At 42.1% G+C, this 57671-nt stretch carries 50 protein-coding genes, 1 pseudogene and 1 riboswitch (1 of these 52 running past the window's edge); of the genes and pseudogenes, 39 read left to right on the top strand and 12 right to left on the bottom strand.

Translation table 11 applies throughout. The features are described from left to right. A protein-coding gene (locus tag O0550_RS17085; RefSeq protein WP_258426896.1) for an ABC transporter ATP-binding protein crosses the window boundary here: on the top strand, nucleotides 1-1819 show its 3' portion. It extends 20 nt beyond the left edge of the window; the window shows 1819 of its 1839 coding nt (coding positions 21-1839); its start codon lies off the left edge, out of view; it ends in the stop codon at nucleotides 1817-1819. A gap of 169 nt (nucleotides 1820-1988) precedes the next feature. Continuing rightward, nucleotides 1989-3059, top strand: coding sequence for a DUF418 domain-containing protein (locus O0550_RS17080; protein WP_258426895.1), 1071 nt, complete (start codon nucleotides 1989-1991; stop codon nucleotides 3057-3059). Between the two features lie 63 nt (nucleotides 3060-3122). Here O0550_RS17080 and O0550_RS17075 read toward each other — a convergent pair whose 3' ends face one another. Beyond that, nucleotides 3123-5018, bottom strand: coding sequence for an ABC transporter permease (locus tag O0550_RS17075; RefSeq protein WP_258426894.1), 1896 nt, complete (start codon nucleotides 5016-5018; stop codon nucleotides 3123-3125). Continuing rightward, nucleotides 4990-5763, bottom strand: coding sequence for an ABC transporter ATP-binding protein (locus O0550_RS17070; RefSeq protein WP_068793467.1), 774 nt, complete (start codon nucleotides 5761-5763; stop codon nucleotides 4990-4992). The genes O0550_RS17075 and O0550_RS17070 overlap by 29 nt, the downstream gene beginning before the upstream one ends. A gap of 246 nt (nucleotides 5764-6009) precedes the next feature. Here O0550_RS17070 and blaOXA point away from each other — a divergent pair, with 246 nt between their 5' ends. From blaOXA to O0550_RS16990, 16 genes are all read left to right on the top strand, one after another. Next, nucleotides 6010-6864: a class D beta-lactamase gene (blaOXA, locus tag O0550_RS17065; RefSeq protein ID WP_258426893.1), complete on the top strand. Its 855-nt coding sequence runs from the start codon at nucleotides 6010-6012 to the stop codon at nucleotides 6862-6864. 105 nt (nucleotides 6865-6969) lie between these two features. After that, nucleotides 6970-7698, top strand: coding sequence for an FHA domain-containing protein (locus O0550_RS17060; protein ID WP_003333650.1), 729 nt, complete (start codon nucleotides 6970-6972; stop codon nucleotides 7696-7698). A 216-nt stretch (nucleotides 7699-7914) separates the two neighbouring features. Continuing rightward, nucleotides 7915-9972 (top strand): penicillin-binding transpeptidase domain-containing protein, encoded by a 2058-nt coding sequence (locus O0550_RS17055; protein ID WP_258426892.1) that lies wholly within the window; start codon nucleotides 7915-7917, stop codon nucleotides 9970-9972. 34 nt (nucleotides 9973-10006) lie between these two features. Next, entirely contained in the window at nucleotides 10007-12031 is a 2025-nt protein-coding gene (locus tag O0550_RS17050; RefSeq protein WP_258426891.1) for a peptidoglycan D,D-transpeptidase FtsI family protein, read from the top strand. Nucleotides 12032-12322: 291 nt separating this feature from the next. Further along, on the top strand, nucleotides 12323-13111 hold the full coding sequence (locus tag O0550_RS17045; RefSeq protein WP_003343287.1) for an IclR family transcriptional regulator: 789 nt from the start codon (nucleotides 12323-12325) through the stop codon (nucleotides 13109-13111). 216 nt (nucleotides 13112-13327) lie between these two features. Next, nucleotides 13328-14095, top strand: coding sequence for a 5-oxoprolinase subunit PxpA (pxpA, locus tag O0550_RS17040; RefSeq protein ID WP_101667254.1), 768 nt, complete (start codon nucleotides 13328-13330; stop codon nucleotides 14093-14095). Between the two features lie 81 nt (nucleotides 14096-14176). Continuing rightward, nucleotides 14177-14869 (top strand): DUF969 domain-containing protein, encoded by a 693-nt coding sequence (locus tag O0550_RS17035; protein ID WP_003343290.1) that lies wholly within the window; start codon nucleotides 14177-14179, stop codon nucleotides 14867-14869. Nucleotides 14870-14896: 27 nt separating this feature from the next. Beyond that, complete coding sequence (locus O0550_RS17030) at nucleotides 14897-15850, top strand: DUF979 domain-containing protein (protein ID WP_003333643.1); 954 nt, start codon at nucleotides 14897-14899, stop codon at nucleotides 15848-15850. A 13-nt stretch (nucleotides 15851-15863) separates the two neighbouring features. After that, nucleotides 15864-16511 (top strand): pyroglutamyl-peptidase I, encoded by a 648-nt coding sequence (gene pcp, locus O0550_RS17025; protein WP_258426932.1) that lies wholly within the window; start codon nucleotides 15864-15866, stop codon nucleotides 16509-16511. A 23-nt stretch (nucleotides 16512-16534) separates the two neighbouring features. Beyond that, nucleotides 16535-17308: a 5-oxoprolinase subunit PxpB gene (pxpB, locus tag O0550_RS17020; RefSeq protein ID WP_258426890.1), complete on the top strand. Its 774-nt coding sequence runs from the start codon at nucleotides 16535-16537 to the stop codon at nucleotides 17306-17308. Then, nucleotides 17305-18324 carry a 5-oxoprolinase subunit C family protein gene (locus O0550_RS17015; RefSeq protein ID WP_258426889.1) on the top strand — a complete coding sequence of 340 codons (1020 nt, stop codon included), beginning with the start codon at nucleotides 17305-17307 and terminating at the stop codon, nucleotides 18322-18324. The genes pxpB and O0550_RS17015 overlap by 4 nt, the downstream gene beginning before the upstream one ends. Nucleotides 18325-18553: 229 nt before the next feature. Next, the gene (locus O0550_RS17010) at nucleotides 18554-18703 is read left to right on the top strand and encodes a YezD family protein (protein ID WP_369799683.1); all 150 of its coding nucleotides are present in this window, start codon (nucleotides 18554-18556) and stop codon (nucleotides 18701-18703) included. A 125-nt stretch (nucleotides 18704-18828) separates the two neighbouring features. Further along, nucleotides 18829-19968 carry a sulfate ABC transporter substrate-binding protein gene (locus O0550_RS17005; RefSeq protein WP_258426888.1) on the top strand — a complete coding sequence of 380 codons (1140 nt, stop codon included), beginning with the start codon at nucleotides 18829-18831 and terminating at the stop codon, nucleotides 19966-19968. A 37-nt stretch (nucleotides 19969-20005) separates the two neighbouring features. Next, nucleotides 20006-20845, top strand: a complete 840-nt coding sequence (gene cysT, locus O0550_RS17000; protein WP_003343297.1) for a sulfate ABC transporter permease subunit CysT — start codon at nucleotides 20006-20008, stop codon at nucleotides 20843-20845. A 17-nt stretch (nucleotides 20846-20862) separates the two neighbouring features. Continuing rightward, nucleotides 20863-21756, top strand: coding sequence for a sulfate ABC transporter permease subunit CysW (gene cysW, locus O0550_RS16995; protein WP_003333635.1), 894 nt, complete (start codon nucleotides 20863-20865; stop codon nucleotides 21754-21756). Next, entirely contained in the window at nucleotides 21746-22879 is a 1134-nt protein-coding gene (locus O0550_RS16990; protein WP_258426887.1) for a sulfate/molybdate ABC transporter ATP-binding protein, read from the top strand. The genes cysW and O0550_RS16990 overlap by 11 nt, the downstream gene beginning before the upstream one ends. Nucleotides 22880-22933: 54 nt before the next feature. Here O0550_RS16990 and O0550_RS16985 read toward each other — a convergent pair whose 3' ends face one another. Next, entirely contained in the window at nucleotides 22934-25084 is a 2151-nt protein-coding gene (locus O0550_RS16985; RefSeq protein ID WP_258426886.1) for a BglG family transcription antiterminator, read from the bottom strand. Between the two features lie 294 nt (nucleotides 25085-25378). On the opposite strand from O0550_RS16985, the gene O0550_RS16980 reads away from it, so the two are divergent. Both O0550_RS16980 and O0550_RS16975 read left to right on the top strand, forming a co-directional pair. Then, the gene (locus O0550_RS16980; protein WP_022585404.1) at nucleotides 25379-26422 is read left to right on the top strand and encodes an oxidoreductase; all 1044 of its coding nucleotides are present in this window, start codon (nucleotides 25379-25381) and stop codon (nucleotides 26420-26422) included. 356 nt (nucleotides 26423-26778) lie between these two features. Then, nucleotides 26779-27222, top strand: coding sequence for a universal stress protein (locus O0550_RS16975; RefSeq protein WP_101667260.1), 444 nt, complete (start codon nucleotides 26779-26781; stop codon nucleotides 27220-27222). 75 nt (nucleotides 27223-27297) lie between these two features. On the opposite strand, the gene O0550_RS16970 is transcribed toward O0550_RS16975, so the two are convergent. Together O0550_RS16970 and O0550_RS24570 are read right to left on the bottom strand one after the other, a co-directional pair. After that, nucleotides 27298-27933 (bottom strand): methyltransferase domain-containing protein, encoded by a 636-nt coding sequence (locus O0550_RS16970; protein ID WP_309304391.1) that lies wholly within the window; start codon nucleotides 27931-27933, stop codon nucleotides 27298-27300. Between the two features lie 93 nt (nucleotides 27934-28026). Then, a pseudogene (locus tag O0550_RS24570) lies at nucleotides 28027-28185 on the bottom strand (putative RNA methyltransferase); the annotation flags it as partial. A 450-nt stretch (nucleotides 28186-28635) separates the two neighbouring features. On the opposite strand from O0550_RS24570, the gene O0550_RS16965 reads away from it, so the two are divergent. From O0550_RS16965 to O0550_RS16955, 3 genes are all read left to right on the top strand, one after another. Continuing rightward, nucleotides 28636-31164, top strand: coding sequence for a CoA-disulfide reductase (locus O0550_RS16965; RefSeq protein ID WP_258426884.1), 2529 nt, complete (start codon nucleotides 28636-28638; stop codon nucleotides 31162-31164). A 35-nt stretch (nucleotides 31165-31199) separates the two neighbouring features. Continuing rightward, on the top strand, nucleotides 31200-31460 hold the full coding sequence (locus tag O0550_RS16960; RefSeq protein ID WP_003333625.1) for a metal-sensitive transcriptional regulator: 261 nt from the start codon (nucleotides 31200-31202) through the stop codon (nucleotides 31458-31460). A gap of 212 nt (nucleotides 31461-31672) precedes the next feature. Continuing rightward, nucleotides 31673-33013, top strand: a complete 1341-nt coding sequence (locus O0550_RS16955) for a sodium-dependent transporter (protein ID WP_258426883.1) — start codon at nucleotides 31673-31675, stop codon at nucleotides 33011-33013. A gap of 105 nt (nucleotides 33014-33118) precedes the next feature. Here O0550_RS16955 and O0550_RS16950 read toward each other — a convergent pair whose 3' ends face one another. Continuing rightward, a complete protein-coding gene (locus O0550_RS16950; RefSeq protein WP_396125770.1) occupies nucleotides 33119-33565 on the bottom strand; it encodes a Dps family protein in 447 nt (148 codons plus the stop codon). A 653-nt stretch (nucleotides 33566-34218) separates the two neighbouring features. Here O0550_RS16950 and O0550_RS16945 point away from each other — a divergent pair. Beyond that, nucleotides 34219-34572, top strand: a complete 354-nt coding sequence (locus tag O0550_RS16945) for a DUF1516 family protein (RefSeq protein ID WP_022585411.1) — start codon at nucleotides 34219-34221, stop codon at nucleotides 34570-34572. Nucleotides 34573-34890: 318 nt separating this feature from the next. Then, entirely contained in the window at nucleotides 34891-36918 is a 2028-nt protein-coding gene (gene ptsG, locus O0550_RS16940; RefSeq protein ID WP_003343315.1) for a glucose-specific PTS transporter subunit IIBC, read from the top strand. 64 nt (nucleotides 36919-36982) lie between these two features. On the opposite strand, the gene O0550_RS16935 is transcribed toward ptsG, so the two are convergent. Both O0550_RS16935 and O0550_RS16930 read right to left on the bottom strand, forming a co-directional pair. Then, the gene (locus O0550_RS16935) at nucleotides 36983-38410 is read right to left on the bottom strand and encodes a sensor histidine kinase (protein ID WP_258426881.1); all 1428 of its coding nucleotides are present in this window, start codon (nucleotides 38408-38410) and stop codon (nucleotides 36983-36985) included. Further along, entirely contained in the window at nucleotides 38388-39104 is a 717-nt protein-coding gene (locus O0550_RS16930; protein ID WP_003333617.1) for a response regulator transcription factor, read from the bottom strand. Before O0550_RS16930 ends, O0550_RS16935 begins: the two co-directional genes overlap by 23 nt. 318 nt (nucleotides 39105-39422) lie before the next feature. On the opposite strand from O0550_RS16930, the gene O0550_RS16925 reads away from it, so the two are divergent. Together O0550_RS16925 and O0550_RS16920 are read left to right on the top strand one after the other, a co-directional pair. Then, a complete protein-coding gene (locus O0550_RS16925; RefSeq protein WP_181749123.1) occupies nucleotides 39423-40169 on the top strand; it encodes a DUF1189 family protein in 747 nt (248 codons plus the stop codon). Nucleotides 40170-40229: 60 nt separating this feature from the next. Beyond that, on the top strand, nucleotides 40230-40916 hold the full coding sequence (locus O0550_RS16920; protein WP_003343321.1) for an MOSC domain-containing protein: 687 nt from the start codon (nucleotides 40230-40232) through the stop codon (nucleotides 40914-40916). A gap of 155 nt (nucleotides 40917-41071) precedes the next feature. Here the strand turns inward: O0550_RS16920 and yjcZ are convergent, their stop codons facing one another. Next, nucleotides 41072-41164 (bottom strand): sporulation protein YjcZ, encoded by a 93-nt coding sequence (gene yjcZ / locus O0550_RS16915; protein ID WP_081476727.1) that lies wholly within the window; start codon nucleotides 41162-41164, stop codon nucleotides 41072-41074. A gap of 88 nt (nucleotides 41165-41252) precedes the next feature. Beyond that, nucleotides 41253-41474 (bottom strand): hypothetical protein, encoded by a 222-nt coding sequence (locus O0550_RS16910; protein ID WP_003333614.1) that lies wholly within the window; start codon nucleotides 41472-41474, stop codon nucleotides 41253-41255. Nucleotides 41475-41743: 269 nt separating this feature from the next. Here O0550_RS16910 and O0550_RS16905 point away from each other — a divergent pair, with 269 nt between their 5' ends. The 3 genes from O0550_RS16905 to O0550_RS16895 all read left to right on the top strand — a co-directional run bounded on the left by O0550_RS16905 (nucleotide 41744) and on the right by O0550_RS16895 (nucleotide 45612). Next, nucleotides 41744-43102, top strand: coding sequence for an Nramp family divalent metal transporter (locus tag O0550_RS16905; RefSeq protein WP_003333613.1), 1359 nt, complete (start codon nucleotides 41744-41746; stop codon nucleotides 43100-43102). Between the two features lie 131 nt (nucleotides 43103-43233). Beyond that, nucleotides 43234-43800 (top strand): beta-class carbonic anhydrase, encoded by a 567-nt coding sequence (locus tag O0550_RS16900; RefSeq protein ID WP_003343324.1) that lies wholly within the window; start codon nucleotides 43234-43236, stop codon nucleotides 43798-43800. 168 nt (nucleotides 43801-43968) lie between these two features. Beyond that, complete coding sequence (locus tag O0550_RS16895; protein ID WP_101667269.1) at nucleotides 43969-45612, top strand: peptide ABC transporter substrate-binding protein; 1644 nt, start codon at nucleotides 43969-43971, stop codon at nucleotides 45610-45612. Between the two features lie 105 nt (nucleotides 45613-45717). Here O0550_RS16895 and O0550_RS16890 read toward each other — a convergent pair whose 3' ends face one another. After that, on the bottom strand, nucleotides 45718-46425 hold the full coding sequence (locus O0550_RS16890) for a Crp/Fnr family transcriptional regulator (RefSeq protein ID WP_003333608.1): 708 nt from the start codon (nucleotides 46423-46425) through the stop codon (nucleotides 45718-45720). 168 nt (nucleotides 46426-46593) lie between these two features. Between O0550_RS16890 and mobA the strand changes: the two genes are divergently transcribed. From mobA to O0550_RS16855, 8 genes are all read left to right on the top strand, one after another. Continuing rightward, nucleotides 46594-47226: a molybdenum cofactor guanylyltransferase gene (mobA, locus tag O0550_RS16885; protein ID WP_096887736.1), complete on the top strand. Its 633-nt coding sequence runs from the start codon at nucleotides 46594-46596 to the stop codon at nucleotides 47224-47226. Further along, nucleotides 47223-47768 carry a molybdopterin-guanine dinucleotide biosynthesis protein B gene (gene mobB, locus O0550_RS16880; protein ID WP_258426880.1) on the top strand — a complete coding sequence of 182 codons (546 nt, stop codon included), beginning with the start codon at nucleotides 47223-47225 and terminating at the stop codon, nucleotides 47766-47768. Before mobA ends, mobB begins: the two co-directional genes overlap by 4 nt. Nucleotides 47769-47906: 138 nt before the next feature. Then, nucleotides 47907-48051, top strand: a riboswitch (cyclic di-AMP (ydaO/yuaA leader). Between the two features lie 541 nt (nucleotides 48052-48592). Beyond that, on the top strand, nucleotides 48593-48658 hold the full coding sequence (locus tag O0550_RS24730) for a potassium-transporting ATPase subunit F (RefSeq protein ID WP_081476729.1): 66 nt from the start codon (nucleotides 48593-48595) through the stop codon (nucleotides 48656-48658). A 41-nt stretch (nucleotides 48659-48699) separates the two neighbouring features. Next, nucleotides 48700-50373: a potassium-transporting ATPase subunit KdpA gene (kdpA, locus tag O0550_RS16875; RefSeq protein WP_309304390.1), complete on the top strand. Its 1674-nt coding sequence runs from the start codon at nucleotides 48700-48702 to the stop codon at nucleotides 50371-50373. A 21-nt stretch (nucleotides 50374-50394) separates the two neighbouring features. Then, the gene (gene kdpB, locus O0550_RS16870; RefSeq protein ID WP_258426879.1) at nucleotides 50395-52434 is read left to right on the top strand and encodes a potassium-transporting ATPase subunit KdpB; all 2040 of its coding nucleotides are present in this window, start codon (nucleotides 50395-50397) and stop codon (nucleotides 52432-52434) included. A gap of 30 nt (nucleotides 52435-52464) precedes the next feature. Next, the gene (kdpC, locus tag O0550_RS16865; protein ID WP_258426878.1) at nucleotides 52465-53022 is read left to right on the top strand and encodes a potassium-transporting ATPase subunit KdpC; all 558 of its coding nucleotides are present in this window, start codon (nucleotides 52465-52467) and stop codon (nucleotides 53020-53022) included. Nucleotide 53023: 1 nt separating this feature from the next. Further along, on the top strand, nucleotides 53024-55396 hold the full coding sequence (locus O0550_RS16860; protein WP_258426877.1) for a universal stress protein: 2373 nt from the start codon (nucleotides 53024-53026) through the stop codon (nucleotides 55394-55396). A 25-nt stretch (nucleotides 55397-55421) separates the two neighbouring features. After that, a complete protein-coding gene (locus O0550_RS16855) occupies nucleotides 55422-55856 on the top strand; it encodes a hypothetical protein (protein ID WP_258426876.1) in 435 nt (144 codons plus the stop codon). Between the two features lie 50 nt (nucleotides 55857-55906). On the opposite strand, the gene O0550_RS16850 is transcribed toward O0550_RS16855, so the two are convergent. Continuing rightward, nucleotides 55907-56293: a Na-translocating system protein MpsC family protein gene (locus tag O0550_RS16850; RefSeq protein ID WP_101667276.1), complete on the bottom strand. Its 387-nt coding sequence runs from the start codon at nucleotides 56291-56293 to the stop codon at nucleotides 55907-55909. Nucleotides 56294-56570: 277 nt separating this feature from the next. On the opposite strand from O0550_RS16850, the gene O0550_RS16845 reads away from it, so the two are divergent. Next, a complete protein-coding gene (locus O0550_RS16845) occupies nucleotides 56571-57350 on the top strand; it encodes a hypothetical protein (RefSeq protein WP_255253170.1) in 780 nt (259 codons plus the stop codon). Nucleotides 57351-57671 lie beyond the last annotated feature (321 nt).

Raw genomic sequence — 57671 nt, 5'->3', positions numbered from 1 at the left:
ACCACAACGTTCAAAAGGAATGGGCGGGCCTATGGGAAAAGGAATGACGGGCATGCCGGTTGTTAAACCGAAAAATTCCATGGAGGCGCTCAAACGGCTATGGGGATATTTACGGGAACAACGCTGGTCGTTATTCCTGGTGTTTTTCCTAGTGCTTGCTAGCTCCGGCTTTGCGTTGATGGGCCCCCTGCTGATTGGAAAGGCCATTGATAGCATGGGGATTACCACGGGACAGGTTCAATTCTCATTGTTAGCCAAGATTGTTGGGAGCTTAATCATCGTATATATTTTGGGGGCGCTTGCTTCCTGGTTACAAACCTATTTGATGGCAAGTGTCTCGCAAAAGACGGTCAAGAGTATGCGAAAGGATATCTTTGATAAAGTACAGACTCTGCCTTTGCGCTTTTTTGATGAAAGACCCCGCGGTGATTTGATGAGTCGTCTAACCAATGACGTAGAGAATATTAATAACACGCTCTCACAAGCAACAACGCAAATTTTTTCCAGTCTCATTACTGTAATTGGGGCCGTGGGAATGATGCTGATGCTAAGTCCATCTTTAACATTGGTTAGTCTCATCGTTGTTCCACTTGGCTTATTTATTACAAAAAAAATTGCGGAGCGTACGCGTAAGCTCTTCTTAGAACAGCAGACAGAGCTGGGGCAATTAAATGGATATATTGAAGAAATGATTTCGGGACAACGGGTGGTCAAGGCTTTTAATCGTGAACAACAAACCATCGACCAATTTGCAGAAAAAAATCAGCGCTTGAAAAAAGTAGGGGCTCAAGCGCAGGTCTTCTCTGGAGTCATTCCTCCACTGATGAATGCTATTAATAATCTCAGCTTTGCGTTGGTTGCAGGCATAGGTGGGTACATGGCTGTACAAGGTGTTATCACGATCGGGATCATAACTGCCTTTCTAAATTACTCGAAGCAGTTTGCTCGTCCGCTAAATGAGATGGCAAATCAATTTAACATGCTACAATCAGCTTTTGCTGGTGCAGAACGTGTATTTGAGGTGCTGGATGAGGAACAGGAATTCGCGGATCAAGCAGTGGCGGACTCCCTTGAACAAGTGGAAGGAAAAGTAGAGTTTAAGGATGTCACTTTTGGTTATAAGCCAGATAAGCCTGTCTTACAAGAGATTAATCTGATAGCGGAGCCTGGGCAAATGATCGCTCTAGTAGGCCCTACTGGTTCAGGTAAAACAACAATTGTAAACCTATTGATGAGATTCTACGATGTACAGCAGGGAAGTGTCATCGTAGACGGACGGGATATACGTCAGATTGACAAAGAGAATCTGCGGTCCTCTATCGGCATGGTGCTACAGGATACTTACCTGTTTGCGGGAACTGTAATCGAAAATATTCGCTACGGCAGGCTAGATGCTACAGACGAGCAGGTTATGTATGCAGCTCGCATGGCGAATGCTCATTCCTTTATTGAACGCCTGCCAGAAGGCTATCATACGAAGCTCACGGAGGATGCTAGCAATATCAGTCAAGGACAGCGGCAATTGCTGACCATTGCGCGGGCGATTCTAGCGGACCCATCCATCCTGATTTTGGACGAGGCAACCAGCAGTATTGATACAAGAACTGAGATGCAAATTCAGAAAGCCTTGAAAGTATTGATGCAAGGACGCACTAGCTTCGTGATTGCCCATCGCTTGAGTACGATTCAGGAGGCGGATCAAATCTTGGTCATTAACCAAGGGGAGATTATTGAGAGAGGCAATCATAAGGAATTACTGGAGCAACAGGGCTTTTACTATAATCTGTACCATACACAATTTAAGAATCAAGCTTCATAAGTAACGAAGGCCGTCCAGAGAAATGCTGGGCGGCTTTTTTTATTAAATCTTACAAAAATGTAAGTGGTGTGTAATCTTCATGCATGGTTAAAAAATCTAGTATTCATTACAATAATGACAACGAGTCGCTAGCGAACGACACTATTATGATAAAAAAGGACTGATGTCTATGACCGCATTATCGGTCACAAAAAAAGAGCGTATTGTTTCGATGGATATCTTGCGTGGGATTGCACTTATGGGTATTTTGTTGGTGAATGCACCAGCCTATATGACTTATATTGAAGGGCAAAGCATAACTCAGCATGCTTTTGATCCTACCTTACGCCTTCTATATGATTTATTTATCACAACGAAATTTTTCAGTATTTTTTCGTTCTTGTTTGGACTTGGCTTCTATATTTTTATGAGTCGTGCAGAGGCACGTGGAGATAAACCGTTTATTCTTTTTGTTCGTCGTCTGGCAGCACTCTTATTGTTCGGTATTTTACACATCCTTACCTGGTTTGGAGATATTCTGTTCTATTATGCTATTTTGGGCTTTGCCTTGATACCTTTTTATCGTAGATCAGCGAAAACCATACTGATCTGGGCAATGGGACTCTTTGCTATAACAGTATTAGCTAGTGGAATTGCGGCTGTGCAAACCTATCTTGGTAGTCCAGTTCCAGAGTTCATCAGCTCATTTAAGAGCGATACTTTTGCCATTTTGGGGATGTTTTTACTGGGACTTTATGTAGGGAAACAAAAGATTGTAGCGGAAGTAGATAAGCATGTACACCTGCTGAAACGGACACAGCTTATTACATTCGTACTGAGTATCATACCTTTTGTAGGGATTCTGTGGTGCCATTTTACAGATAACCCGCTACAAGAAATACTCCAGCCATTTTTCTCCCGCATGGATACTTATCCAATGGCTTTGTTATACATGAGTAGTTTGTTCCTTCTATTACGCAATGAGCGAGTGGCTACGATGTTAAAACCATTTGCTAATTACGGACGCCTAGGGTTAACCTCTTATTTCACACAAAATATCATTGGGTCTGTGATCATTTCCCTATTTGGTTGGTCAAATGGCTATACATTAGTTCAGTCCTTCTACATGGCGATGATCATCCTTGTTGTTCAATTGATCATAAGTAATCTGTATTTCTTGAAATTCAAGCAGGGGCCGTTAGAGTTTATCTGGAGAAAGCTGACGTACGGTTTTAAACGTAAGGACAAAGCAACAGCTTAATTCTATGGAAAATCAAAAACAACCATTGCCTAGCAGGATAAGCAATGGTTGTTTTTTGAATCTCTACATAATATGTCTTTTTAATTTTTGTAAAAAGTGAGAGCGAACAATGAGGAAATAAACAAGCTGAAGTACAAAGAAAATCAGAATGCTTACAATTGATGTTTTAAAAATCGAAACGAAGGTGCCGCTGGAATACACCTTTTGGAGACCGACTAAAGCTACTGACGTGTGTACGATAGCCAGTGTGAATGGAACAAAGAAGAGCAGAGCGATTTGGACAGTCATGCTTTTTTGCCATTCTTCTATGGATAAGCCAATCTTAGAGATCGTTTGATAATATTGTTTATCCCGATCAAGATCCATATAAAGTCGGAAGTATAAAAAGCTTCCTGCACAAACATAAAAGATGACGGCTACAAATAAACCGATAAATAACGCACTGCCAACGGCCCGCTTTGCTTCAGCATAGTAGGCATCACGAACTAAAGGTTGCTGGTCTTTGGCTAGCTTTTGGCTGATTTCTTTTGAGAAGGCTATCGCATCTTTATTGATAGGGCCTCCCTTTCTCCACTCTTGAACCACATAGCCTACAACCGTATAGTTAGAGGAGGCCTTTTCCTTCAGATAGGCAAAGTCTTCATCGGATACAGCTAATGTGTTCCATTGATAAGAAAGGACTGGCTTGTCTATCTTTTGTACCGGGCGAAAAGGCTTGCCGTCTTTCGCAAGAAGGTCAGGAATGCCATCCTCGGGTAAATAGCTTGCTCTAATCCAAAGAGCCTCCCCCTTCTTAATTTGATACGTTTCACGCTCTAGCAGTGCTGCTAATTGATTATAAGCTGATATCTTTATGACATCTGCACGTGCTACTGGCTTAGAAAAATATAAATCCTCGACCTCGACTCGTTCATAGTTTACATGGTAATTGGCTAGATGATCCTCAATGATTTGTGTCGATTTTTTACCCTCAAGCTTCTCATCGTGATAGTACTTATACTCGATTGTCAGTGGAAGCGTATCCTTGACCATACCAAGTATACCTAAGACACTGATCAATGCTCCTGCTGAAGTAAAGGCGACAGTGGAGACAATGGTTACCATAAAAAACATCTGGGCATTATCCTTAATACGATAAGCTAGATCGGACAGCCAAATAATTCGGGTTCCACGCCAGTAGAGAATGGGTCTTTTTTTTACCCAATTAATCAGGAATGCTCCAAACTGAGAGTAGAAGAAGTAAGTACCGACACAGGTTAAGAGGATGACTATAAACATCCACCTTATAACCTCAAAGATATCGTTTTTAAGGGTAAACGTAATATAGTAGGCTGATCCAATGCAAAGGATAGAGAAAAGAGCTAAAATAACCGATCCCTTAGGCTCCTTTTTCGGTTTGCGTGATTCATCAAGTAAAACCTTGATACTCCGGTGCTTTGTTGTAAACAGAGTGAAAAAAGAAATAAGCAAAAAGGCAGTATAAAAGGAAACGATCGTAAGTAAAAGAGCTTTAGTTGGTATATAAAATGGTATTTCGTCCATATCAAGAATGGCTGAAGCGAATATGAAGAAGGATTTGGAGAATAGCAGACCAAACCCAATGCCAACCGCCATCGATAACGTAACTAACAGCAGGTTTTCCATGAATATCATGAAATTGATCTGCCAGCGTGAAATACCAAGTATAGATAAAACGGCAAACTCTTTTTTCCGCATCTTAAGAAAAATATTCGTGGAGTACCAGATAAAGGCAAAGGAAAAGCAGAAGATAATGGCTTCGGCTACGGTCATTCCATTCACCACCAAGTAATGTAGACCTTCTGTAGTCGTTCCTGGATGATAAATGAACATGCCGTAGGTAAAATAAATCATGATGACAAACGTAACACTTAAAAAATACGCCAGATAAAACCTGAATTTACGACGTACATTAGTGGCGATGAATTGTAGAAAGGTCATAGGTACTTCCCCCTAAAAGCGCAAGAACATCTAAGATTTGCTGGAAGAACACCTGACGGCTTTCTCCGCGTTGAATTTCATTATATAGCGTCCCATCCTTGATAAATAAAACGCGATCACAGTAACTAGCAGCTACAGGATCGTGTGTCACCATCATCATCGTGGTTTTTTTGGTAGCATTAATGCTTTGCAGGGTTTCCATGACGATGCGGGTTGATTTGGAGTCTAGATTACCCGTAGGCTCGTCTGCTAATAAAAGGGAGGGCGAATGGATGATGGCTCTCGCGATGGCTGCACGCTGGTTTTGCCCACCTGACACCTCGTAGGGACGCTTTTGTAAAATGTGATTAATTTCTAGCTGAGTAGCGATTTCATCCAATTTCTGTTTCATTTCAGGAACCTTGTAAAAATCAAGCGCGAGCGGCAATAAGATATTTTCGCCCAGTGTTAACGTATCTAATAGATTAAAATCCTGAAACACAAAGCCTAGATTACGTCTGCGAAACACCGCTAGCTTTGATTTTTTGATCTTATGAGGATTTTCACCATTTAATAGAATATCTCCAGTGGTGGGGATATCAATTGTGGCAATAAGATTTAATAGGGTCGTTTTTCCGCTCCCTGACGGCCCCATGATAGCAATAAACTCTCCCTCTTCTATGTGAAAGTTCACGTCGGTTAAAGCGCGATAGGGAATTTTCCCCCCGTATATTTTGCTGACGTTTGTTACCTGAAGAAGTCCCATGTCACACATACACCTCCATTACGTATCGTTATTCCGGTCAAGAGTCGCGTTTAGAGTATCATTTGGTTAGGTGTCAGTCAAGCTAAGCGCCGTATCATCGTTTTATCATCAGACTCTCATGAGTTTATAACGGTTCAAGCATGTTATTAGTGCCTTTACTAGCATATATTGGTATAGGCAGGAAGCGATAAAGAACATTTTACATCGTTATAAATAGAAGGAAAAATATAGTGGGGGGTGCCGATCATGAAACTATTGAAATATGGCGCGGTGTTACTTCTAAGTGTGGCTATGGCGGGATGCTCAGTAATGGCAAAGGAATCTGAGCTACAAAGACCGGCAAGTATATCTGAGAAAAAAGAGATCGTTGATTTATCCAAGGTGGAAGTGAAGGAATTTTTTCCAAATGACGAAGGTACGTTTATCCTGCGTGATGTGGAGAAAAATTCGACCTTTATTTTTAATGAAGAGAGAGCAAAACAACCGCAAGCACCTGAGTCTACTTTTAAAATCATGAATGCTCTAATAGGTCTTCAAGTAAAAGCAGTGGACGATGAATATACGGTGAAGCGCTGGGATGGCGTGAAGCGCGATCTTGATGTCTGGAACAAGGATCATACGCTTGGTTCGGGGATGCGCTATTCAACAGTCTGGTACTATCAACAGCTAGCTCGCGATATTGGTGCAGAACGCATGAAGGAATGGTTACATAAAGCAGCCTATGGGAATCAGGATATCAGCAGTGGAATTGATAAATTTTGGCTAAATAGTACCTTAAAGATCACACCTCTGGAGCAGGCAGATTTCTTAGAAAAGCTATATAAAGAACAATTGCCGTTTGACAAGCAGGTAATGAAGACTGTGAAACGCATGATGATCCAGCAGGATGAGGACTTGTACACGCTTTACGGAAAAACAGGGACACGCAATACACCAGCAGTTGGTTGGTTTGTAGGGTTTGTTAAGATAGAGGGACATCCTTATATCTTTGTTACCAATGTGAATGGGGAAGGAAGTTCCTCAGGAGTAAAGGCTAAAAATATTACATTACAAATCCTCAAAAAATATAACATGCTCCCAACACCATCCCAGAACAAATAGGATGAAAAAGGGAAAGAACAAGGGCTGCAAACCAAGCAGCTCTTGTTGACGTATAAGAATCGTTTATAATAGAGTGAAGGATTAACTGTTATTTGGAGTGATATCATGTTGGGAGTAGAAGCATATCTCTTCATTAAAAAGGGAGATTCCAACCAGACGACGGTCAAAAAATTCATTACAGAGACCGAATGCACAATTGGTAGACGTGGTGCGACGTATCAACCTGATTTATCTTTTACCAGTTTATTTATATCAAGACAACACGCTGTCATCCGCCAAGAAAAAAATCAGTACGTTCTTTATGACTTAAACAGCAAACATGGCACGGAGGTAAATGGGCAACCGCTCCAAAATGCCCCGCATGTTTTACAATACGGAGATCGTATTTCATTGGCAAAGGGAGAGGCAGAATTTATTTTCTTTACATTGGAAAATGACTTGGATGTGACACGGGAGTTTATTCGACCATTGGGTGCTAGTAAGGATCAGGCGGTGGAACAGACTGAGCCAGTGGCAAGCAATGGGAGTACGGATGTGAAGGGTTTAACCATCAATGTGGAGAGAAGAGAAATTCTGCTGGATGGAGTTCGTCTTTATTTATCGGGAAAAGATATTGATCTGTTGATGCTCATGTACGAGCGTGTAAATCAAGCTGTGAGCTATGATGAGATGAAAGTGCATGTGTGGCCAGAACGGTCATCTACAGTGGATGGATTGCCAGATGTAGGTCGGGCCGAGATTAATGCATTGGTTTACCGTTTACGTAAAAGGTTGGGTGAGTACGGTGATAAAATTATCACCATACCACGGTATGGTTATATGTTGGACTTATAAAAGGCAGAAAAGCCAGAAGACAAAGCAGAGGAATTCCGTTCTGATAAGAGAGGGAGGTCTGTTGTTGTTCTTCTGGCTTTTTTATTATGTGCCATTTTGATGGGACGAAGGACTGTCTCATGTAAATATGAGCGATTTATCACCGATCTAATGCTGGAACAATATGTTTATTGGATGACGTATGACCTATCTTTAGAAGGAAGGAGTGGATTTATCATGAAAAGAATACTCTTTTTTTCTATCGTTGGAGTTCTTCTTGCTGTAGGAGGAATTTTTATTTACGCCCATTTGATGGAAGATGATCCTCGTGTTGTAAAGGATCGGGCAGAAAAACGTTTTGAGGAGTATCTGGACAACTGGGGTAAACAGGACTTTGCCCAAATGTATGAGCAACTAGCTTTGGATACAAAGAAAAAAATGACAAAGACGGCATTTATAAGCCGCTATGAAAGCATTTATAACGGGATGGAAGCCAGTCATGTACAAGTGAAGGATACCTCAATGGGACGTGAATCCATCACGAAAAATGAGGAGCTTCACCTGCCTTACCAAGCTAGCATGAACACAGTCGCTGGTCCTCTTACTTTTACACATAAGCTAACAATGGTACGTGAAAATCAGAGTGGAAAAAAAGATTGGTATATCAAATGGAATGAATCCCTCATTTTTCCTAGCATGAAGGAGAAAGATAAGGTGAGGGTCCAAACCATCCTGCCACAGCGAGGGGAAATTGTAGATCGTAATGGAATCTTATTAGCCACAACAGGGGTCGCTTATGAAGTAGGGCTAATACCTGGAAAATGGGAAAAGAATTCAGACGATCAGAAACAAAAAACAGCCGCTCTATTAGATATGACCGTCGAACAAATTGCGGCGAAACGAAATGCAAAATGGGTGAAGCCAGAGTTATTTGTTCCATTAGCAACGCAAGCTAAGGAAGACGATCGCTTAGATCAATTAGAAAAGATCGAGGGCTTGATGCTACGTAAGAAACAGGTGCGTTATTATCCTTATCGTCAGGCTACTGCTCATTTAATCGGTTATATCGGCAGTATGAATGAAGAGCAATGGAAGTTATACGAGCCAAAAGGTTATCGTGCTACGGATTTGGTGGGGAAGGCGGGCGTGGAGCAGGTCTATGAGGAACAATTACACGGTACGCCAGGTGCGCGGATTATTATAGCGGATGAGCAGGGACAGGAAAAGGAAGTGCTAGCAAAAAAACTAGCACAGGATGGGCAGAAGCTCGCATTAACCATTGATGCTGATCTACAGTTTGCAATCTATGAGGAAATGAAGAATGATGCAGGGACAGCGGCGGCTATTCATCCGCTTACTGGAGAAGTGCTGGCGATGCTAAGTACACCAGCGTATGATCCTAACGCGTTTATCAGAGGATTATCCAATAAGGAATGGACCCAGCTAAATGACGATCCAGCTAAACCACTACTTAATCGCTTTGCTATTGGATTTGCGCCGGGTTCCACCTTTAAGCCTATTACGGCGGCGATTGGACTTGAACAAGGAAGTATCCAGCCTGAGCAAGGCATGACTGTCAAGGGATTACATTGGCAAAAGGATTCCTCATGGGGGAAATACGAGGTAACGCGAGTGAAAGACCCACATAGCCCCGTTACTTTAGAAAAAGCCCTCGTGTATTCCGATAATATCTATTTTGCACAAGCGGCACTACAGATGGGGCAGCAGATTTTCTTAGAAGGAGCAAAAAAGTTTGGTATAGGTGAAAATTTGCCGCTTACCTATCCGTTAAGGAAATCAAAAATAGCTAACCAGGATATCAGAAATGAAATTCAGCTAGCTGATTCTGGGTATGGGCAAGGAGAAGTAACAATGACACCTCTTCATCTGGCGTTGACCTATAGCGCATTTGTAAATGAGGGAAATATAGTCTACCCCGCTTTAACCCAGCAGGAGATGAAGCCACAAGCCTTTTGGAGGGAAAATGTAATGTCGAGGGAGACAGCAGCATTGATTAAAGCTGACCTAATTCAAGTGATGGAAAATTCACAAGGGACAGGGCGGTTTGCAAAACCATCGGGTATCCGTGTGGCAGGAAAAACGGGAACAGCCGAGTTAAAGGCGAGAAAAGGTGAGGATGGGTTGGAGTATGGCTGGATGGCTGTGTTTAATGTAGATAAGCCAAAGCTACTACTAACGATGATGATAGAGAATGTAAAAGGTCGAGGTGGCAGTCATTATCTTGATCCCAAGGTTAAACGAATTTTTGCGCAGGAAATGAGTAGAGATTCCTAGTGAAAAGACAGCAGAAAGATAAGGAGAGCCTTTTGTGGATAAAGCAGAACAAAAACTGCATCAGGAACAGCGCTTACAGCGTATGCAATGGATTTTTCTGATTACCTTCTTTTTATTTTCCGCGATTATTCTGCGATTGGCTCAATTACAGATTATAGAGGGGAGCGAGTTTGAAAGAGTGTTAAGCTCTCGCTCCCTCAAAAAAGACCCCATTCCGGCCGTTCGCGGCGATATTTATGATCGTAATGGCAAGCTGCTGGTACATAGCAGAGCTTCATTTACAGCAGTTTTTCATGAACCAGAGGGTATAAAGCAGCGGGAGATTATTGAATTAGCCAAGAAACTTGAAAAAGTTCTCCGAGGAATGACACAAAGCGCAATTATGAAAAAGCTGGATGTAGGCTTCACCTTGGAGAATGGGCAGCGGAAAAACATTGCTCGAAATGCCCCAAAATATATGGAAAAAGAAATTAAGTATGACCTGACCCCCGAAGAAATTGCTTATTTAGAGGAGCATCGGGAAGACTTGCCAGGTGTAGATGTGGTAACAAAATCGATCAGAGAATACGACACCAAACAAATAGCTGTACAAACCATTGGCTACGTTCGTCCTTATCATGTAGCCCAAAATTTGAACAGCTCGTTTTATAAAACAGAGCAGGAGAATTATCTTTCTGATCAATTGGTTGGATTAGACGGAATCGAGCGTAGCTATGAAAAGGAACTGCGCGGAAAGAATGGCTATCGCTTATATGAGGTGGCGGCCGATCAGTCCGTACAGCGCGAGCTAAAGAAAGAGGCTCCCATACGTGGTCAAAGTCTCTATCTAAACATTGATGAGCGTGTACAGTTAGAAATTAGAGATTTCATTAAAGACTTCCTCCCCAAGCTAAGAGGAAGTGTTTCATTAGCTTCTAGTGCGAAAACAGCTTATGTAGTAGCGATGGAAGTGGATACCGGTAAGGTAGTTTCGATGGTCAGCTATCCCGAATATGATCCTAATGTTTGGGTGCATGGTCCAGATCAGGCTACGTATGAGCAAATGAAATACTCTGTTACCAATGGGACGATTCGTGAGGCTCCTTACGATGTTCGGCCATTAACAGGCCCTTCAGCGGAACAGGAAAATAATAAGCATCCCAAATCAATCGTGCCCTCCGGCTCTGTAATGAAGCCAATTACAGTATTGCTAGGGTTAAAAGAGGGCATCATTACGCCGAGCGATCAATGGACCGATCCGGTTACGTACTACTATGGTCGAGGGAACGATCGAATAAAAAACGATAACGGTCATAATTACGGTGTGCTCAATCCAGTAAAGGCGATAGCTAAATCCTCGAATACGTATATGGCACGCATTGGAGAAGGTGTTGCCAAAAAGGAGGGTAACAGAGCAGTTTCGCTGTTGCAGGAGTACTATCATCAGTTTGGGTTGGGCGTGTTGACGGAAGTGGACCTACCGAGTGAGAATAAGGGCAAAGAGGATTATCTAGTTATGAATCAAAACTATGGGCCACTGGCTGCAATGGTACAAGCCTCCTTTGGTCAACAGGTACGAGCCACGACAGTTCAACTAGCTCAATACGCCGCGACTTTAGCAAATAAAGGCGTTCGGCTACAGCCTCAGCTTGTGGATAAAATCGTAGATGAAAAAGGAAACATTGTGTTTCGGCCCAAGCCTAAGGTTCTAAATAAAATCGAGCAACCGCAAGTACATTGGGATATTTTACGGAATGGAATGATACAGGTAACACAACCAGGCGGAACCTCTGTCAATGCATTTCGAGGCCTTCCCTATCAGGTAGCAGCCAAGACAGGTACATCTGAACAGGATATTTATGTTCCTGTCATTTCGACGAATTCAAAAGGAGAATCCATTACGAAATGGCACAAACACGCAAGGGTCAATAATGGTGTCATTATCGCCTATGCACCCGCGGACAAACCGAAGCTAGCAGTAGCAGTGGTTGTACCAGAGGGTGGTTATGGAGGGCGCTCTGCATCAAATATTAGTCGAGCGGTGTTTCAAGCATACGATAAATATGTGGGGTTAAGATGAGTAGCTGATGAAAGCTAGCATTTGCGCAGCAGGAGTAAAAGCCTGGCAATGCTGGCTTTTTTCTTTTTGTACATAAAGTAGTATAGATTCGAAACTCTTTTCTGGTTTTTTGTAACGAATAGGTTGTAAAAAAAGATCATTATGCTTGATTGAAATAAGCAAAGCTGGGGTACTTTATTTTGCCTTCTGATTACGAATTGCTTGGCATAGTCCTTCTCCCTGTAATAAGATATGTCATAATAATATAAATTTTCGTGAGTTATGTATAATCATAGGAAGGATGAGGAGAAGGTGCAGCATAAAAATAAGACAGTGGTGAAAGCATTAGATTTACTTTCTCTATTTCTTACTCATCCACATTTAACGTTAGCTCAATTAGTAGAATTAACCGATAAGCCAAAAACCTCTGTTCATCGTATGGCCGGGTCCCTTGAAGAGATGGGATTCCTTCGAAAGGACGAGGAGGGGCGGTATGCGCTTGGGTTAACCTTTCTACAATATGGTCAACTAGTGTCCGATCGGTTAGATATTCGCCAAATAGCTCTTCCCTGGATGAATCAGCTAAGAGAGGAAATGGGGGAAGCTGTTCATCTTATTATGAAGGATGGACTGGATGCCATTTATGTCGAGAAGCTAGATACCAAGCATCCGGTGCGATTGTATACGAAAGTAGGGAGGCGCTCTCCTTTGTATGCGGGGGCCTGTTCACGGATTATTTTAGCGTTTCTTTCTGATGCAGAGGTTGAAGAATATCTGGAAAACGTTCGATTTGAGCGTATTGCTAAAGGAACCATTACGAACGGCAGGGAGCTATTGAAAAAGCTGGAAGAGTCTCGTCAAAATTTTTATACGATCAGTTACTCGGAATTAGAGAACGAAACGGTCTCCGTGGCGGCTCCTATTTTTGATCATCGGGGCAAACTAATAGCTGGTCTTAGTGTTGCAGGTCCTGAGGTGCGCTTTCAGCCTGATAAACTACCTTTGCTAATTAAAGAAACAACGGAGACAGCCGAACGAATCTCGCGTGCACTTGGTGGGCAAAGAGAGTATCCGCGACATCGATGGACCCAGCTGGCATAGCTTTCACTAGATGATAAAGCTGATAGAAGCAGAATCACAAAACTACCTAGCGATTTGTTAGGTAGTTTTTTTCTGTAAATTGCTTCTTGTCAATCTATTAAACTAAATCTATAATGAGTAAAAATATAAAAAATGGAACGATTATTCCGAATTTCGGAACGAGTAATGCTGGCATTTCCAGATATCGCAATGTACAAGTCAAAGGGAGGGGAAGCAATGTATCGCGTAGATTTGAATTGTGATTTGGGAGAGAGCTTTGGTGCGTATCAGATGGGAAACGATGAAGAGATTCTTGCATTTATTAGCTCGGCAAATATCGCTTGCGGTTATCATGCAGGAGATCCATCTACCATGCGCCAAACCGTTCACATGGCTCTGGAAAAAGGAGTTGCGATTGGGGCACATCCAGGGCTGCCCGATTTAATCGGCTTTGGCCGCCGTACGATGGACATTTCACCACGTGAGGCACATGATATGGTGCTATACCAGATAGGAGCCCTATATGCCTTTGTGAAAGCGCAGGGGGGTGTTCTGCATCATGTGAAGCCCCATGGAGCTTTGTACAATATGGCGGCACAAAGTGAGAGCTTGGCCGAAGCGATTGCAGAAGCCGTATATAGCTTGGATTCAGAATTAATTTTGTACGGGCTATCGGGAAGCCGATTGCTTAAGGCAGCCGAAAAGCTTGGCTTACGCAGTGCCCATGAGGTATTTGCTGATCGCACCTATCAAAGCGATGGATCACTTACCTCCCGCCGACAGCCCAATGCCGTTTTAACTGACACGGATGCAGCGGTCAGCCAAGTAATTCGAATGGTTAAAGAAGGGAAAGTTACCTCACAGCAAGGAACAGATGTTAGGATTCAAGCGGATACCGTCTGCATTCACGGTGATGGAGCTCATGCGCTATCCTTTGCCAGACAGATCCGATCACAATTGGAAAACGAGCAGATCAGAGTTGAAACGGTAGGACATCAAGCGTAAGGCTACGTACAAGAGTAAACAACAATCTTTTACCAAATAGAGATAGACAGGTAGATTCCATGAGATAAAGGGAGGGTGTACATGTTATCACTGATCGGAATTTTAATTGTTATTGTCGGATTTGCTTTACGCTTTAATCCACTACTCGTTGTTACAGTGGCAGGGATTGCTACGGGACTTGCAGGGAATTTATCGTTTGAACAAATCTTAATTACATTTGGAGAAGCCTTTGAAAAGAACCGCTATTTATCGTTGTTTATTTTAACATTGCCAATTATCGGTCTATTAGAACGATACGGGCTAAAGGAACAGTCACAGCGATTAATTCGCAAAGTAAAAGCGGCTACTACGGGTCGATTGCTGATTTTGTATCTATTTGTACGAGAAGTCACTGCCATGCTAGGACTAACCAGCTTAGGTGGACATGCTCAAATGGTTCGTCCGTTGGTAGCGCCGATGGCAGAAGGAGCAGCCGAGAACAAACACGGTCAATTGCCTAAAGAGCTAAGCGACAAGATTAAGGCTCAATCAGCAGCTACAGATAATATTGGTTTATTTTTTGGAGAAGACATTTTTATTGCTTTTGGTGCCGTCCTATTGATGCATGGCTTCTTCCAACAAAACGGCATCTCACTTGAACCTCTTCATATAGCAGTATGGGGGATTCCAACTGCAATTGCGGCCTTTTTGATTCATGGCACAAGATTATATTTATTTGATGGAAAAATCAGAAGATACATGGAAGAAAGCAAACAACTGCGCAAAAGTGCGTAGTATTACATGGAAGGGAAGGTGATCGCTATGTTCATCCAGTTAGATTTTATCTATTATCTTGCCGGCGTGTTTCTTGTCATTATTTCGATTTTAGCGTTAAGAGATAAAAGCAATCCCCGTCGTTTTACCACCTCCCTTTTCTGGGCCTTATTTGCCTTTTCCTTTTTAGGAGGCAAGCTAGTATCTTCCTTAGTCATGGGCATCATTGTGTTGTTAATGGCGCTTATTGCTGGTTTGGGCGGAGTACGTTTGGGAACGTATCAGCAAACAACGGATGAACAAAGAGAGGCTAGCGCCAAACGTTTTGGGAATCGTTTGTTTATCCCCGCACTATTGATCCCGGTTGTGACCGTAATTGGTAGTGTTTTATTGAAAAATGCCAAAATAGGCGAAATATTTTTACTAGATCAGCAGAACGTTACGCTGGTGAGCTTAGGAGTCGCTTGTTTAGTCTCGTTAGTGGTAGCGATGAGCATTACCAAGACAAAAGGTATTCAGCCAGTAAAAGAGTCGCGTCGTTTGCTGGATGCGATCGGCTGGGCTGCTGTCCTGCCGCAAATGCTAGCCACATTGGGAGCATTATTTGGAGCCGCAGGGGTGGGCACAGTGATCGCTGATCTAGTAAGTTCTGCGATTCCGGTGGATAATCGTTTCCTAGTTGTCGTTGCATATGTATTGGGGATGGCCTTGTTCACGATGGTAATGGGGAATGCATTTGCTGCCTTTCCCGTCATGACTGCTGGGATTGGGCTACCCTTGTTAGTGCAAATGCACGGTGGAAACCCAGCCGTGTTGGGGGCAATTGGTATGTTTTCTGGGTATTGTGGCACGTTGCTTACTCCGATGGCAGCCAATTTTAATATTGTTCCGGCGGCCCTATTAGATTTGCCTGATAAAAATGCGGTGATAAAAGCGCAGGCTCCGACTGCTTTATTGCTGTTAGGAATTAATATCTTTCTAATGTACTATTTGCTATTTTAGGAGGAATATCATGGTGAAGAAAGTTTTGTTAACCGGTTTTGATCCTTTTGGTGGGGAACAAATCAATCCTGCATGGGAAGCAGTGCAACAATGCTACAAGCTTGATATTCCTAATGTTGAGGTAATCATCAAACAAATTCCCACTGTCTTTCATCGTTCTCTGGAGGTCTTGGAGAGCAGCATGGCCGAGGTACAGCCTGACGTCGTGATTTGTGTCGGACAGGCGGGCGGACGCCCGGACATCACCGTAGAACGGCTAGCGATTAATGTAGACGATGCCCGCATTCCAGATAATGAGGGGAATCAACCAATCGATCAGCCCATTATAGAAGAAGGTCCGGTAGCTTACTGGTCTACGTTGCCGATCAAAGCGATTGTCAAAGAGGTTCGGTTGGCAGGGATTCCTGCCTCCGTTTCTCAGACAGCCGGTACATTTGTTTGTAATCATCTCTTTTATGGTTTAGCTCATCTGATAGCTACGCGTTTTACAAGGACAAAAGGCGGCTTTATTCATATTCCCTATTTACCTGAACAGGCCGTTCGGTTTCCTGGACAGCCAAGCATGGGCTTAATGAGCGTGAAAAAGGCTTTGGAGGTTATCGTTCGTACCAGTGTAGGAGTTGAGCAGGATATTAAGGCGATTGAAGGACAGATCAGTTAGAGAGAAATGGTAGAGGTGATCAGGTGCAACAGCCAGATAAACAGATAGAAGGACAAGCGATCGAGCAAAAATGGTCTGTTCAGATTCTACCGCTGGGAGATGCAGCCGTGCTGGTGCAATTCCAATTAGCGGATAATGAGAATGCGGATATTTACCAGCTTGTACAGGCTTTTGCTACTCATATCGAACAGCATCCATTTCCCGGCATGATTGAATTTGTACCGGCTTTTACAAGCGTGGCGATTTATTATGATCCTATCATGGTTAAACAGGTAGTGAACCAACAGACAAACAGCACCGCGTATGAGATCGTAGTGAATAAAGTAAATGGGATGTTAGCAGGGCATACAAGCCAGTTAGAGCGACAATCACGGTTAATTGAGATTCCTGTCTGCTACGGGGGAGAATATGGGCCAGATTTAGAAGAGGTAGCCAACTATCATCAGATTACTCCAGAAGAAGTTATTCGTATTCACTCGTCAGCTTTGTATAAGGTTTACATGATCGGTTTTGCACCTGGGTTCCCGTACCTAGGTGGAATGTCCACTGAAATAGCTACGCCAAGGAGAGCTTCTCCACGCTTACAGATTCCTGTTGGCTCAGTAGGTATTGGTGGAGAACAGACGGGGGTCTATCCAATCGAAACACCAGGTGGATGGCAGTTGATTGGTCGGACTCCTCTTGCGTTGTTTCGTGCCAAGCAGAATCCGCCTAGTTACTTACGAGCAGGTGATACAGTTCGTTTCCGCCCGATTACCCAGCAGGAATATCTGGAGTGGGGAGGGGAACAGTCATGAGCATACGTGTAATCAAACCGGGATTACTCACATTAATTCAAGATCAAGGGCGGTTTGGATTTCGAAAATATGGGGTTGTGACTAGCGAAGCGATGGACCCTTTAGCCTTACGGATTGCCAACATGCTAGTGGGCAATTCAGAGCAGCTTGCAACCTTAGAGATGACACTGACAGGAGCAGAGTTAGCTTTTGAGCACGATAGCCTCATTGCAATTACAGGGGCAGATTTGTCTTTTACAATCAATGGTGAACGTTTACCTATGTGGCGTCCTATTTTTATCAGAGCGGGTACAGTCATGAAAGGTGGAGGCTGTCGGACGGGCTGTCGCGCTTATGTAGCTGTTGCAGGTGGTATCGAGGTTGAGCAGGTGCTAGGTAGCCGCAGTACATATGCTCGTGCTGGAATGGGAGGCTATCAGGGCAGAAGCTTGCAGGCAGGTGACTATCTATCAGTAGGTGAGCAAGCTGATGTGACGCGGGCTTTTCTAAAGAATTGGCACCAGAGGTTAGCGAAGAAGACATCTGTGGAAAGTTGGGCAAGTGTGGATTGGAGTGTTAGTGTTGAATGCCTAGCAACGTACCGAAGAAATCCGCAAGTGCGCATTAGTCGGGGAACCCATTTTTCCTTGTTTACCCCAGAGAGCCAACAGCATTTATTTCATTCCTCCTATAAAATCACACCTCAATCTGATCGCATGGGGTATCGTCTTCAAGGAGCTGTTCTTCAATTGGCAGAACCGATTGAGTTATTATCGGAGGCTGTAGCCTTTGGGACCATTCAAGTACCGGCAGAGGGGTATCCCATTATTTTACTTGCCGATCGACAGACGACGGGAGGCTATCCGCGGATTGGTCAGGTTGCTACAGTCGATTTACCAATTCTGGCACAGATGAGACCCGGGGAGGAGATCATGTTTACAGAGATAAGCAGGGACGAATCGGAACAGCTATTGGTAGAGCGGGAACAATTTATTATTGAGCTGCGGCAGGGAATCCATTTGCAAATGAAACGGTAGTCATTGTGTTTATTCCTTTACGAAATGCTCGTTTTCACATCGAAGCATATTCTTGTGCATGTCGCAGGAAATATGCTTTTTTTATTTAATTCCAACTTGACAGATAGGAATTATGTGATTAAACTCAAATACAAAGTTTCCTAATTTTTGGTGTCTACCAAAATTTGGAACAGGCATGAAGGAGGCAAACGGTATGTCTGAACAGCAGGCAAGTCGACAAGACCTATGGATGCAGAAAATTTCAGATGCTTTGAAAGGTATTGAGTATGGCTCCGTGCATATTACGATTCATGATTCGAACATTACACAAATTGAGCGAGTAGAGCGTCATCGTTATTCGTTAGAAAAGAAAGAATTTTCGAAAAAACAAAAAGGATAGAGTGCCGATCGGACAACCGAAGGCTCCTTACGTTCGCCAGTGGAGAGTGAACGGGAGGAGTCTTTTTTGTATACAAGCGCAACATGCCGCACTTGACAATTAGAGAAGATGAAGGGGGTAACTCAATGAAAAAAAGCACTACAACCATAACCAAAGCAACATGTTTAAGCAGTAAAAAGCGACTGAGGTGGCTAACCTGTCTTCTTTCCGGTAGCTTGGCGCTTGTACTGGCTGGGTGCGGAGGGGGAGCATCCTCGACAGGCTCAGAAGATAAGGGAGCCAAAACAGCAGGCACTGCTACAGCCGTTTCTAGCAATAATCAATCCTCCTCAAAGCCAATTGAGCTGCTAAATGTCTCCTATGATCCGACACGTGAATTTTATCAGGATTATAATAAAAGCTTTGCTGATTACTGGAAAAGTAAAACAGGCCAAACCGTGACCATAAAGCAATCGCATGGTGGCTCCGGCAAGCAATCACGCTCGGTTATTGATGGATTGGAAGCTGATGTTGTCACGCTGGGTCTCGCTTATGACATTGATGCGATTGCGAAAAAGGGACTGATTCAAAAGGAATGGCAATCGCGCTTGGAACAAAAAAGCTCGCCCTACACCTCTACCATTGTGTTTCTTGTTCGTAAGGGGAATCCAAAGCAGATTAAGGATTGGAGCGATCTGCTAAAACAAGACGTTCAAGTAATCACACCTAATCCGAAAACCTCAGGAGGGGCAAGATGGAATTACTTAGCCGCTTGGGGCTATGCCAAACAGCTCAACCACAACAGTGACGAAAAGGCGAAAGAATTTGTACAGCAGTTATTCAAGCAGGTGCCTGTTCTAGATTCAGGAGCGCGCGGTTCCACAACGACTTTTGTAGAGCGGGGGATTGGCGATGTACTTCTTGCTTGGGAAAATGAAGCGTTTTTGGCTATCAATGAAATCGGGAAGGACAAAGTGGAGATTGTCGTGCCCTCCGTCAGTATTTTAGCTGAGCCACCAGTGACCATTGTAGATAAAATCACTGAGAAAAAAGGAACGAAAGAGGTAGCAGAGGCTTATTTAAAATACTTGTATTCGGAGGAAGGGCAGAAAGTGGCGGCTCAGAACTTTTACAGACCACGAGTAGAGTCGGTGGCCAAAGCATATGCGAATCAATTTCCTCCTATCAAGCTCTTCACAATTGAAGAGATAGCTGGAAGCTGGCAAGAAGCTCACCAAGCTCATTTTGCCGATGGGGGAATTTTTGACCAAATCTATCAGCCATAATCGGTAATAGACGAAACTGACACAAGGTGGTGTAAAAATGAAAAACATCCGGAAACAGTCAAGTATCATACCGGGATTCGGTCTATCGCTAGGGTATACGGTTGTCTATGTGAGCCTTCTTGTGCTGTTTCCTTTATCTGTGCTTGTGCTATCGACTAGCTCTCTTAGCTGGGATCAATTTCTATCTATTGTACTTGCTGACCGAGTGATAGCATCCTATAAGCTTAGTTTTTTAGCCGCTCTTGGGGCCGCCTTAGTAAATACAGTGTTTGGCTTACTGATCGCTTGGGTACTGGTTCGGTATCGCTTCCCTGGTAAAAAAATTCTTGATGGACTGGTTGATCTGCCCTTTGCCCTGCCCACTGCGGTAGCTGGTATTTCACTAACAGCGGTTTATGCACCTAATGGTTGGATCGGTCAATATATTGAGCCACTGGGTATTAAGGTTGCCTTTACTTCACTTGGGATTACGATTGCCTTCATCTTTATCGGAATTCCGTTCGTGATCCGCACTGTTCAACCTGTATTGCATGATGTAGATCGGCAAATGGAAGAGGCAGCCGCGAGTTTGGGTGCCACTCGCTGGGTTACGTTTTGGCGGGTTATTTTCCCTCAGCTCGTACCTGCTTTGCTAACAGGGTTCACGTTAGCCCTAGCTAGAGCAGTTGGGGAGTATGGATCTGTTGTATTCATATCAGGAAATATGCCGATGAAAACGGAAATAACGCCGCTTTTAATCATGACAAAGCTGGAGCAGTTTGATTATGCAGGTGCAACAGCAATTGCTTCGGTCATGCTTCTGCTATCATTTGTTATTCTGCTTTTGACCAATATCCTACAGTGGTGGAGTCGGAGAATGTACCGGATGGACATATAAAAAGGGGAGGATACAACATGTCATTATCTAACCAGCCTGATATTGCTAAACATCCAGGGGCTTGGTTCATGATCGTACTCTCCGTGCTGTTTTTAGGATTGTTTTTGATTGTGCCGCTGTTATCAGTGTTTACGGAGGCACTAAAGCACGGCTTCCAACCATTTTGGGAGGCGATTGCCGAGCCAGATGCGGTAGCAGCTATACAGCTTACCCTGTTGGTTGCCGCCATTTCTGTTCCACTAAATACGGTGTTTGGGATTGCGGCGGCTTGGGCAATTGCTAAATATCAGTTTCCGGGGAAAAGCATTTTACTTACCCTCATTGATTTGCCTGTAGCTGTCTCTCCTGTTATCTCGGGGTTTTTGTTTGTTTTGTTATTTGGTACGCAAGGATTGCTGGGACCATGGTTAGAAGCCTACGATATCAAGATCATCTTTGCGGTTCCAGGTATTATTGTAGCAACCATGTTTGTTACTTTTCCCTATGTAGCGCGAGAGTTGATTCCTGCCATGCAATCGCTGGGCAACGATGAAGAGGAAGCGGCTTTGTCACTTGGAGCGACGGGATGGCAAACCTTTTGGCGGGTCACATTGCCTAATCTCAAATGGGGCCTGTTATATGGGATTATTCTCTGTAATGCACGCGCCATGGGCGAATTTGGTGCAGTATCCGTCGTATCAGGGCATATCCGTGGGATGACGAACACAGTGCCGCTGCAAGTGGAAATTTTGTATAACGAATATAATTTTGTAGCAGCCTTTGCGGTAGCCACTCTATTAGCCTTTTTAGCTATTGTGACACTGATTATCAAGAGCATAATGGAGTGGAAAGCAGAGCGGCAATACAAGCAAAGGAAGGCAGACGCACCTGTCTGGGGCTATGAAACGGGGGAGAGTGTACATGGGCATTGAAATTAAACAGGTATCCAAAAGCTTCGGGACGTTTTCTGCCCTTGATCATATTAACCTACAGATTCCAAGTGGAGAGCTAGTTGCACTATTGGGACCTTCAGGATCGGGAAAAACTACCTTGCTGCGGCTCATTGCTGGTCTTGAGCAAATGGAGCGAGGAGTTATCCGCTTTGATGGAGTAGATGCTACACAAAAAACGGTTCAGGAAAGAAGAGTTGGATTTGTTTTTCAGCATTATGCTCTATTTCGCCACATGAGCGTTTTTGATAATATTGCCTTTGGTTTACAGGTGCGTCCTCGTGCAAAGCGTCCTTCTAAAAACAGCATGCGAGCAAAGGTGATGGAACTTCTCCGTTTAGTCCAATTGGATGGATTAGAATCACGTTTCCCCGGTCAACTGTCTGGCGGGCAACGACAACGAGTGGCATTAGCTCGTGCATTGGCAATTGAACCAAGCGTATTATTATTGGATGAACCGTTTGGGGCACTCGACGCGCAGGTACGTCAGGAACTGCGTCGCTGGCTGAAGCGATTGCATCATACGTTGAAAATCACTACTGTGTTCGTGACACATGATCAAGAAGAAGCCCTAGAGATGGCAGATCAAGTGGTAATTATGAATAAGGGTAAAATTGAACAAGTGGGCACGCCGATCGAAGTCTACCAGAATCCTAGCAATCCCTTTGTTTACAGCTTTTTAGGAAGGGTCAATCAATTTCGTGTCTGTGGACATGAAGGGACTATTCACATGGGACAGCTAGCATGGAAATCAGAAGAAGTTTTGAACTGGAATCATACCGAAGCGATTGGGTACATCAGGCCCCATCAAATGGAGCTATCGAGTATTCCAAAAGGGGAGGGCTGGGCGGAAGCTACAGTATTACATGTCTCATTATTGGGCCCGCTTGTCCGATTGGAATGCCGGCTAGCGGAAGATGGTACGCTGTTTGAATTAGAGCTAAGTGGAGAACGGTATCAAGAGCTTTGGAAGGATTCTTCTCGGTCGTTGTATGTAAATCTTACATCCCTTCGATTTTTTCCTATCAAGCCAGCTCAACAGCAAGCGATTAAAAGAGTGAATCCCCAGTCTGTTTCACTTACGATGTCAGGGGTTAAGGTGTGAGGAAAACGAAAAAACCAACCATCGCAGACGCTTTGGTTGGTTTTTGCTTTGTTTTTATAATCCAGCAGGTAGCTGATGCTGAGAGTAGATTTCTAATAAGTGAAGAACATCGTCAATTTGATCGGTCTGCAACAAGGTCTGTAATGCTTCTGGAGAAGAAAGAACCGCTGTTAGCTGAGCCAATGCGCGCAGATGGGTTTCATTATCTATAGCAGCTAGTACAATAAATAGCTGTGCCGAATGCTCCGGTCTTTCTGAGAAGGATACGGGATGCTTCAATTGTAGGAAGCTCATGCTCAAACGTTGAACACCATCCTGTGGCCTAGAATGCGGAATAGCAATTTTCGGCGCGATTACAATGTATGATCCATGATCATACACAGAGCGAATCATGGCGTCTACATAAGATGGGAGAATACTTCCATTGCGAACTAAAGGTGCTGATGCAAGCCGAATCGCTTCTTCCCAATTGGCAACGGTTCGTGCCACCTGAATCTGGTCCCTCGTGAGGATGTCTGCAACAGTGGGCTTATAGGTAAGCTCCTTATGTAACGCAGCAGGTTCCAGTAGGTACTCCTTTAGATCTTGATGGAGAGCTTCTTCATTTTCTATCACCGCATGACGACGAATAATAGACATCATGCCTTCTAACGACTCTGTCGGCTGTTTATCTTTGTCAGAAATATACGCTCCTACTCGTCTTAATAAGCGAGCTTTTTCCGCGTCATTAAGAATGGGATTTACCACATAAACAGGTGCATCGCTTTTGGTCAGGGTGGTAGTAGAAAAGATCAGATCAACATCATAAGAGTGAGCTTCATACTCTCGTAAGGAAACCGTTTTACAAATGTCTATAGAAGAGAATAGGTTTTCTAATTGGTTTTGCAGAATTAGTGAGGTGCCAATACCATTTGGACACACGATCAGTGCTTTTTTCCGTGGTGCCGGATTGGCTCCTTGTTTACGTAGCCACGCTCCAAAATGCATCGAAATATAAGCGATCTCGTCTTCACATACCCTTTGCCCAACTAGCTGTTCAAAATGAACAATAACCTTCTGTGTTAATAAGAAAATCTCATGATAGTGCGTTTTAATGGAATCGATCAGCGGATTATCCATATTAATTCCATACTTGATTCGATAGAAGGCAGGCTTAAGGTGTAGCATTAAATCGCGTTTCAGCCCTTCCGGATTTTCAAACATAATGCAAGCGAACTTTTGAAAATCAGTAATCATACGCTGAACGGCTTCCAACAGCATTTGAGTATGAGAATTCTCCTGATCGGAATGATATTGGTTCATCACACGAGCACCTAAGAGATGCGTAGCAATGTAATAGGTTTCATCCTCTGGTATATCAATGTGCAGAGTTTTAGACAATTCATTGCTGATATAGGTCGCCGCTTCAAAATGCTTTGTCTTTTTCAAAACCTCTTTCTCTTCCATATCAATTGTGACATGCTGCCCACGACTGAAGCGCTTACGGAACAGATGGATGTGAATACTTAAGCTCTCCAGAACTTCATCAGTATATTGAATGCCTAATAGGCGCTCGCAAACAGATAAAGCCTCGCGGATTACTTGAATTTCTTTTGTTTTCAAGAAATCCTCTTGCTGTTCCTCTTCTACCATGGAAGTAGAATACGCCATGGTTTGAATGTGGGAGATGAGTTCATTCCAGCTTTGGGTTGTTACGGCCTGAGAGAGATAGAAAATGAGTGCCTTTCGCTTATCCTGTTCCTCGCCCTGAATAAAGTAGCCTTGCTTGCGGTCAAAATGGAGCGATATATGAAAGGCCTGAAGCTCCGTTTTTAATTTTTTTAAATCATCCAGGGTGGTGTTGCGACTAACACCTAGCCGATTCATCAAATCTTCAAGCAGGATTCGTCCTTCCCGGGTTAAGAGATAAATGGTTAGCCAAGCCTTACGTTCCTTAACGGAATACTCATATTGCCATTTCTTCATTCCTTGCAGCTTATCAGGTATTTTTTGCTTGGTTTGTTCGTCTATATAGTAGCCAGTGCTTCGGATATATTGAACAGCAGGGAGTTGATTTTCTTCCAGCCAATCGTTTATTTTGTTCATATCATAATAAAGTGTACGTTTCGAAATTCCTTGAGATTCTAAGAGCTCCTGTACTGTTACATATGAGTCAGCTTGCATCATTTTATGCAAAATCGCAGCGCTTCGTTTATCGAGCGACATGGATACAACCTCCTTTGCCAGTTGATCTGTTGCCAAGTATTTTGCAAAGATTGGATAGAAGCAAAAGATGATCGATATGATTACCTTCTATTAGGCTCATTATAAAGCAGGATGGCTTCATTAGAGAAGACCAAAAACTAGTAATCTTTTGTGCATAAGTTGGACTATTATTCATAAGATTATTCAGTGCGCGCTCAATTTCTTAACACGCAATCGTTTTTAGGTATGATAAGAAAAGTAGATTATCATGGATAAAATATAGAGATAGAATTCTCTTAGCAGGAGGAATTTTACATGCAGAAAATTGGAGTTGGTATTGTTGGATACGGTCCGTCAGCTACCACCTTTCATGTTCCATTTCTACAAGCATCAGAGCATTATGAGATTGTGGCTGTCCTATCTTCCAAACCAGAAAAGGTAAGAGCAGACCTAGGAGATGTGCAGGTGGCTTCACAATTACATGAGCTATTGCAAAATCCCAAAGTGGAATTGGTCATCATTACGACGCCTACATCGCTTCATTACGAAATGGTAAAAGAAGCGATACATGCAAAGGTACATATTGTGGTTGAGAAACCGTTTGTGGTAACAACCAGACAGGCAGATGAACTAATTGAGCTAAATAAGCTGACAGGCAAGGTACTAAGTGTTTATCAAAACAGACGGTGGGATAATGATTTTTTGACAATCCAACGCTTATATCAGGAAGGCCGACTAGGTGAAATCTATCATTTTGAATCTCATTATGATCGGTATCGGCCCGAAGTTCGTGATCGGTGGAGAGAAAACGCAGGGCCAGGCTCCGGTATTTTGTATGATCTAGGCTCTCACCTGTTAGATCAGGCTATTATGATGTTTGGAATGCCCAAAGCGGTTACAGCAGATGTACAGGCACAGCGACCTGGGGCTAAAACAGATGATTATTTTCATGTCATCCTGCATTATGATCGCTTGCGAGCGATTTTACACGCGGGCATGCTGACAGTTCAACCGGGGCCGCGTTTTCAGGTGCATGGTGATAAGGGAAGTTATATGAAGTTTGGATTTGATGTACAGGAGGGGGCTATCCGAGACAATCAGCCGCTCAACGCTCCCCATTGGGGTCAGGAAGAAAAAGAATGGTACGGAGAGTTAACCACGATGGTTGAAGGTAAGCCTGTGACAGAAAAAATCGTCTCAGAAAGGGGATCTTATCACCGTTATTATGATCAGCTATATGAGGCAATTCGTTTAGGCAAGCATGTACCCGTTCATGCAGAACAGGCGCGAATGAATATTTTTCTAATTGAAGCGGCTTTTAAAAGCAGTCGGGAAGGTCGGACGATTTATCTAGATTGATCCACAGAGATTGTGGATCTTTCACTACATTGGTAAAGCTTGTGCAATCCTTCACAGAACGGACATCCAAAAGAAGGGGGAAGGCTGAGTTCCCCTTCTATAATAGGGGTAACCTAAGGAGAATGGTGGAAGGAATGGGGAGAAGAGATGGATCCATTTAAAAAACAAGAAAAGGGATTATTTATTCTTTGCATGGTGGTAGCTGTCATTATGCTATTATCCTTTGCAAGGAAGTTCTTTTAACTTGAAGCGGTCATTTACGTAAAAACGTTTCTGGATTTTTCATAAATATATGAAATCTTTGCTGATCTACATGCTACAATGATAATAAAGAACCGATATAACAAGGAGGCCATATGATGTTTGATAAAATGGTGATAGCTTTGGATGGTTCGCAGTTAAGTCCAAAAGTACAGGAAGCGGCGATTCTATTTGCCCGTGAGAATAAATCCTCGCTCACTTTTGTGCATGTTGTAAAAGAATTACCTGCCTATGTAACTAGTCAATTCGTATTTATGGTTCATGACGTTCAAACTGAATATCTGGAAGAAGCCAAAAAATACGGTCAAGAATTACTAGATCAAGCATGCGAAGCGGCAGAAAAAGAAGGAGTTCAATGTGAAGCTATCCTGCTTCAAGGAGACCCAGCTAACGAATTGCTCGCTTTGGTTAAAGAAAAGAATGCTGACCTCATCATGATGGGTAGTCGCGGGTTGGGAGATTTTAAAGAATTGATGCTAGGTAGCGTTAGTCATCGTATTACACAATTAGCACCGTGCCCGGTCTTTATTATTAAATAAGCAGCTAGCAATAAGAGCTTTATCACGCAGCAGAAGCGCGATAAAGCTCTTATTATGATTACATATTGCTGATTTCTAGCGGCGAGGCTTTTTACCGAATAGAATCGTCAGGTCAATGGTTATTTCTGCTACATTCATTTGTAGAAATGCTTCCATTTCTTCTCCCGTTGCTCCCCAGGATAATGGAGTCATCTGAAGCAGAGCTTCGATGGAGGTTTGATCTAAAGCAAAACAATAGCGGACTCGCTTTACATCTACAAGCTGAAAGTGACTTTTAAAGAGAGCCAGTGTGTTATTGTTGGAGTACTCCTGCCTATTCGGTTCCTTGTAAAAAGCCTCTCTCAATTCCTTCAGGTAATCTCTATTAGGGATGACCTTTATGACCATACCGTCATCAGCCATCATTCTTATAAATTCAGAGTAATTAGATGGTGATAATATATTTAAAATATAATCAAATCGTTCACTAGCAAAGGGGCAATGTGCTATATCTGTAACGCACCAGACTGCATTTGGATACTCCCGCGAAGCCATGCTAATACCTTCTTTAGAAATATCTATACCTACTCCTAAAGCCTTACCTGTATGATGTTTGCTTATTTTTGCCTGAATGCTAGATAAATGCGAGCCTTCTCCGCATCCAGCATCTAGTATACTGATCCGTTCCTTCTTGGTTTCGGTCATGATCCTTTCGCTTATGATTTCATTCAAAGGATCAAAAAATCCACCTTTGCAAATAGTCCTTCTGGATGTAAACATTTGTTTCCTGTATTTTGTGCTTGAAGCTCTCGTTAATAAATTGATATATCCATGACCAGAGAGATCAAAATTATGACCCTTCATGCATAGCAGACTTTTTCGATGAACCATTCGCATTTGATTTTTACAAACCGGGCATCTAAAGATATCTTCAGACTCTAAAATCAGATTGGTACATTCTCTGGAACTCTTTGTTTTGGACACAAAAACACCTCATTCATTCGTAGTCGGTGAATGAAAAAAGGCACAGTCAAATAAACCCAAGCCATTTTTGAAAAAAATGGTTGAGAATAACATGAACTGTACCTCACATTACCGTAGACGAATGAATTTGATGATCATAATGTTCAAAACTCCTCTGTGATAAAGTAAAAGGCTTTCACCCAGCTTTTATTGTAGCATATTTCGCTGTAATCAAACGAATTCTCCCTGTTACCAGGCTTATTTTTAATCTTGAGATGTTATTTCGTTGAAGAGCGTAATCTCCTGTTGACTTGGGAGATGATTAGAGTTTATTATATACCCACGGGGGTATAAAACTCCTTTACATGTAAATGTGGTTGAGATATTTTTTTACTTTGATTAATACCCCATAGGGTATCTTTCGTTCTGATACAGGAAATGACATTCAACATACAAAGGAGCCAACAACTTATGAAAAAGAAAATCATCATAGTAGGTGGAGTAGCAGGTGGAGCAACAGCGGCAGCAAGATTGCGTCGGTTAAGTGAGCGGCATGAGCTGATTATGGTTGAACGGGGTGAACATATCTCGTATGCCAATTGCGGTCTTCCCTATTATATTGGTGGAGTCATCGAGCAACGTAGCAAGCTCTTTTTACAAACAGTGGAGGGAATGTCTCAGCGTTTTAATATGGATATTCGCATTCGAAGCGAGGTTACTCATATTAACCGGGAGAAAAAGACGGTTACGATTCACAATCTGCAAACCAAAGAGATCTACGAAGAGAGCTACGATGTTCTGATCCTGTCTCCGGGTGCAAAACCGATACGACCTGCTATTCCAGGAATTGATGAGGCAAAGCAATTATTCACATTGCGAAGTGTTCCAGATACGGATGCGATTAAAAGCTATGTCGATCAACAACAGCCTACTCGTGCCGTTGTTATTGGCGGCGGATTTATTGGTGTAGAAATGGCAGAGAATCTGTCCGAGCGTGGACTTGATGTTACGCTAGTCGAAATGGGTAAGCAGGTTATGGCACCACTTGATATTGAAATGGCTGCTGTGGTACACGAGCATATGCGGGCTAAAGGCATTACACTGCTTTTGCAGGATGGAGTGGAGGCTTTTGGCGATCAAGGAAGGATTGTTCGTCTCAGCAGTGGGCGTGAATTAGTGACAGACATGATCATTTTAGCTATTGGTGTACAGCCTGAGACTCAACTAGCAAAGGAAGCGGGTCTTTCCGTAGGGGTACGTGGAGCTATTCGTGTCAATAAGCACATGCAAACGGATGATCCAGCCATTTATGCGATTGGCGATGCGGTAGAGGTAACAGACTATATTAATAAGCAGCCGACGCACATACCGCTAGCATGGCCGGCCAATCGCCAAGGACGCTTAGTAGCAGATCATATTAATGGTCACGATGTTCAATATAACGGCACACTTGGTACGTCAATTGCGAAAGTGTTTGATCTTACTGTCGCCACTACAGGAAATAATGAAAAAACCTTACTGCGAGCTGGAATTGAATATACAGCCATCCATGTCCATCCTACTTCTCATGCTGGATATTACCCGGGAGGAGCGCCTATTTGGATGAAGTTAGTTTTTGATAAAACAACAGGCAAACTCTACGGCGCGCAGGCCGTTTCAGCAGATGGAGCTGATAAACGGATTGACGTGATTGCAACAGCGATAAAAGGAGGATTAACAATTCACGACCTTCCTGATCTGGAGCTGGCTTATGCTCCTCCCTATTCCTCTGCTAAAGATCCGGTTAATATGATAGGATATGTAGCCAGCAATATTGCTGACGGCTTAGTTGACATTGTGCAATGGCATGAGATAGATCAGATTGTAGCAGATGGAGGATTACTGGTTGACGTACGAGAGCCAATTGAAAGAGAAGCGGGTTATATCAAGGGCTCTATTAATATTCCTCTGCCAGAGCTACGCAATCGCCTTGCTGAGCTGCCAAAGGATCAGACGATCTATGTATCCTGCCAAGTAGGGTTACGCGGATATTTAGCGGCCCGTCTGCTTAGTGAATACGGCTATCAGGTAAAAAACGTAGATGGTGGATATAAAACATATCGGATGGGCAAATCGACAGAAGAAACGACTGAACCAAGAAAAGAGGATGTAGCACCAGCGGCAGGAGAATCCGCTGGAAAACCTGCAACAGAGGCTCAATCACAATCAAAGCGCACCGATATATCAGCATCTAACATAGATAGTCCGGCGATTACGATTGATGCATGTGGGTTACAATGTCCCGGTCCTATTATGCAGGTTTTCCAGGCTGTATCAGGAGCCCAAGACGGACAAATAATTGAAGTAAAAGCCACCGATCCTGGATTTATGGCTGATATTGCCGCGTGGTGCAATAAAACAGGGAATACCCTTCTCTCTTCCGAATATAGCAATAAAGTAGCTCATGTGTTTATTCAAAAGGGGACAAACATGCCCACCTCAATAGCAGAAGCTGCTATGCAAAAGGCCAACACTGAAAAGCAAATGGATAAAACCGGAGCTACAATGGTCGTATTTAGTGGTGATTTAGATAAAGCGATGGCTTCGTTTATCATTGCATCTGGAGCGGCTTCTATGGGGAAAAAGGTGACGATGTTCTTCACCTTCTGGGGACTAAACATCTTGCGTCGTGAACACGCGCCGGAAGTTGAGAAGGATACACTGGAAAAAATGTTTGGAATGATGATGCCAAAAGGGGCCAATAAACTAACCTTGTCGAAGCTGAACATGGCTGGAATGGGAACTAAAATGATGCAGCATGTTATGGAGAAGAAAAATGTAGATTCCCTAGAGACCCTCATGAAGAATGCTAAAGCGGCAGGAGTTAAGTTGGTAGCGTGCGCCATGAGCATGGATATTATGGGGATTAAACAAGAAGAATTAATTGACGGAGTAGATGTAGCCGGAGTTGCTTCATATCTGAGCGATGCACAGGAATCGGGACTTAATTTGTTTATTTAAGAGGAAAGATAATGAAATAGGTGAGGTGAAACGGCATGGACTATCAGGATTCCGTCAAAAATAGATTAAAGCGAATAGAGGGTCAGGTGCGCGGTGTACTGAAGATGATGGAAGAGGATAAGGACTGTCGAGATGTGGTTACCCAGCTTTCGGCTGTTCGTACCGCTGTAGATCGTGTCATTGGACTAGTTGTAGCGAGTAATTTGGAGCATTGTATACGTGAAGAATTAGAAAAGGGAAATGATCCCGAGCAGGTCATTAAAGAAGCTGTAGATATACTGGTTAAAAGTAGATAAATATCCTGTAAGTTACTATCCTAGATATCCTAGATACAACCCGGACATAAGCTCCGGGTTGTTTTCGGTTTTCTCAAGCTTAGGAAGGCAAGCAGCATCTGGGTTCAATCTTTTCAAAAAAAGTGGAAACGAAATTATTTTACAAATAAACATACCATTTGATGTGAAGTTTGTTATAATGTACGGAAATCAAATGCAGTGAGGAGAAAAACATGTCAAAAAGTGAACAGTGGACTTCAAAGTTAGGTTTTATTTTGGCTGCCGCAGGATCAGCAATTGGGCTAGGGGCAATTTGGAAATTCCCTTATGTTGCTGGTACGAGTGGTGGAGGGGCTTTTTTCTTACTGTTTTTGTTATTCACGCTATTACTGGGTACTCCTTTATTATTAGGAGAGCTAATAGTTGGACGAAGCACGGGAAAAGATGCTATTTCTGCTTATAAAGCGATCGCACCTAATACCCCATGGCACTGGGTAGGTAGGTTGGGTATTATAACTTGTTTTATTTTATTATCCTTCTACAGCGTTGTAGGTGGCTGGATTCTTCTGTATTTCATAAAAAGCATTACGGGTCAATTACTTGGCCAAGGGTTGGATTATAATCAACTATTTGGTCAAACCATTTCAGACTCATGGCTAGTGTTGTCGGTTCAATTCTTATTTATGATGATTACGATTTTGGTTGTGTCCCGAGGAGTTTCGAATGGGATCGAAAAAGCTAACAAATATATGATGCCGGCACTCTTTTTGATTTTTATTGCCCTTATTGTTCGTTCTGTTACGTTGCCGGGGGCTTGGGAAGGAATTACCTTCTTTCTACAACCCAATTTTAGCGAATTAAGTTCTAAATCAATTTTATATGCATTGGGACAGGCATTCTTCTCGTTAAGCGTAGGTGTGTCGGTTATGGTAACCTTCAGCTCCTACTTACCGAAGAATGAGAGCTTGCCAAAATCTACAGTTTCCATTGTAAGCTTGACCATCGTAATCTCTCTGCTAGCAGGCTTGGCGATCTTCCCGGCTGTATTCTCATTAGGAATGAAGCCTACGGAAGGTCCGGGACTTTTGTTTGTGGTCTTGCCGGCAGTGTTTGATCATATTCCGTTTGGAGCCTTTTTCTTGACCATCTTCTTGTTGTTGTTCTTGTTTGCTACGTTAACGTCCGCATTCTCCATGCTAGAAATTAGTGTAGCCGCGATTACAAAGGGCAATCAGGCAAAGCGTGCTTCCGCTTCTTGGAAGGTAGGTCTACTGATTTTCGTGTTAGGAATCCCGTCCGCTTTGGCATATGGAGTTTTAGGTGACCTAACCATCTTTGGCAAAAGCTTCTTTGATGCAGCGGATTTCTTGGTAAGTAATATCTTAATGCCGCTTGGAGCCTTACTGATTTCTATATTTGTAGCATGGAAGATGAAACGCGATATCTTGCTAGCAGAAGTACAACAGGGGTCAACTGGTAAAGTAGTCTGGTTTAAAGCGTGGTATTTCTTACTTAAATATCTAGTGCCTGTAGCTATTATTGTGGTATTTATTAGTTTGTTACTCGGAAAATAGATTACATCAATGAGAATCGATGATACATGTAAAAAGCTCTCCAGCATAGCGCGATGCTAGCTGGAGAGCTTCTTTTTTATCTATTCAATTCATGCTGATAAAGGGTTATTTACCAAGATAAGCATTTAACATCCAAACGTGTTTTTGTAGGTCAGTAATAGTACCAAGCAACATATCGCTAGTGCTTTCATCGCCAGCTTCTTGAGCGATATCCATTCCTTTTTCACATTCAGTAATCAAGGATTGGAAGTCATTGATGATTGCTTGAACCATTTCCTCAGCAGATTCATTACAGGAGGCTTCATGAATGGTTGCAAGTGTTGCGTATTCGGTTAATGTTGCTGCTGGTCTACCGCCAATAGCTAATACGCGTTCACCCAATTCATCAATTCTAGTTGTTGCTTCGTTAAACAATTCTTCAAATTTTTCATGTAAAGTGAAGAAATGAGGACCTTTAACAAACCAATGATAGTTATGCAATTTTACAAATAAAACATTCCAGTTTGCTACTTGGCGATTAAGAACGTCAATTACTTTTTGATTGCTTACCATTACTTGTTGTGCCATAGAAGAACAACTCCTTTTGTAATTTGTATTACTTTATATTAATTATAAATTAATAATAATACTAATTAACCTTAAAGTCCAGTCTTTTTTGTGAAAAGTATGTGAAGATCATTTATACAAGTCTCCCTGTGTTTTCTGGCGCCAGCATGCTTACAAACATGTAAGCTTTTTGTAATCTCATTCGATGGAGAGTCTTTCTTCTTTTTACTACAATCAAGACAAGAGATAAGAAACGAACCAACCACTGAGGAGATGACAGACATGAGAATGATGAAGAAATCAATTGAGATCGTAATGGCGGTAGTAGAAGTTTTGTTTAATGGAAAGCAAGTTGTTTTAGAGCTTAATAAATAAGAGAGTTTGTAACCTAGAATATTTTCATGTAAATGAAGTTCATAGATGTACATTTGGTCAAGACCTTCTCCTCACATAAGATGGTCTTTTTTTATGTTTTCATGCATGAAAGATAGTAAATTACAACAGTCCCATCATGAATCAATTATATCTCTATCTAGGATCGTTGCATTTGATCAAAAGTTATCATTTTAAAAACAGACATATGGATATCGAATGTTTGGAAAGGTAAGATTCGTATGATATGATTAGCTGGAAATGAAAAAAGCATAGGAGGTTACTAAATGAGGTATGAAGCTATGTTGGCATCGCATGTAGGTGGCTGGGAAGCTGCACTTGTATTATTAATTCTTGCCTATGTATTTTACAGATTAGATAAAAACAAAATTGCGAAAATCCTACATATGATACTGCGACTTATGTACATCATAATCGTTGTATTTGGAGCTATGCTCTTATTCAAGTTTTATCTGAGCGACATCCGATTCATCATAAAAGGCCTTTTGGGTGTCTGTACCATCGGCTTGATGGAGATGGCACTGGTACGTGCAGATAAACACAAGCCGAACTTTATTTTCTTTGTTGGCTCATTAGTATTGCTAGTGATTGTAGTGCTAATTGGATACAGAGTTATCTAGAGTAAGAAAGTCTATAACTGTTGAAAAAGAGATGGACCCTTGTATGAGAGGGAACATCTTTTTTTGCTTATAATAGGGTTTTTTTATTAACTTTTTGAACAAAACATACAATTGTTCTTATTTTTTTGACGTAGACACCTTGTTTTTTATTTGAAACTCTTTTATGTTTTAAAATGACAAATTTTCTATTACGTAGGTTTCTAAAAGATTCAAATTATTATTTTTTGGTTCCTTACATAGTAGGTTTGTCCAATAGGCATACTTCAAATAACCAAGTCAGCTATGAAAATGGGGTTTTGAAGTAAAGGAGGTTCGTACATGTTCAAAAAGATCTTCGGGGTGTTGCAACAGGTAGGTAAGGCACTTATGCTTCCAGTTGCCATCCTACCAGCCGCAGGGATTCTCCTAGCATTCGGTAATGCTTTGCAAAATCCGGCCTTGCTGGAGCAATTACCATTTTTATCAGGACCAGCGATTCAATTAGTCGCAAAAGTTATGGAAGAGGCTGGCTCCATTATTTTTGGAAACCTAGCGCTCTTATTTGCAGTAGGGGTAGCCATTGGATTAGCAGGTGGTGAAGGGGTAGCTGGGCTAGCTGCAATCATTGGTTTCTTAATTATGAATCAGGTTATGGGTGTCTTCCTTGGTGTAACTGCCGAAATGGCGCAGAATGACAAAGCCTACGCAATGGTGCTTGGAATCCCTACCCTACAAACAGGTGTTTTCGGTGGGATTATTATGGGGGTTATTGCGGCTAATCTGTACCGGAAGTTTTATAACATAGAATTACCGCCGTTCTTAGGCTTCTTTGCGGGAAAACGATTCGTACCGATCGTTACAGCGGTCGCTGCTTTAATAACAGGTCTTGTACTCATCTTTATTTGGCCGCCAATTCAATCAGCTCTTAATGCATTCTCACATGTAATGTTGGATTCCAATCCAACCGTGGCTGCATTTGTTTTTGGTCTTATTGAACGTTCTCTTATTCCGTTTGGTTTGCATCATATCTTCTATTCACCATTCTGGTTTGAGTTTGGGGAGTACGTAAACAAAGCTGGACAACTTGTTCGCGGAGATCAAGCGATCTTCTTTGCTCAGGTGAAGGATAATGTACAGCTAACGGCAGGAACATTTATGACAGGGAAGTATCCGTTTATGATGTTCGGATTGCCAGCGGCGGCTTTGGCCATTTATCATACCGCACGTCCAGAACACAAAAAGATGGTAGCCGGAATTATGGGATCGGCTGCGCTTACTGCCTTTTTGACAGGGATTACAGAGCCAATTGAATTCTCATTTTTATTCGTAGCACCAGTATTGTTTGCTATTCACGCCGTTTTTGCGGGTCTGTCCTTTATGGTCATGCAAATCCTCAATGTAAAAATTGGAATGACCTTCTCTGGCGGAATTATTGACTACTTGCTATTTGGGGTGTTACCAAACAAAACACAATGGTGGTTAGTGATTCCAGTAGGCTTGGTGCTTGCAGTTATCTATTATTTTGGCTTCCGTTTTGCTATTCTCAAGTGGAATCTAAAAACACCTGGTCGCCAGGATGAGATAGAGACTCAGGCTAGTAATACCCAAACCTCTGGATTGGCCGCAGGTGTATTGGAAGCGTTGGGCGGTAGCGTTAATATTAGTAACCTAGATGCGTGTATTACTCGTTTGCGCGTATCTGTTAATGATAGTAAGCATGTAGATAAGGAACAATTAAAAAGGCTTGGTGCAGCAGGGGTTCTGGAGGTTGGAAACAATATTCAGGCGATCTTTGGACCAAAATCAGACCAATTGAAGGAACAGATCAAGGATGTAATGGCTGGGCGCACGCCGGTTGAGAAGCCTGCAAGTCAGCCAGCTCCACAAACTGTCCCTGAACAGACAAGTGCTGCTACGGTTTTTGTTTCACCACTAGAAGGTAAAATGCTAGATCTAAAAGATGTACCTGATCAGGTCTTCTCTCAAAAGATGATGGGAGATGGTTTTGCTATTGAACCAACTAATGGAGAGGTTGTATCTCCTGTGGATGGAACAATTGTTACCTTCTTCCCAACTAAGCATGCGATTGGTATTGCTGCAAATGATGGACGTGAAATTCTGATTCACTTTGGAATTGATACGGTGAAGCTAGAGGGTGAGGGCTTTGAAGCTTTAGCTCAAGAAGGAGACAAGGTTACAGCAGGACAGCCATTACTGCGTGTTCAACTAGCAGAGGTAGCGGAAAAAGTACCTTCTGTGATTACGCCAATTATTTTTACCAACTTGCAAGAAGGGGAGCAAGTTATTGTTAAACCGGGCGCTTTGGTAAAACGTGGGGAAGAAAATATCATTTCCATTGAGAAATAAGCATCATCTATATGAAAAAAACGGCAGAGTGATAAGAACTCTGCCGTTTTTTTGTTTCGAGACATTAGGCAAGCGGCTTGGGTAAACGTATAATAAAAACCGTTGCTTCGGTATCAGTGGACGTAAGCTTGATTGTACCTCCGTGCTTGGTCACGATCCGCTTAGCAATAGATAAGCCAAGACCTGTTCCTCCTTCACTAGCACGGGAGGAATCAGCCCGGACAAATGGTTCGAAAATATTTTCCTTAATATCTTCTGAAATTCCAATTCCATTGTCCGCAATCTTAATGACCACATAATACTTTTCCTCTGACAATGATATACGCATGGTTGTTCCGACGGGATTGTACTTAATCGCATTCACCAATAAGTTACTTAATACACGAGTTAATTGAATCCGATCAAAATACAGATAGATTTCTCGTTCCGGTATGTCTAATTGCAAATGAAATTGTTTATCCAGCATTTCTGTATAATGCAAAACAACCATATCACGGATAAACTCTGTAATCTCTTCTAAACGTAAATGCAGTCGATAATCAGGAGCGTCTAATTTAAGTAGCTCAAACAGATTATTAATAAGGTGATTTACCCGGATTGATTTCTGATAGATATATTCTAGGTAGCGCTGTTTTCGTTCCTCATCCGTGGCCATTCCTTCCTTTAAGGCTTTAGCATATCCCTGAATGCTGGTGATTGGTGTTTTTAAGTCATGGGAGATATCCATTAACATCCGCTGCTTGCCCTTTTCTAGGATTTCATTTTCACGGCGTGTCTCTTCCAGTACATCCGCCATATAGTTAAAGGTATCACGGATTTGTACAAATTCATGCTCAGCCTTTAGGTGAATACGGGTACTATAGTCTCCATCTGTCATTTTTTTCAACGCGTCTAAAATAATAATCAGCGGAGCTTTAATACGCCGAGCTGTCCAGTAAATATACAGCACAATGAAAATCAGCATGATGAAACCAAACATGCCTAAATAAGTCATAAAGCTTTTCGCAAATGGGTCGAAAATATCGATCTGTTCAAAGTCCTTAGACACAAGGATATTGTTTCTGGGTATCTTTAATAATAAATACGGTGTTTTTGGATCAAGAGTATTCTGGTACATCGAGTAGTAATAGGGCTGTTGTTCATGATTTTGCAAAAGATCGAATAACTGATTCTCGGAATAGGACTTATGATCATCTAGCTTGTTGCCGTATACCCGAACCAGTTGTTTATTGGCATTGAGGTGTTCCAACCAGCCTCCAATACTTGTTAATTGCGGAAGGAGCTCCTTACGTTGATCCTCCTGCTTGTAATTAGAAGCCTCAATTTTTACATCAACAATATCCATACTTTCGATATGATTGAAGGTAGCATTGAGAAGATAGATAGCAAGTCCGATTAGAACAACCAAAAGAAAAAAATTAAAAACAAAGTAATCAAGGATGAGAGAGGTATAGAGACTACGCGATTTTTTAGGCTTCAACCATTTTTTCAAATTTATACCCCAATCCTCGAATGGTTTTTATATAAGTGGGTTGTTTCGGATCATCCTCGATTTTTTCACGTAATTTGCTAATATGCACCATGATGGTATTATCATCATTGGCATAGAAGTCGCCCCATACCGCTTCATAAATTTTCTTTTTGGTAAAAACCTGACCGGCATTAACCATCAAGAGTTCTAGTATTTTGTATTCGATAGAAGTCAGTGAAATAGCTTCCTCATTTCGATAGACGAGACAGCTCGCTTTATCTAGGATCATCTCCCCAATTTTAATAAGCTGCTCCTCTGGGTTAATAGGAGCTTCCACCGTAAGGGTAAATTCATGAACACGGCGAAGAAGAGCCTGAATCCGTGCAATCACTTCCAAAGGATTAAACGGTTTTGTAATATAGTCATCTGCCCCAAGCCCTAAACCTAAGATCACATCATGATCCTGCGTGCGTGCTGATAAAAACATGACGGGAATATTATAGGCTTGCCTGATCTCCTTAATAAGCTGAAAACCATCTTTTCCAGGCATCATAATATCAAGGATGACCAAATCCACTTTCTTTTGAGCCAAAACCGGTAAAACGCTATCTCCATTATGAACTTCTATGACATGAAAATCTTCCTTCTCAAGATAGAGCGTTAAAAGTTCAACAATCTCTCTCTCATCATCGGCGATTAATATGGTATATGACACGATTTCTCCTCCGTTCTTTTCCTGAGCAAAACGTTACATTTAGAGTAACACGGACAAAAGACTTAGATGTTACATTTTAATCAAAAAATCAAGCATGTTTTATAATAGCTAATTCTACTATTTACATATTATGGGGAAATGATTATTCTTTTGGTGAAGAAGGCTATTAGTCAAATTAAGATAACCTTTAGCTTGGGATAAGGAGAATAAAAGGTTTTTCCACTATAATATAAACAAGTAAGCATCATTTAATTTTTGAGGTTGATGCAGATGGATATGAGATAATAAAATCTACCTGCAAAAAAGGGAGGTCATATCTTGTTTGAATCATTGAAAGTTAGTTTGTTAAAGCCAAATAACCTAGGCCAGCTTGTAAACAAGAAAGCTGGGGTCGTATTTGGATTTATTCTGTTTCTTGCCTTACTGATAAGCGTGTTTGGTTTTTCTAGTTTTTATCAGACATCAAGCATGTTTTTAAAAGAGGCACAGGCTGTACTAAACAGCACACCGGATTTTACCTTTAAAGATGATGTGTTGAACATGCAGACTGATCAGCCGATTTATTCGCCTAACAAAATGTTTATCTTTGACCCTAACAATCAAGTAAAAGCAGAGAATTATCCCAAAGGTTCGTATGTAGTTATTTTTGGGAAGGTAAAGGCAACATTTATGGAAAAGGGTGTTGTTGTACGCGAAACAAATTATATGAATTCTGGTTTGCGTGACATAAGCAAGCAAGAATTTACGGAACTAATTGATTGGCTTATAACCAAGGAAACGACAATCTGGGCCACTATATTTGCAGGTATCTTTATTTACATGATTTTTAGCACGATGTTTACTGCATTTATTCTTGGTATTTTGGCATACATTATCAGCAATCTTCAGAAAAAGGAATTAACATTTGGTCAAGCGTTTAAACTAGCGATCTTCAGTCTGACAGTACCTTTCCTGATTAAAGGGATTCTAGTGTTAGCTGCATGGCCTGTTCCTATTGGCCCGATCACCTGGGGGTTAGGTGCTGTTTACGTTGTCATGGCTGTGCGGAACATAAAAACAAGCTGATGTAGGGCTACATACCATTGTATAATGGATAATAGTAGAAAGCCGAGGAGGAAAAACACCATGTCGCAGGTACAAGTCAGAATTCTTTCTGTAAATGTAGGACAACCTCAAGTTCTTCCTTATAAAGGACAAGAGGTAGTAACAAGCATATGTAAACAACCAGTAACAGGGCCTCTCTATCTTTCGAAAACCCAATTACAGGGGGACGCTCAAGCCGATTTGAAGTATCATGGCGGGGTAGATAAAGCCGTATGCGTTTATGCATCCGAGCACTATCCTTATTGGGAGAAGGCACTGGGTATGGCATTGCCGGCCTCTGCCTTTGGAGAAAACTTAACCATAGAAGGATTGCTTGAGGATGAGGTTTGTATTGGGGATATTTACCGGATTGGCGGTGCTGTGGTACAAGTCACTCAGCCAAGACAGCCATGTCATAAATTAGCAAAGCGCTATGATGTAATTGATCTGGCGGTACAAGTACAAAACACAGGCTATACGGGTTTTTATCTGCGGGTTTTACAAGAGGGAGAGATTTCACAAGAAGACACGATGACATTGGTTGAAAAAGATCCTGATGGCATTTCGATTGCATTTGCTAATCAAATCATGCACCACGATAAAAAGAATAAACAAGCGATAAAGCAAATTTTGAAGGTAGAAGCATTATCTGCTAGTTGGCGTCAAAGCTTTATGAAACGATTAGGAGACGAGGAAATAGATACATCTCTACGCCTACAAGGCTCTTAATGAATCAATCCAAAGTAAAAAATCCAGGGTGATTGTACCCTGGATTTTTTGTTATACATAAATAAACATGCTTGATTATTTTCGTTACAAAACACTTCTAGACGTTGCTGTGTGCCTATGATCAGTCAAGGTTATACTTTTGCAATCTATATTACCTACCTATTGCAACAACAGCAAGCAATAATTACCAATAAAATAAATAGAACCAAGATAATTTCAAAGTTGTTTGATCCGTTGAAAATACTCATGGTCTAATCCCTCCCAATAAGATGTACTTTATCCTATGTTTCCATAAATAAAGTGCTTGGGTAGGGGCCTCACCGCTGAAAAAATGGACTATTCTTGATAATGGTGTCCTTCATTGTTGTTTATCCAAATGATAAATAGGATGAAATAAAAGGGAACGCCAGATGTGTTATAGACAAAGAAGATATTCATGATATCTTGGGATGATGCGCTTCCGCTGGTATAGGCCACAAATCCAATAGTAAGGACAGCCAACGTATTTATGATAAGAGCCAATAGTAGAAATAGTCCGGCGATTTTCTTTCTATTCATTGCTACACTCCCCTTCTTTCTATACGAAGTAGTGATAAGAATTTATTCCCATTTTAGTATAGCCCATTTATGTTAGGGAAACAACAAACAGAAATCCCTTTTTGTGAATAGGATGAAGGCGTGGGCTATTTACATTTCAAATGAGGTGTTTATAATAATTATTACAAAGTTTCCTTAGTGCAAAAAAGGCGGTTGTTAAGGGAAAAGGGAAGACAGTATAACAAGTACATGTAAATAAAAGAGGTAAGCTGGGAAGGGAGTGATCTCAAATGACTGATCAACATCACGAAGCGGTAGCATCAGAGCAGGGAAAAGGATGGAGAAAAGGGATTACCCAGCCTTCCTTACAAGAAGTACACAGTTCCATGCGTGTACCCAAAAATGCGTCCAAATTTCGTAAATTTTTAGCTTTTGCGGGACCGGGTTATCTGGTTGCTGTAGGATATATGGACCCTGGAAACTGGGCGACTGATTTGGCGGGAGGTTCCCAGTTCGGTTATACGCTATTGTCGGTGATTCTTCTTTCTAATATAATGGCAATGTTTTTACAAGCCCTCGCAGGAAAGCTGGGAATCGTAACAGGTCGGGACTTAGCTCAGGCTTGCCGGGATCACTATTCCAAGCCAGTAGCAATGGTCTTATGGGTTCTGTGCGAGATCGCCATTGCAGCTTGTGATTTAGCAGAGGTGATTGGATCAGCAATTGCATTGAATTTGCTATTTGGCATTCCGTTATTATATGGGGTGTTGATTACTGCTATTGATGTGTTGTTAGTATTGTTTTTACAAAATAAAGGATTTCGTTATATAGAAGCTATTGTTATTGCGTTGATCGGCACCATTGGGGTGTGCTTCGGAGTTGAGATCCTATTGGCTCAGCCTCAAATCAGCGAGATCATGCAAGGATTTATCCCGCGTACGGAAGTCGTAACAAATCCTGCGATGCTCTATATCGCGATTGGGATTATTGGTGCAACTGTTATGCCGCATAATCTGTATCTGCACTCCTCTATTGTCCAAACTCGTGACTTCGAACGGACGCAGACTGGCAAGCGGGAAGCGATTCAATATGCTCGTTTGGACTCAACGATTGCTTTATTCTTTGCCTTGTTTATCAATGCATCTATCTTGATTTTGTCAGCCTCTACGTTTCACCAGGCTGGCATGACAGATATAGCTGAGATTGGCGACGCTTATTATTTGCTGACTCCTGTGCTTGGAACAACAGCAGCGAGTATCCTGTTTGGGGTAGCCTTGCTAGCATCTGGCCAAAATTCTACTTTAACGGGTACATTGGCTGGTCAGATTGTCATGGAGGGTTTTATTCATTTTCGCATAACACCGTGGCTGCGACGTTTAATTACTCGTCTGATTGCGATTGTTCCGACGGTGATTGTTACAGCCCTATACGGAGAAAAAGGAACCACAGAATTACTCATACTAAGTCAAGTCATTTTGTCGATTCAGCTCCCCTTTGCGATTGTTCCTCTTGTGCAGTTTACCAGTAGCAAGGCTAAAATGGGTGAGTTTGTTAATAAGAAGTGGGTTACTGCTATTGCGTGGCTGATAAGTGGTGTCATTATTGCGTTAAATATTTTTTTGATCTATCAAACTGTTACGCAGTTGTAGTTATTTTGTCTACAAAAAGGGATTGGACAGATAAATCACGAAAATAATAAGGTACAAAAAAACCTACCAATACGTACAGCATCTAAGAAAATGGGCAGGCCAAATTGAGAGAAAAGTCGAGGTGAAGAAGCGTGGGAAAACTTGAAGAGATTTTAGAGTACAATAAAAAGTTCGTAGAAAATCAGAGATATACGGAGTTCACAACAACCAAGTTTCCTGATAAACGGTTGGTTGTCATTTCATGTATGGACACAAGACTGGTCGAACTTCTTCCTCACGCAATGAACGTCAAAAATGGAGATGTCAAGATTATTAAGACAGCAGGAGCTATTGTCTCGCATCCGTTTGGGGCGGTTATGAGAAGTATCTTAGTGGCTATCTATGAGTTACAAGCAGAAGAAGTCATAGTGGTAGGTCATTACGATTGTGGAATGAGTGCGATTAATCCTACGCATTTTTTAGAAAAAGTGCGAGAACGAGGGGTTTCGGCAGATTCGTTACATCTATTAAAAAGTGCTGGAATTAATTTGGAAAAATGGTTGCGAGGTTTTGATAACGTGACTGATGCTGTCAAAGAGAGTGTCGATATGATCCTTAATCATCCGTTACTGCCTCCATCAGTGCCAATCCATGGTTTAATCATTGACCCAAGTACAGGTAAACTAGATGTAGTTATAAATGGATATGAAAAAAAATAAAATGTACAAAAGAGTCATTACGCATATTTTACGTAATGACTCTTTTGTTTTTACTTTAATAGAGTTAATAATGTTTAATTATGTTTTATTTGATAAAACGTAAAAATAAAATTAGTATAAAATTTATTCATATCTTTCGTTATAAACATAAAAGGGGGATTTACAACTATGAAGAAAAATATATTTGTGTTGATGAGTTCCGTTCTTGTATTAGGTGCTGCTCTTGCGGGCTGTAGTACAGGTAACGGTAACGGAGCTGCTCCGGCTGGTAACGAATCTAAAAAGTCTGAAGATTCAAAAGCAAGCGGAAATCAAACTCTTCGTTTAAACCTTGCATCTGAGCCTCCTACGCTTGATCCTGGTCTTACAGAAGATGCTACTTCTGGGGCAATTGTTCGTTCTACCTTTGATGGTCTAACTCGTTTGGGTGAAGACGGTAAGCCTCACAATTCTGTTGCATCCGATATTAAAATTTCAGATGATTTAAAAACATATACATTCACATTGCGTGATTCAAAGTGGTCTAACGGTGACCCTGTTACTGCTAAAGACTACGAATATGCTTGGAAACGCGTTCTTACTCCAAAAACAGCATCTAGCTATGCGTACCAGCTTTATTACATTAAGGGTGCAGAAGCATTCCATAAGGGTAAAGGAAAACTTGAAGACGTAGGTATCAAAGCTATTAATGATAACACATTAGAAGTTACGTTAGAAAACCCTACTCCATTCTTCTTGGAGTTAACAGCTTTCTACACATACTATCCAATTAATCAAAAAGTAGATACCGAAAATCCTGACTGGGCGAAAAATGCAAAAACCCACGTGGGTAACGGTCCGTTCAAGCTAGATACTTGGGAGCATAAGAGTAAGATTTTGTTGACCAAGAACGAAAACTACTGGGATAAAGATTCTGTAAAAATGGAAAAAATTGAATTCTCCATGATTGATGATGGCAATACAGAGCTTTCCATGTTTGACAACGGTGATTTGGATTGGGCAGGTAAACCAGTTGGAGACTTGCCAACAGATGTTGTGCCTATCAAAAAAGCAGAGGGTGCCTTGAAGATGAAGCCTACTGCATCCATCTATTGGTACAAGTTCAATACAGAAAAAGCACCGTTTACGAATGCAAAAATCCGTAAAGCCTTTGCCTATGCGGTAGATCGTAAAGCGATTGTAGAAAACATTACGCAAGCTGGAGAGCAACCAGCACTAGGTATCCTGCCTCCAACTATGGCTGTTAAACCAGAGGGCTACTTTAAAGATAACGATGCAGCAACAGCTAAAAAATTGTTAGATGAAGGTATGAAAGAGCTAGGCATCAGTAAGCTGCCTCCAATTTCACTATCCTTTAATACGTTGGAAGGTAACAAGAAAATTGCAGAAGCCATCCAAGACCAATGGAAAAAGAACTTGGGCGTAGATGTAAAACTAGAAAATACCGAGTGGAAAGTATACATTGATAAGCTACACCAAGGTAACTATCAAATCGGACGTATGGCTTGGTCTGCTGACTTCAATGATCCAATTAACTTCCTAGAGCTGTACCGTGATAAAAAAGGCGGTAACAATGATACAAACTGGGAAAATCCAAAATACAAGGAGCTATTAATCAAGTCGGCTTCTGAACCAAATCCAGAGAAACGTACACAGTTGTTTGCTGAAGCAGAGCAAATCATCATGGATGAAATGCCTGTAATTCCAATCTACTACCGTACACAAAACTGGATTCAAAATGACAAAGTAAAAGGCGTATTGCTTGATGCACTTGGTTTCGTCGATTACAAATGGTCTTACATCGCTGAATAAGATATCGAAGAATAAAAAAAGAAGCCTGTTGAGTTGTTCAACAGGCTTCTTGTATTTGATTGTGTATCGTGCCTTTCATTAAAATGAAAGGAATATAAGCATGCGCTACAAACGGCAAATGTCTGGTGGACAATCATCACAGCATATTTTTTCCCGTAAATAGTGAATGTCCTTTACTAGAATGTAGCCATTTGGCAGAGGCTCAATAACATCTAGTTTTTTTAAATCACCTAATAACCGATTAACACTTTCGCGTGTAAGTCCAATAAATTGAGCTAAGTCTTTATTGGTCAGTGATAGATCGATCAGGATACCGTTTGGAAGCTGACGGCCGTATGTGTTACACATGCGAATGAGAGTTGAATAGAGCGCACCTGTTTTTCCGTTTAATAAAAGATCGCGGAACTTAGATTGCATACGGCGGTTCTCAAGACTCATCCAACGTAGGAACTCTACACAATAGGCTCCGTTTGCCGTAAGGAGCTCTTCTAGGGACGCACGAGAGATGACTCGTAATTCACCGGGCTGTAGGACAACGGCAGTAGCGCTATAACACAGGGATGAATTAAATAACCCGAACAGCCCAAATAATTCACCCGGATTATATACTTGAAGGGTTAATTCTTTTCCGTCTGTGCTTGTCTTAGATAGCCGAACCTTACCGCTTTCTACCAAATAAACATAATCAGCAGGGTCTCCGTCAAAAAATAACGGCTTACCCGGAATACTTTCAACGAGGGTCGACATACGTTTCATATCTTCCCAAAATGCTCGGGATATTTGATCCACGAAGGTTTTCGTTTCTACAGGCATGAAGATTTTCCCTCACTTCATACTTTTCTCTCTTGTAAGTGATACTTGTTACAAGGTACGGTCTTAGTATATCAATTACGGTTGCATATGAATATAGCATCATAACTATTTTGCCATTTGTCCATAAATGTATGAAAGAAGTATGAAAAATAAGCGGGGTGATCAAAAATGGTGGATTCATTATGTATTGTAATTTTAGCAGGGGGACAAAGCAGCCGTATGGGTAAGCCCAAAGAATTACTGGAATGGCAGGGGAAACCACTCATTTTACATATGCTGGAGCAGATTTTGCCTCTGGGTCGCCCCTGTGTGATCGTCACGAATGATCCAAAACGATTGCCTCACATCAATGAGCTTGGAACAAAAGTGTTTATCACAGGTGATATCGTAGCTTCACATGGGCCGATCAGCGGTATTTATTCGAGTATGTCTGTAAGACAGGAAGAGTGGTATTTGGTTGTATCCTGTGACCTGCCATTTTTACGTACGGAGCATGTACAACGCTTATTCGAAAATTTAAACGATCGTTTAGATAAAGATATAAATGCTGTAGTAGCTAAAGCGGGCGGGCGATTACAGCCGTTATTTGCGCTTTATCATCAGCAAACCAAAGAAATTTGGAAGGCAGCTCTGGATCGGAAAGATTTCCGGGTAATGCATGCGTTAGAAGAGATGATTGTAAAGGAAGTAACGGATGAATGCTGGGATGATCTGACGACGTTTAATATGAATACCCCTGCTGATTATGAAGAAGCAAAAAAAGTATGGAATAGCAAAAATTCATTAGGAGAAAACAAATGAACAGGGAAGGAAACCAAATGGAATCTACAGATATTGTTATTCAATTTGTGGGATATTCCAACTCAGGCAAAACTACATTGGTTTGCAAGTTAATTGAGCGATTTACACAAATGGGACTACGACTGGGTGTAATTAAGCATGATGGGCATGACTTTGAATTAGATCAGCAGGGAAAGGATACATGGAACTTCCGGCAGGCAGGAGCTCCTATGGTAGCTATTCAATCGGCTACACAAACCGCTTGGATGGAAAATCAAGCAGTTCCACTCCCTAAGCTTATCACGAGGATGAGTGAACAAGGGGCCGAGCTGATCATAGTGGAAGGCTTTAAACGGGAGTCCTATCCGAAAATCGTGGTAATCCGGCGTGAGAAGGACAAGGAGTTGCTGGACAAGGTGCAAAACATCCTGGCAGTAGTAAGCTGGCTGCCATTACAGAAGATGTCTATCCCTGTTTTTTTCATTGATCAGGTGGAGGAGATTTTTCAATTTGTTGATAGGCACAGGCTTGTACAAAATAAGAAAACAAAAGAAAATAAATAAAATAATGAGATTGGCTGAGGAAACGTGAGAGTGTTTCCTCAGAAATGCGTAATTTCAGATGAAATTGACAGTTTTTGTAGCTAGATCACTGTTAACAGAAGATAAGCAAGGACGTATAATAAGACTCGTAAGCAACCAATAGCATAACGGCCAAATCCCGAGGCATTCGGGAACGGAGGACCCACTTTTTATTGGGGTTAATTCTACTAGATGTAGAAGGGATGAGTAACTCTTTCGCCATCCTACCCGTCAGCTAACTTCGTCGGCTAAAGCGAAGGAGGTCAATGAGACCACCTGTATTTATTGAGGGGTTTTTTCTTTTTCCCTCAGAGCTAAAAAAGCGTAGGTCTTTTTGTTTTGCTTACATTTATTTCAAACATCATACGTACAACTGTACGAAAGAGGATTAGGGAGACAGAACGCAAAGAGAGCGATGGCTAGCTGGGCGTTAGGTAGACCAATGAGTGCTTCTTTTTTGACGGTTGAACATTATAACAAATGAGTAGGCAGGCTCTGGTGAGGCAATAGGTAAGCTTCGCTAGGATAGGCTGTGACTTACGGTTTGTATCATGTTCTTTTTACCGTTTGGATAGGAGCAAGCATTGGTCTATTTTTTGTTCCAAGGTGGACTTCAAATGAAAGGGAGAGCACAGGGGAACCACAGATTGTCGAACGTTGATCAGACAGTTGGCAGAGGAGGAAAAAAGGATGGATATTGTTGCGATTTTACTGGTGGCAGGAGCGTTCGGTCTGTTTTTTGGAACGATGGCATTCTGTGACAAAGTGGTAACAGAAGAAGGGAGAGAAGAGCGGTGACTATACTCATGATCATCGTTACAGGGGTTATTCTCTACCTCATCGATGCATTAATTCGTCCTGAAAAGTATTAATAGTACCAACTGTAACTGTAGAAACGTTAGGAGGAACTGTTGTGGATTTGTTGCAAATTGCCGCAGTATTAGGAATGTTGCTGATCCTAGCCATTTTATTTGGTCGTTACTTGGCGCAAGCTTTTTCATGGGAGGCAACTAAGGTAGATCGAATATTCGGAGGATTCGAGCGAATTATATATAAAGCTTCTGGTATTCAAGTGAGAGCAATGACATGGAAACAGTACGCAGGAGCAGTATTACTTAGCAATCTTGTCATGTTTGTCATTGGGTATCTCATTGTTAGACTTCAGGGATTTTTGCCGGGGAATCCTAGTCGGATTGATGGCATGGAACCGCTGCTTGCCTTTAATACAGTAGCTAGCTTTTTAACAAATACGAACTTACAGCATTATAGTGGAGAGTCAGGCTTGTCCTATCTGTCCCAAATGACGGTTATTATCTATTTGATGTTTACAACGCCTGCCACTGGTATTGCGGTTGTGATGGCCTTTATGAGAGGAATTACAGGACAAAAGCAGATTGGCAACTTCTACGTAGACCTGATTCGGGCACATACCCGCGTGTTATTGCCTTTGGCCGTGGTTGTTACTTTATTATTGGTAGCTCAAGGGGTGCCACAAACGATGAGTCCAACAGTGACTGCTACTACTTTACAGGGTGCGGAACAACAAATTGCTCGTGGACCTGTGGCTTCCATGGAATCTATTAAGCACCTTGGTACAAACGGAGGAGGATTCTTTGGAGTTAACTCTTCACATCCCTTTGAGAACCCTACACCTTTAACCAATGTTATTGAAATCTTATGTATGTTTCTCATCCCGGCTTCCTTACCGTTTACTTTTAGTGCTATGACACGCAATAAAAAACAAGGACTTATGATATTTAGTGCTATGTTCCTGATGTTTTTAACTTTCTTGACGATTGTATATGTTGCGGAATCGAATGGAAATCCAGCGTTAGCTCAAGCGGGGCTGTCTCAGGCGAATGGCAGCATGGAGGGGAAAGAAGTTCGCTTCGGTATTGCACAGTCGGCTCTTTTTACTGCGGTAACCACAGCGGCTACTACAGGAACGGTTAACAACATGCATGATACCTTAACGCCACTTGGCGGGATGGTTCCATTAGCTCAGATGATGCTAAATTGTGTGTTTGGCGGAGATGGTGTCGGCACAATGAACATTTTGATGTATGCCATTATGGCTGTATTCTTAGCAGGCTTGATGGTAGGTCGTACACCAGAATATTTGGGGCGCAAGATTGAAAGTAAAGAGATGAAATTAATCGCGATCGCTATTTTGATTCATCCGTTAATCATCCTAGCTCCATCTGCGATTGCTTTGGCTAGCGAACTGGGAACAAGATCGATTTCAAATGCTGGCTTCCATGGAATTTCTCAAGTGGTATATGAATTTACTTCTTCAGCAGCTAATAACGGTTCGGGATTTGAGGGCCTATCTGATAATACGCCATTCTGGAATATCTCAACGGGCCTGGTCATGTTATTTGGACGCTATTTCTCGATTGTTTTAATGCTAGCGGTAGCAGGCTCCCTAATGATGAAGAAACCTGTGCCGGAAACCATTGGTACCTTCCGCACGGATAATACAGTATTCATGAGCATCTTGCTTGCTACGGTACTCATTGTAGGTGCGTTAACATTCTTCCCTGTGATTGCCCTTGGTCCTGTTGCCGAGTGGCTGTCGATACGCTAATGAAAAAAGGAGTCCTTCACTATGAGTAATCAACGAAAATCCTTGGTTACCAAGGAGATAGTTTGGCAGGCAATGATTGATGCCTTTAAGAAATTTAACCCGCGGTTGATGGTTAAAAATCCAGTCATGTTTGTAGTGGAAATAGGTTTTGTGATTACCCTCGTTTTAAGTGTTATGCCAAATGCCTTTGGTGGCGAGTCCAATGCTTTTTACAACAGTATCGTGAGCGTGATTCTGTTTGTGACCATCCTGTTTGCGAATTTTGCTGAAGCTCTGGCGGAAGGGCGTGGTAAGGCACAGGCTGATAGCTTGAAAAAAAGTAAGCAGGATATGACAGCAAATCTATTACAAAAAAATGGAGTCATAAAAGTGGTTAATTCCACAGAGCTACGCAAGGGCGATATTGTTATCGTTACTACCAATGAGCTAATCCCAAGCGATGGTGAGATCATTGAGGGAGTAGCATCAGTCGATGAGTCGGCTATTACGGGCGAATCGGCTCCAGTCATCAAGGAGGCAGGTGGAGATTTTAGTTCGGTTACTGGCGGTACTCGCGTGGTTAGCGACCGAATTACGGTACGTGTGACGGCAGAACCAGGGGAATCCTTCTTAGATCGAATGATCAGTATGGTCGAGGGAGCAAAACGGCAAAAAACTCCTAATGAGCTAGCTTTAAATACTCTTTTGGTAAGCTTAACGTTCATTTTTTTGATCGTATGTACGACACTGTTACCAATTGCTTCTTATGTAAATGTAGTGATTCCAGTTGCGACCTTGGTGGCCCTGTTGGTCTGCCTTATACCAACAACCATTGGTGGATTATTATCTGCGATTGGGATTGCAGGGATGGATCGGGTCACCCAATATAATGTGATTGCCATGTCAGGAAAAGCGGTCGAAGCGGCAGGAGATATAAATACCATTATTTTGGATAAAACCGGGACAATTACGTATGGCAACCGGATGGCCTCTGAATTTGTGGCAGTAGGCGGTTCAAAACAAGAAGAGCTATATCGAGCAGCTCTGCACAGCTCCTTGCATGACGAAACACCAGAGGGGCGCTCTATTGTAGAACTAGCTAAAAAAATGGGAGTTCCTGAATCAGAGTGGCACATTTCAGGTACAGAAGGTGTGGAATTTAAAGCGGAAACTCGGATGAGCGGAACTAATTTTTCAGATGGTCGTGTGGTAAGAAAAGGGGCTGTTGATGCCATTAAAGCCTATGTTATAGAGAGAGGCGGTCAAGTTCCTAACGATTTGGACACGACAGCGAATCGAATGGCTAAGGAAGGAGGCACCCCATTAGCAGTGGTAGATGGGACTCAAGTATTGGGCGTCATTTATTTAAAGGATACGGTAAAAGCAGGTATGCGCGAGCGCTTCGAGGAACTGCGGCGGATGGGAATCAGGACGGTGATGTGTACAGGTGACAATCCATTAACGGCGGCTACCATTGCACGCGAAGCTGGTGTGGATGATTTCATTGCAGAAGCTAAACCAGAGGACAAGATCACGGTTATTCGCAAGGAACAGGCGGAAGGAAAGCTGGTGGCGATGTCGGGTGATGGGACGAATGATGCACCTGCACTAGCTCAAGCCGATGTGGGATTAGCGATGAATAGCGGTACCGTTGCTGCGAAAGAAGCTGCGAACATGGTTGATTTGGATTCTGATCCGACCAAAATTATCGAGGTAGTGGCAATAGGGAAACAGCTTCTTATGACTCGTGGAGCTCTTACTACTTTTAGTATCGCGAACGATATTGCCAAGTATTTTGCCATTATTCCGGCGATGCTAATGGTGGCAATTCCTCAGATGCAAGCGTTGAACATCATGCAACTGGCCACACCTCAAAGCGCAATTTTATCTGCATTGCTGTTTAACGCGATCATTATTCCATTGTTAATACCGTTAGCGATGAAGGGTGTTACATATAAACCTATGAGTGCAACCAAGCTCTTGTCCCGCAATCTGTTTATGTACGGATTAGGCGGAATCATTGCTCCTTTTATCGGTATTAAGCTATTGGATATGCTGTTGGTGGTAGTTGGTCTGCAATAGAAAAACTAATAAACGAAAAGGTGAGTAATCATGTTAAAAAATATACGAGTCAGTCTCGTGCTGTTATTGATCTGCGGCGTTATCTATCCCTTGCTCATGACGGGTCTGGCTCAGGCGTTAATGCCGGCACAGGCAAATGGAAGCTTGATTACAGATGTGGCTGGGAAGGTCGTAGGGTCTAAGCTAATTGGTCAATCATTTACTGACCCGAAATACTTTTCTGGACGTGTTTCTTCTATAGAGTATAACGCGGCTGGCTCAGGCTCGAATAACTATGCTCCGTCCAATCCAGCATTAGTGGAACGAATGAAAAAGGACGTAGCAGCTTTCTTGACTGCGAATCCGACTATTGTACAGACCGAGATACCGGCAGATTTAGTAACGAACTCAGCTTCAGGACTTGATCCGCATATTACACCAGAGGCGGCTCGTGTTCAGGTGCCGCGCATTGCAGCCTTGCGGAATTTGACTACAGATCAGCTTAACCACCTCATTCGCAACCACACAGAGGATCGCTCGCTGGGTCTGTTTGGTGAAAAACGAGTAAATGTATTGGAGTTAAACATGGCACTGGATCAGGTGAAGTAGTATGGATGATTTTCGCCGAAAAACGCCAGAGGAAATCTTGCGCTCTATTTCGGAAATCCATAAAGGTCGTTTGCAAATTATTCTGGGGGCGGTTAGTGGCTCGGGCAAAACCTACCACATGCTGTTAGAAGGACAACGACTCCGGAAAAAAGGCTTAGATGTGGTTATTGGTGTGATTCATTCACGTGCCATTAACCAAGGGAAAAATTACGAGAAACTGGAAGGCCTCGACGTAATGCCTGCTATTGCTTGGGATGAAAAGGGCATGCTGAAAGAGGACCTCGATGTTGAAGGAATCGTTAGACGTGATCCAGAGGTCGTCTTGGTGGATGAGTTAGCGCATCGGAATCGACCCGAAGCGATACGTCGTACTCGGATCGAGGACGTTCGTTATCTGTTAGAACACAATATAAGTGTGATCACTACGCTTAATATCTACGAACTTGAAGGAATGAAAGGCATAGCCCAACGACTAACCGGGGTGCCTGTTCGTGTAGCCGATTGTGTCGCGGATGAGACGTTAGCCGAAGCGGATGAGGTAAAGCTTTTGGATGTTCCACCGGAAGTTATTCTTAAGAGATTGCAGGAGGGAAGGATTTTACCTCACTCATCTGATCAAGGAGAAGCGTTGTCTAAGCTTACGTCAAAGCAACAGCGTTTGTATCGGCATGATAATTTGGCTGTGCTAAGAGAATTGGCATTACGTTTCGTGGCTGGGGAAGTAAATGATGATTTAGACAGATATCGTGAACAACAGGGGATGCTTGGCCCGTCTGGAGCGAGTGAGCGTATCCTGGTTACTGTTCAGTATCACTGGAATGGTTCGATTTTGATTCGTCGCGGACAACAAGTAGCTAAACGCTTAGGTGCGGAGCTTCTTATCGCATGCTTTCGTAATAACAAACGGATGATGTCTAAGGAAGAGGCAACCTTTAAACGCTCAATGGTTACGTTGGCCCAAAAAGTGGGTGCAAGCTTTGAAGAGGTCTCTTTATCCAAGGATAGTGATGTTGCTAAAGAGATGGTACAGTACGCTTTGCAACATAACATTACCCGGATTGTCATGGGGCAATCCAAGCGAAGCAGATGGGAAGAAATTGTGCACGGGTCGATTATTAACAAGATTTTACGCAAAAGCAAAAATACAGATGTCCTCATCGTGGCAGATCGTTCAGCAACCAGTGGGGGACGGGTTCTCCCTGCTAAACGCCATCGTGGATTTGTTCCTCATCCATTTCATCGCCTTTCGACAGAGGAGATGGAAAAGGAGATTAAGCGAATAAAACGTGGTAAATTTAAAACTTTTGTTGGAGCAGCGCCAGGTGTGGGAAAGACATACACCATGCTTCGCGAGGCGAATGAGCTGTTACACAGCGGGATCGATGTTGTAATTGGATTATTGGAAACGCATGGGCGCAAAGAAACCCACGAGCAAATAGGGAAGCTAACAATTATTCCGAGGAAGGTGATGCTCTATAAGAATGTATATTTGGAAGAAATGGATACTGAAGCTATTATTAGGCGCAATCCGGAAGTGGTTCTAGTGGATGAATTAGCCCATACCAATGTTCCGACTAGCCGGTTCTTAAAAAGATACGAAGATGTCGAGCACATCCTGCAAGCTGGCATTTCTGTAATTTCAACTATGAATATTCAGCATGTAGAAAGTCTAACGGATAGTGTTGAACAAATCACAGGTATTCGAATACGGGAAACAGTCCCTGACCGAATCTTACACGATGCAGATGAGATTGAGCTGGTGGATATTTCTCCTAAAGCTTTACAAGAGAGAATGAAAGAGGGCAATATCTATGCCTTAGATAAGGTAGAGCAGTCGCTAAATCACTTTTTTCAGCTTGGAAATCTGATTGCTTTACGTGAATTAGCTTTACGTGAAGTGGCGGATGATGTGGATGAGCGTTTAGAGTCTTGGGAGCGTAAGGGGGCGTTACGCGGGCCGTGGAGAAAACAAGAGACTATTTTTGTCTGTGTAAATTTACGTGAAGACAGTGGACGATTAATACGACGCGGATTTCGCATTGCTTATCGGTTAAAGGCAGATTGGTATGTTGCGTATGTACAGGATCATAATCCCCTTACTCCAGATGAGCTTGATTTACTAGACAAACTTAGGTATTTAACGGAACGCATGGGTGGTTCTTTTGAAATTTATCAAGTACAAGAACGAAGACACATTTTTCGTGAGTTAGTCATGCAGATGGATCGTAAAAATGTTACGCAGGTCATCATCGGCCATTCTGCTCGGACGAGATGGGAAGAAATAAAAACGGGCTCTGTTGTACAAAAATTATTAAGGCAAATACGCCATATGGATGTTCTTGTTGTTGCGGATCATAATCCAGTCACACAGTGATTGGAATGAATGAGGCGAAAGCAGGATGAAAAGTATGCTTATTGTAGGCCGTGGAGAAGCTTTTTGTGATTTTGTTCAAATCACTAGTAAGCATGAGTTAGATCGAAATCTAATAGATGGCTTGCAGATTGTGGCCTTTTATCGGGAAGCACTGAGAAATGATAGGGTTAAAGAAGGGTTTCGCCAAGTGGCTACACAGGGCTTTGCTCCTGAAGAAACAAAGCTTGCTTCGTTTGAACAGGTTTACTTGTTTCCTGATGAATGGAACGATTCGTTTCGAGTTATTGAATTTTTCGTTAGTTTGGGTACTTGTCGCGTATATGTTATGACACAGTTGCCGCGGTATGCTGCTTTGTATCGGAGATTAGGGGCACATTATGTGTTTATCAGTAGTCCTAAGCATCGAGGGTATCGCTGGTTGTTGGATAATGCTGAAGATGATGAAAACACTCCTCTATAGCAACGGAGGAGTGCTTTCAACATTTTAGTGTTCATTTATGGGAGAGGCTGTTAACTGCTGGAGGTATTATCTTGTAGGTGTTTTTCTAGGTCTTTGTCCAGTACGTATACCTCGATCCGTTCACCCATTTTGGTGCTGATATCGCTGTGGCTGGAAAGAACCTTAAGGCCCGTAATTCTTTCTACAATTGCCTCCGTTTCCTGACTGTACATTTCACGTAGGATTTCGCGCATTTGTTTAACAACGCGGCGCCCTTTTTCATGATGAGACAAATGCTTTTCCTCTACAGTAAGGACTCCTTTAAAGCGAGAAATGATCATGTCACTGACGATATATGTTTTGGCTTCTTGGGGGCCACGTCCAATCAGCTCTCTTTGAAATTTAATAAAAGCTTCGCTGATTTCGGCTTCCAGCTTTTTTTTGGATAAGTTACTCAACTGACTCCCTCCTAAGGAAAGACGTTCTATTCTGTAAATAGTGGCATCTTCATGGATATACTACCCAGCAGAAGAGAGACTGTCAATGAGGTGGTTCGTGGAGATTGGGCATGGTAGAGAAAAGCAGCATTTTAAGTCAAATTCACCCGTATGAGAGAGATCGTTCATGCAAATCGATTCCGATCAAAAGAGAAATGTACGTGAGGAGGTCGTAAGAGGGATAGGGAGGAAGTGAGTATGTCTTAATTACAGGATCCGTCAAGGAGGAGAGATGGCAATGATAAGTATCCAGGAGAATATGGAATTAAAACGGATTGCTCAGGCCTTAGAAAGATTGCTTCAGCTTTTAGATGAAGAGAAGAGGAGTGCGATCCAATCAAAGCTGAAGCACAAAATGAATCTTTCGATGGAAATGAGATTATTTCAGCGCATTGTAGCTGTCTATCGAGAGGAAGAGATCATTAAAAGAGAGTGTGCGTTAAAGAGAAAATCATCCTGTCGCCTTTCTAAGCAAATTCAGTTGGTTTTTTTGCGTTTTTTGATGGAGCATAGTTCAGTTATAGAATTTGAACTGGATGGGGGCTTTATTATTGGGAAAAAAGCTGGGAAGGTCATGTTTGCTATTAAACTGTTTCCGCATTTGGGTGGGTACCGTGGGAAAGCCTGGTATAAAATGATTGATAAGGTTGCCAGAGAAGCATGTAAACAATATCAGATTGACAGCGGACAGGTGTACTTGTTTGTATCTTCATTAGTTAATAGCATAGATGTTCGAGATGTAAAGGAGCTAACAGGAAAAAGCTATCGTAGTTCCTCTGACATCCTGTCTATCCAGCATCGATCTATCTTATATGAGTATCTGAGGCTCTATCTGGGGCGTATTACTGGACTGAAGGAACCTGATAAACAGATATATTTTTTGTGTGCTAATATCCATCCGAATATGGTAAGCCTTCAAGTGAAAAACGACGACAGTGATGGAATTGGAATGGAGCAGCAGGATTGGTTAAAGCCTTCTATCGCTGAGTTAATTCATGTAATAGAAAAAAAGAAATAATATAGTTGCATAGAATATTCTATTATGATATCATTTGAAATCGTTGCGCAGTTGCCACACTTATGTAAAGGTAAATTGAATTTTAATCACGCTAAAAAAACTTTTGAAAAAGTGTTGACTTCTAAACAACTGATATGCTATATTATAAAAGTACCACCGAGGAACACGAAATAAGAGGTTGAACAGTGGTGTTGAAATGATCTTTGAAAACTGAACAGTAAAATGTTTGATAGAAACACTAGCCAAGCAAGTTTTGAAGCTTTGATCAAGAACTACTTTAATGGAGAGTTTGATCCTGGCTCAGGACGAACGCTGGCGGCG

The organism is Brevibacillus halotolerans (assembly GCF_026891775.1).
Taxonomy (GTDB): domain Bacteria; phylum Bacillota; class Bacilli; order Brevibacillales; family Brevibacillaceae; genus Brevibacillus_B; species Brevibacillus_B halotolerans.
The sequence above is the reverse complement of the archived record's forward strand: the minus strand, read 5'-3'. Positions and strand labels throughout refer to the sequence as shown.

Coding starts and splice junctions, on each gene's coding strand:
- O0550_RS17080 (WP_258426895.1), top strand. CDS start 1,989: ATGACCGCATTATCGGTCACAAAAAAAGAGCGTATTGTTTCGATGGAT.
- O0550_RS17075 (WP_258426894.1), bottom strand. CDS start 5,018: ATGACCTTTCTACAATTCATCGCCACTAATGTACGTCGTAAATTCAGG.
- O0550_RS17070 (WP_068793467.1), bottom strand. CDS start 5,763: ATGGGACTTCTTCAGGTAACAAACGTCAGCAAAATATACGGGGGGAAA.
- blaOXA (WP_258426893.1), top strand. CDS start 6,010: ATGAAACTATTGAAATATGGCGCGGTGTTACTTCTAAGTGTGGCTATG.
- O0550_RS17060 (WP_003333650.1), top strand. CDS start 6,970: ATGTTGGGAGTAGAAGCATATCTCTTCATTAAAAAGGGAGATTCCAAC.
- O0550_RS17055 (WP_258426892.1), top strand. CDS start 7,915: ATGAAAAGAATACTCTTTTTTTCTATCGTTGGAGTTCTTCTTGCTGTA.
- pxpA (WP_101667254.1), top strand. CDS start 13,328: ATGTATCGCGTAGATTTGAATTGTGATTTGGGAGAGAGCTTTGGTGCG.
- O0550_RS17035 (WP_003343290.1), top strand. CDS start 14,177: ATGTTATCACTGATCGGAATTTTAATTGTTATTGTCGGATTTGCTTTA.
- O0550_RS17030 (WP_003333643.1), top strand. CDS start 14,897: ATGTTCATCCAGTTAGATTTTATCTATTATCTTGCCGGCGTGTTTCTT.
- O0550_RS17015 (WP_258426889.1), top strand. CDS start 17,305: ATGAGCATACGTGTAATCAAACCGGGATTACTCACATTAATTCAAGAT.
- O0550_RS17010 (WP_369799683.1), top strand. CDS start 18,554: ATGCAGAAAATTTCAGATGCTTTGAAAGGTATTGAGTATGGCTCCGTG.
- O0550_RS17005 (WP_258426888.1), top strand. CDS start 18,829: ATGAAAAAAAGCACTACAACCATAACCAAAGCAACATGTTTAAGCAGT.
- cysT (WP_003343297.1), top strand. CDS start 20,006: ATGAAAAACATCCGGAAACAGTCAAGTATCATACCGGGATTCGGTCTA.
- cysW (WP_003333635.1), top strand. CDS start 20,863: ATGTCATTATCTAACCAGCCTGATATTGCTAAACATCCAGGGGCTTGG.
- O0550_RS16990 (WP_258426887.1), top strand. CDS start 21,746: ATGGGCATTGAAATTAAACAGGTATCCAAAAGCTTCGGGACGTTTTCT.
- O0550_RS16985 (WP_258426886.1), bottom strand. CDS start 25,084: ATGTCGCTCGATAAACGAAGCGCTGCGATTTTGCATAAAATGATGCAA.
- O0550_RS16980 (WP_022585404.1), top strand. CDS start 25,379: ATGCAGAAAATTGGAGTTGGTATTGTTGGATACGGTCCGTCAGCTACC.
- O0550_RS16975 (WP_101667260.1), top strand. CDS start 26,779: ATGATGTTTGATAAAATGGTGATAGCTTTGGATGGTTCGCAGTTAAGT.
- O0550_RS16965 (WP_258426884.1), top strand. CDS start 28,636: ATGAAAAAGAAAATCATCATAGTAGGTGGAGTAGCAGGTGGAGCAACA.
- O0550_RS16960 (WP_003333625.1), top strand. CDS start 31,200: ATGGACTATCAGGATTCCGTCAAAAATAGATTAAAGCGAATAGAGGGT.
- O0550_RS16955 (WP_258426883.1), top strand. CDS start 31,673: ATGTCAAAAAGTGAACAGTGGACTTCAAAGTTAGGTTTTATTTTGGCT.
- O0550_RS16950 (WP_396125770.1), bottom strand. CDS start 33,565: ATGGTAAGCAATCAAAAAGTAATTGACGTTCTTAATCGCCAAGTAGCA.
- O0550_RS16945 (WP_022585411.1), top strand. CDS start 34,219: ATGAGGTATGAAGCTATGTTGGCATCGCATGTAGGTGGCTGGGAAGCT.
- ptsG (WP_003343315.1), top strand. CDS start 34,891: ATGTTCAAAAAGATCTTCGGGGTGTTGCAACAGGTAGGTAAGGCACTT.
- O0550_RS16920 (WP_003343321.1), top strand. CDS start 40,230: ATGTCGCAGGTACAAGTCAGAATTCTTTCTGTAAATGTAGGACAACCT.
- yjcZ (WP_081476727.1), bottom strand. CDS start 41,164: ATGAGTATTTTCAACGGATCAAACAACTTTGAAATTATCTTGGTTCTA.
- O0550_RS16910 (WP_003333614.1), bottom strand. CDS start 41,474: ATGAATAGAAAGAAAATCGCCGGACTATTTCTACTATTGGCTCTTATC.
- O0550_RS16905 (WP_003333613.1), top strand. CDS start 41,744: ATGACTGATCAACATCACGAAGCGGTAGCATCAGAGCAGGGAAAAGGA.
- O0550_RS16895 (WP_101667269.1), top strand. CDS start 43,969: ATGAAGAAAAATATATTTGTGTTGATGAGTTCCGTTCTTGTATTAGGT.
- O0550_RS16890 (WP_003333608.1), bottom strand. CDS start 46,425: ATGCCTGTAGAAACGAAAACCTTCGTGGATCAAATATCCCGAGCATTT.
- mobA (WP_096887736.1), top strand. CDS start 46,594: ATGGTGGATTCATTATGTATTGTAATTTTAGCAGGGGGACAAAGCAGC.
- mobB (WP_258426880.1), top strand. CDS start 47,223: ATGAACAGGGAAGGAAACCAAATGGAATCTACAGATATTGTTATTCAA.
- kdpB (WP_258426879.1), top strand. CDS start 50,395: ATGAGTAATCAACGAAAATCCTTGGTTACCAAGGAGATAGTTTGGCAG.
- kdpC (WP_258426878.1), top strand. CDS start 52,465: ATGTTAAAAAATATACGAGTCAGTCTCGTGCTGTTATTGATCTGCGGC.
- O0550_RS16860 (WP_258426877.1), top strand. CDS start 53,024: ATGGATGATTTTCGCCGAAAAACGCCAGAGGAAATCTTGCGCTCTATT.
- O0550_RS16855 (WP_258426876.1), top strand. CDS start 55,422: ATGAAAAGTATGCTTATTGTAGGCCGTGGAGAAGCTTTTTGTGATTTT.
- O0550_RS16845 (WP_255253170.1), top strand. CDS start 56,571: ATGATAAGTATCCAGGAGAATATGGAATTAAAACGGATTGCTCAGGCC.